We start from the raw sequence: 57671 nt of genomic DNA on the forward strand, positions 1-57671 counted from the left end.
GGTCTGGCCCGGGCCGACCGCGCGCGCCTGTTCACGGTGGCCACCGCCGCGGACGGCATCATCCTGGCGTCCGTGGGCGGCGAGGAGGCCGTGCAGGCGGCCGGGATCACCGGCATGCTGCTCGCCGCGCGCCTGGCGGTGCCGGTGATGGCGGCGGCCCTGGACCAGGAGGGCTCGATCTCCTCCGTCGCCGAGCAGCTGCGTTCCTCGGGCTCGCAGCAGCTGGCACTGGCGCCGTATCTGATCGGCCCGGAGATCGACCCGGCGCTGCTGGCGGCGGCGGCCGAGGAGGTGGGCTGCGCCACCGCCGAGGCGCTCGGCGCATACCCGGCGATCGGCAAGCTCGCCCTCGCCAAGTACACGACGGCACTGGGCATCGCCCCGCAGCAGCCGCAGGGCATGCCGGTCCGCTGACCGCACGCCGGCACACGGCACGCATACGGCGAAGGGCCCGCTCCGCACCCAGGAGCGGGCCCTTCGCCTCGTCACGGGCGGTTCGGCGAAGACGCCTCGGGCGGAGGCGGGAGTCGGGAGGGCAGGCCGCAGACGTGAAGCGGGGGCGGGGCGGGCAGGGCGGGGCCTCAGCCGAAGACGACGCAGGAGGCCGCGGGAACCGGCACCGAACCGTCGTAACAGGGCACCCCCGTCGTCTCGTCCACGGCGAACCACGTCACCTCGCCGGAGCGCTCATTGGCCGCGTACAGGAAGCCGCCGTACTCGGCGAGCGCCCGCGGCCAGTGCCCGCCACACGGCACCGTGCCGGTCAGCCGGAGTGTCCCTCCCTCGACGGCGAGGACCGACAGGACGTCCTCACCGCGGGTCGCGGTCCACACGAAGCGACCGTCGGGCGCCACCACGATGCCGGACGGATAGGCGTCCCCGGCAGGCGCACCGGGCAGCACCGGGACCTCGGTCAGCGGCTTGAGGGAGCCGGCCTCGGCGTCCCAGCGGCACACGGTCACCGTGGGGGTGAGTTCGTTGACGACGTAGGCGTGCGCGCCGTCCGGGTGGAAGGCGAGATGGCGGGGGCCTGAGCCGGGGCGCAGGGCGAACTCGCGGTGCAGGGCGGGGGCGCCGTCCGCGAGGGTGCAGACCCGTACCGAGTCGGTGCCGAGGTCGACGCTGACGGCCCACCGGCCGCTCGGGTCGGCCTGCACCTGGTGGACGTGCGGTCCGCGCTGGCGCCGGTCGTGCGGACCGGAGCCGGTGTGCTGCAGCCGCCCGGAGGGCTTGGCCGCCAGGGTGCCGTCCGGGCGCAGGGGTACGGCGGTGACGCTGCCGGAGCCGTAGTTGGCGGTCAGCACATGTCCTGCGTAGAGGCCGAGGTGGGCCGGTCCGCTGCCGTCGACCGGTACGGGCGCTCCGGCGAGCACGGGCCGGCCGCCGTTGACGCGGTAGGCGGCGACGGCGCCCTCGGCCGTCTCGCTGACCGCGTAGAGCGTCCCCCCGTCCGGCGACAGGGCCAGGTAGGACGGGTCGGGTACGTCGTTCACGGCGGGCCCCAGCGTCAGGGCGCCGCCGTCCGGCGCGACCGCGGCGGTCACGAGGCCGGGGCCGCCCGCTGCCGTGAACGAGCCGATGAACGCCCGGCGCCTGCCGGGCCTGCCGTCCTCTGCCACCGCTGTCCCCTCTCGGTCCTCGGTCGAGCCCGTCCCGGGCCGACCGTAGCAGTCGACCAGGCCGGTCTAGACCAAGAAGGCGCGCACGCGGGGCGGTTCCTCTCCGTACACACCCTTGCGCCGACTCCCCGCCCCTCCAGTGACGGGCCCGGGCCGCCGCGAGCCGCGCCCCTGCGCAACCGGCTCGCCGGCCCCCACCGGCCCCGATCCCTGTGCGACCGGCTCACGCGCAGTCCCACGCCCCCGAGCTCCCGCCTCCACCGGCCACGGCTGTCCTGACGAGCTCACGCCTGCGGTGCCGCTCACCTGGCCGGCCCGCACCCCGCCGGCCGCACCCCGGGCCGTGACCGGCTTCGTCCCCCCACGTGCCGCGCGCCCCCTGGGCACCCCGCCCGGTTCCGCGCCGGCCGCCTCCCCAAGGGGGGCCGTTCACGCCCCCGCCAACCGCGACCCCGACGGCTCGCGCAGGGGTTCGGCCAGGTCGGCAAGGGCGCGTTCCAGGCCGTGCAGGTGGGCCAGGGCCGGTTCGGAGGGCGGCTCGGCGGCATGGTGGACAGGCTCCGGACGACCCGCGGTGAGCGCCTCGACGGCGGCCTCCACCCGCCAGCAGGCCGCGGCCAGGCGTGCGTCGTGGGAGGCCTCGGGATCGGCGGCGACGGCCACCAGTCCCCGGACCTCGCGGGCACAGTCGTCGAGGAGCGCGAGGACCCTGCGGGCGCGCCGCTTGCGGGCCGGCATCGGGTTCAGCGGGTGCACCAGCGGGGCCACCGACAGCCGGACCCGGCCGAGCAACTGCTCCAGTTCGGCCACGCGAGGCGCCGGGTCCGCCGTCGGGGAGCCGGCGAGGCGGGCCGCGGCCTCGGCCGTGCAGGCGTGCACACAGCGCAGGGCACGCTGGATCCAGGCGTCCGTGACAGCGTGGGTGGTGACCGGCAGGACGAACAGCACGGCGAGCGCGGCGCCCAGCGCGCCCACGCCGGTCTCGGCCAGGCGCAGCGCGAGCAGGCCGGGATCGAGGACACCGAGGAGGCCGTAGAGCAGTTCGGCGAGCAGGGTCACCCAGAGCATCATCCAGGTGTAGGAGACGGCGGCCGTGTAGAAGATGCCGAACACGGCGACGGCGACGAGGACGGCCGTCGGTACCGGCGCGCCGTCCACGGGGACGGCGACGAGGAAGCCCAGGCAGATGCCGATGACCGTGCCGAGGACCCGGCGGAAGCCGCGTACCAGCGTCTCACCGCGCGACGCGGTGTTGACGAAGATCCACCAGGTGGCGCCGACGGCCCAGTACCAGCGCTGTCCGGACACCAGCTGGCCCACGACCAGCGCGAAGCCCGCGCCCGCGGTCGCCTGGACGGCCTGCCGCGTGGTCACCCGGGCCAGATCGCGCCAGCCGGGCGACGGGGGTCCCCCCGCTCGAGCGAAGCCGGGAGTGGGGGACGGTACGGGGGCCGGGGGCACCCGGCGCTCGTAGCACCACACCCCGAAGCGCACCACGGCCGCGCTGAGCACGGACAGCAGGACGGCGGCGTACAGCTCGGGCAGTTGCGCCGGGGTGGCGTGCAGGAACTGGGCCACGAAGAACGTCATGAAGGCGAACACGCCGAGGCTGTGCCCACGCGGTCCCCAGCGGCGCGCGTACACCCCGGCGCCGACGACACCCAGGAACGCCAGGTCGCGCGCGACGGGGACGTCGTGCAGCCCGGCCGCCACGGCGAGCACCGGCACGCCCACGACGGGCAGCAGCGCGGTGGTGACCGCCTGTCCGCGCACGGTCGGGTCGGCGACGGTGAACAGGGCCAGCAGGGCGGCGAGGCCGCCGGTGACCGCGCCCGGGAGGGAGTGCCCGGCGAGGAGGCAGACGACGACCGCGAGGCCGATGCCGAGGACGGCCCGCGCGGCGAAGCGCAACCGCGCCCGTCCCGGGTCCGGAGCCACGAACATCCTCTTCACCACTACTGCCCTCCCCAGGGAACACCGCACACAAAAGGCGCCGCGGGAATCCGCAGCGCCATCGACGGGTCCATGAGAGCATCACCGAGGTCACTGGCTCAAGTGTGGTCCGATTCACTGAGCCATTGGCACATCACCGAGCGGGCAGCCGTGCCGACCGGAATGCCAACGGACCAGGTCGGGCGGCTCACCCGGCGGTCGGCATCCTGAGCCATTGGTACAGTCGTCCATCATGGCCGTGGACGAACTCGACACCCGCATCCTGCGGCTGCTCCTGGAGCAGCCGCGCACGAGCGTGCGCGAGTACGCCCGCATCCTCGGCGTCGCCCGTGGCACGCTCCAGGCCCGGATGGACCGTATGGAGCGGGACGGCGTGATCACCGGCACCGGCCCCTCCCTCTCCCCCGCCGCCCTGGGCCATCCGGTCCTGGCGTTCGTGCACATCGAGGTCACCCAGGGCCACCTGGACGACGTGGGGGACGCGCTGGCGGCCGTGCCGGAGATCGTGGAGGCGTTCTCGATCACCGGCGGCGGGGATCTGCTCGCCCGGGTGGTGGGCCGGGACAACGCCCATCTGGAGGACGTCATCCAGAAGCTGATCAGCCTGCCGGGGGTCGTGCGCACCCGCACGGAGGTGGCGCTGCGCGAACGCGTCCCGTACCGGTTGCTGCCCCTGGTGGAGTCGGTGGGCCGGGCGGTCCGCGCCTGACCCTTGGCATGCTGGACCGCATGAGCGATCTCGGCGCCCTCTCGGTCATCTTCGATCTCGACGGAACGCTGGTGGACAGCGAGCCGAACTACTACGAGGCGAGCCGCCGGACCCTGGCCGAGCACGGCGTCCCTGACTTCACCTGGGCGGACCACGAGACCTATGTCGGCATCAGCACCCGGGAGAGCGTGGCCCTGTGGCGGGAACGCTACGGCCTGCGCGCCGGTGTCGACGATCTGCTGGACGCGACGAACCGCCGCTATCTGGAACTGGCCCGCGCCGGCACGCGCGCGTACCCGGAGATGCGCAAGTTCGTGGAGCTCCTGGCCGACGAGGGTGTTGCCATGGCGGTCGCCTCGGGATCCTCCCCCGAGGCCATGGACGCGATCCTGGCGGGCACCGGCCTCGACGCGTTCCTGCACACGGTCGTCTCGGCCGACGAGGTCCCGCGGGGCAAACCCGCCCCCGACGTCTTCCTGGAGGCGGCCCGGCGGCTCGGCGCGAACCCCGCCGACTGCGTGGTCCTGGAGGACGCGGCAGCGGGCGCGGCCGCCGCCCACGCGGCCGGTATGCGGTGCGTCGCGATCCCGTACGTGGCCGCCCAGGCCGACGCACCCGGGTTCGCCACCGCGACCCTGCTGCTGCGCGGCGGGCAGGCCGAGTTCACGGCGCAGTCGGCCTACACATGGCTCCGGGCCGCGGCCCGGGCCGGCTGATCCCGACCCGCTGGGGGCCGGGGCACCCTATTGGAGCAAGGGCGCGCTGCTCGTCCACGTCGGGGACGGCAGGGAAGGCGTCGTACGGCACCGGGGGCTGAGGACTGGGCCGGTGCGGGTCGGAACAGGCTTTCCCGCCGTGCGGGGGACGTGGTGGCTGCCTAGCGTGATCCCATGACTACAGACCAGGCCGACCCTGCCGGGGACGACCGACGGTGGAAAGCGCTCGCCGTCTGTCTGACCGCGGCCTTCATGTCCTTGCTGGACACGTCGATCGTGAACGTGGCCCTGCCCTCGGTGGAGCGCGGGCTGCACGCCAGCCCCGCCGACCTGTCCTGGGTGGTGTCCGGCTACGCGCTCACCTTCGGTCTGGTCCTGGTCCCGGCGGGGCGGCTCGGCGACATGCGCGGACAGCGCCAGACCTTCCTGACCGGGCTCGCCCTGTTCACGCTCGCCTCGGCGGCCTGCGGGCTGTCCTCCGGCCCGGGCTGGCTGGTGCTGTTCCGGCTGGTCCAGGGAGCGTCGGCCGGCATGCTCTCGCCGCAGGCCACGGCGCTGATCCAGCAGATGTTCCAGGGCGCCGAACGGGCCCGCGCGTTCGGCATGCTGGGCGCCACCATCGGCCTCTCCACGGCGGTCGGACCGCTGGTGGGCGGTCTGCTGATGCACGCGGTCGGCGGGGACGACGGCTGGCGCTCGGTGTTCTACGTCAACCTGCCCATCGGGGTGGCCGTCTTCTGCGCGGCGCTGCGGCTGCTGCCCCGCTCCCCCGGCGCACCGGGCAGGCGGGAGTGCTTCGACGTGCCGGGTGTCCTGCTGCTCGGCTCGGGTGTGCTCGCCCTGATGCTGCCCCTGGTGCAGGAGCAGCAGTGGCACGGGCGGCTGAAGTGGGCCCTGCTCCCGGCCGGCGCCGGGCTGCTGGCCGCGTTCTGGACGTGGGAGCGGCGCCAGCAGCGGCACGGCCGGGCTCCCCTGGTCGACCTGCGGCTCTTCGCACTGCGCTCCTTCTCGCTCGGCGCGCTGCTGAGCCTGGTGTACTTCGGCGGCTTCACCACGCTGTTCTTCGTCTACACGATCTTCCTGCAGAACGGGATGGGCTACAGCGCGCTGGCGGCGGCCCTGTCGTCCATGCCCTTCGCGACGGGCACGGCGGTGGGTGCCGCGGTCGGCGGCCGTCTGGTCGTGCGCTTCGGGCGCAGACTGGTCATCGCCGGGCTGTGCACGGTGACGGTGGGGATCCTCGGCGTCATCGCGGCCGTGCACTGGGTACCGGGGCGGGGCGTGGCCCTGGCGGCCGCGCTTCCCATGCTGCTCGCCGGGATCGGCTCGGGCCTGACCACCTCCCCGAACACCACGCTCACCCTGACCCTCGTGCCGGTGCGGCGGGCGGGGGCGGCGGGCGGGGTGCTGCAGACCGGGCAGCGCATCGGCTCGGCGGCCGGTGTCGCGGTGGTGGGTTCGGTGTTCTTCGCCCACCTGGCCAACCACGGCGAGCCGGCCACCGCACTGCAGTACGGCCTGTTCACCTGTGTCGGCATCATCCTGCTGGCCCTCTGCCTGGCCTTCGCCGACCTGTGGGAACGCCGGGGCCGCCCACAGACCGAGCAGACCGGACAGACGGCGCGGCAGGAGGCGTAGGGGGCTGCAGGGGCGCGGAAGGGGCAAGGGGCGGAAGGCACGGGGCGGAGGGCAGGGTGGCCAGAGCGCGAGGCGGCCCAGACGCATGACTGCGACGGGTGCCGGTGCGGGGGCGTCCGTCGCGGCGTCGGCCGGGCCGCGCCGCCCTCGTGGCTCGTCGGCCGGCCCCGTTCGCCGGTCCGCACTCCGCCGTGGGGTGCCGCTCCCGCCCTCACGACCTCCGGCGCGGCTTGCCCCGCTTGGGTGTCTGCTTGGCTCCCGCGGCACGCGCGCGTGACGTGCGCCCCGTGGACTTCGCCGCCGGCTTCTGCCGGGTGCCCCCCGGTTCGGCACGCTTGCGCTGCTGCCCGGCCGGTGCGGGGGCCTGAGGCTTCGTACGGCCCCGGGTGCTGTTGACGGTGCGACCGCGGACGATGCCGATGAAGTCCTCCACCAGGTCGGTGGTGGCCTCCTCGGGCCAGGACAGGGCGACGCTCGACTGGGGGGCGTCGGTGACCGGCCGGTAGGTGAGGTCCTTGCGGTGGTACAGGCGGGCCAGGGACTGCGGCACGACCAGGAGGCCGACGTTGGCGGCCACCAGCTCGATCGCGTCCTCCGTCGTCGCGGGACGCTCGAAGGCGGGCTCGCCGGGCGGGGCGTCCCAGTCGAAGACGTCGTCCAGGGGGTGGAAGACCACTTCCTCGGCGAGGTCGGCGAGAGTCACCTCGTCCACAGCCGTGATCAGGTGGTCCTTGGGGACGACGACCACCGTGGTCTCGGTGTAGAGGGGGATCGCGCTGAAGAACGTCCGGTCCACGGGGAGCCGTACGAGGCCCGCGTCGGCCTCGCCCGCGCGCAGCACCTCCGGCGCCTCGGCGGCCGGTACCTGGACGAGGGTGAGCGGGGTGTCCGGCAGGCGCTCGCCCCAGACCCTCGCCCATTTGGCGGGCGTCACTCCGGGAACGTACGCGAGCCGGAACGACGGTGATTCCTCCGAGCCTGTCACCAGGCCAGGTTACCGGCCGTGGCCGGCCGACCGGCACCGGCCATGGTCGGCTGTCCGTCACCGGCCATGGTCGGCTGTCCGTCACCGGTCGTGGTCGGCCCTCCGGCACGTGGCCGATACCCTTGACCCATGAGTTCGCAGCAGAGCACCCAGACGATGAAGCCCGCGACCGCGGCGAAGAAGCTGGGTGTGTACCTCCCCGCCACCCCCGCCTCGTTCCAGGAGGGCGTCATCTCGCGCGCCGAGCTGAACGAGCTGCAGGCGAACCCGCCGGAGTGGCTGAGCGAGCTGCGGCGCAACGGCCCCCACCCGCGTCCGGTGGTCGCCGCGAAGCTCGGCGTGTCCATCGCGGGCCTCGCGCGCGGCGGGGTCACCGAGCCGCTGACCACCGAGCAGATCGAGGCGCTCAAGCAGGAGCGGCCCGAGTGGCTGGAGAAGGAGCGCGCCACACAGGCCGAGGTCCGCAAGGAGGCCGCGCGGGTCAAGCAGGTGAAGAAGGAGAAGCAGGAGCGCGCCGCCGAGCGCGGCTGATCTCCCCCTTCTCCCCCACCCCCGTTTGCTCCCCCGTCGCTCCAAAACCGTTTTTCCACAACGCCCTCCGGCCTCCGGGGGGCGTTGTCAGTGGCCTGCCCTACAGTTCCCGTCACTTGATCAACGCGGGTGCGGGAGGCACGTATGGGGTGGGTGTCGGCAGGCGGCTATGAAGTCGCCCTCGACGGCGGGAAGGTGGTGTGCCGCAACGCGTCGGGGCGGCGGCTGAAGTCGGTGCCTCCGAAGATCGCCGACGATCCGGCGGTCGTGGGCCTGAGGCAGCTCGTCGAGTGGCTGGACCGGCACGAACGGCAGTGCCTGGCCGAGGCGGAGCGGTGGATGGTCCGCTCCCTGCCGGTGCCGCTCGCCGTCGTCACGCGCGTGTGGCCCGACCCGGCCTGGCAGGCCGCGCTGCGCGACCTCGTCGTCACCGGCGCCGACGGGCAGGTCGCCGGCTTCCTGCGGGACGCGGATCCCGAGCGCGGCCTGGGCCTGGTCGACCTCGACGGCGACACCGTCCGCATCGCCCCCGACCTGGTCCGCGTTCCGCACCCGGTCCTCCTCGATGACCTGGAGGAGCTGCGGGAGTTCGCCGTCGAGCTGGGCGTGGAGCAGCGCGCGCAGCAGCTCTTCCGCGAGGTCTGGCGCCGCCCTGCCGCGCTCGACGCCGAGGCCACCGAGGTGGAGGAGTACGCGGGCGGCTCGTTCAAGGAACTGCGCTTCCTGCACGGCCGGGCCACCCAGCTCGGCTACCGCGTGCGTGGCGGGTATGCCGTGTGCCCGGTCCTGGAGGACGGCCGGAGCGTCGAGGCCCGCGTATGGGTCGGTGACTACGACGGCTACATGGAGACCGAGACCGGCCCGCTGGTCTGGTCCGACCCTGCGGGGAAGGTGCTGAAACTCGGTCAGGTCGGGCCAGTGGCGTGGTCGGAGGGCATGCGCATGGCGGCGGCGCTGTACGCGGGACGGGACATCGAGGACGAGGAGCGGGCGGCATGACGTACGACGAGACGGCCGCGGCCACGCTGCTGGACGCCGGCGCCGTCCTGCCCCCGGGCAGCACCGCGCGCGAGGACGCCGACAGCCTCACCGTCCGCACCTACACGCACCCCGCCCTTGCGGACCGGCCGGTGGTCCGGCTGGTGCCGGGCACGCTGGGCGAGGCGGAGGACCTGGCGCTGGAGTTCCTGGGCCTCGCCCGCGAGCCCCAGGCGCCGGTCGTCGGGCAGGTGCGCCGGGAGACGCTGGGCTTCCCCGCCTGGGCGCTGGTCAACGACCCGGCCAACGGTCACCACGCGCTCGCCCTGGTGAAGGACGTCGAGCGGCTCGCCCGGCAGGCCAAGTCCCGCCCCGGCGCCGCCAAGGAGGGATTCGAGGAGCTCGGCGAGCGGCTGGGCCGTGCCGTGCCGCACTTCCTGCCGACGTTCTACGAACAGGCCGCGCGGGTCTTCCTGGAACACGAGAACACCACCTACGCCGCCGCGTTCTTCGGCAAGGCCCGTGAAGCCGAGCGGGTGCACGCGCTCACGGTGGACGAGGAGCGGCAGCGCGCGGTGTTCCTGGAGTTCGCCTTCGCCGGCGCGCTGACCGTGAAGGCGCTCAAGGAGCATGTGCGTGACCTCGCCGGGCGACTCGAACCGGCCACGGCCTGGGCGCAGTTCCGGCAGCTGACGGTGGAGCGCTGTGCGGCCGGGATGCCGCCGTACGCCTCGCTGCCGCAGGACGCGCGCGGGCTGATCAAGGCGGCCGGCCTGCCCCGGGTCACCGAGGAGTGCGCGCTGGTCGCCGACCTGCTCGCCTCCCCCGCCGCGGTCCGCGCGCCCCGGTCCTTCTGGACCGCCTACCGCTCCGTGCTCGTCGTCCTCGCCGAGGAGCGGCCGGAGATCCGCCTCCGGCTGCTGGAGATCATGCCCGCCGGTCTCGGCAGGGAAGCCGAGGACGAGGGGTTCTGGCTGACGCTGCTCGCCGAGACCGGGGCCGACCGGCTGCTCACGGACGAGTCGACGGCGGCCGGGCACGGCGCCGATCCGGCGGACTGGCTGACCCGCTGGGCGGCCTTCCGCAAGCACGGCGGCTCCTACTCCCGCCGCTGCCCTGCCACGCTCGCGCTGGTCGAGCGCATGGCTCCGGTGCTGCGGGCGACCGGCCGTCCGGTGGACCTGTGCACCGGACGCTGGCACGCCGGCGCGGACCTGGATCTGCTGGACCTGTGCGTGGCCGCGCGCGTCCCGCTGTCGCTGCCGGCCGCCGGCGTCCCCGTGTATCTGCCGCTGCCCGAGTGGCTGGTGGACACCCGCGCCGGCCGGCGCGACCTGGCGGCCGTGGCGGCCGACCCGCGCCTGCGGCGTCTGCTGCACCAGGCGGTGGACAGGGTCGGCGCACATCAGCGCGGCGGCGAGATGCTGACGTCGATGGCCGCGCATCCGGTCCTGTGCGGGGTGCTGCGGGAGTGGCTGGAGGAGGCCGCCGGCGACTTCACACGCGCGGCGGGGCTGCCCGGCGCCCGCGCCGCGCTCGACCGGCTGCGCCCCTTCCGGGTGATCGCCGCCGAGGTCGCCCCGGACGCGGTGGCCCGGGTCGCCGGCCGCGAGGTGGCGCCGCTGCTCGGCCGTACGGTACGGGCCGGCATCCTCGACGAGCTGGGCTGGCCGGCCCTCGACGAGGCGCTGGCGCTGCTCGACGGCCAGACCAGGAAGGACGAGGACAACGCGCTGGCCGTCCACGAGGCCTGGCCGGCGCTGATCCTCTGCCGCGGGCCGAAGGCGGTGGTCGTCGGCCCGGAGCGGATCCTGCTCGACCACGACCTGCGCCTGCCCCATGACCTGGACCGCTGGCAGCGCCCCCGCTTCCGGTACGTGGACGGGGAACTGCTCGTGATGTGGCGGCACGGCAGCAAGCAGTACGGCTACTGGTCGGCCCGGCCCGCCGAGGTGTTCGCGCTCGGTGGCGAGCAGTTGCCCTCCTGGTGGTCCGGCCAGGAGACGGTGGTCCCGTCGATCCCGCTGGCCGGCGGCGGACGAGCCACCGGTGGCCGCACCCTGCACGCCGGTGACACGGACCTGCCGCCGTGCCGCGCGATCATCGGCGACGGCACCACCCTGTGGCGCCAGGGCAGGCAGGGCCGGCGGACGGTCTGGCTGGAGTACGACCCGGTCACCGGGACGCACGGCCGCGCGTCGCTGCCCGCGCTGCTGCGCTCGGCCGTCCGTGAGGACGCCGAGCTGCTGCCCGGCGCGTGCGAGGTCCTGCCGCTGCGGCCCGGGCTGGAGCACAGCCCGTTCGGTACCGACGGCACGGTGCTGGGGCGCTGGGTGCGCACGGAGGGCGAGGGCGCGCAGGAGCGCCGTACGGCCGGGACACCGGACGGGCGGACGGTGTCGGTCGCGGTGGGCCTCGGCGACCGGGCGGTCGTTCCCCTCGGCGCGCTGCGGCTGCCCGGCGGGGCCGAACCGGTCGTCGTCCAACTGGGCGGCCACAGCGCACGGTTGGGCGGACACATCGGGCTCCACGCCGGTGACGACACCTCTCCCGCCGGTCTGCTGGGCCGGCTGACGCCGAACGACCGCGGCGGTGAGTACGCCGCCGGCACCCGGCTCGTGCCCCCGCTGTCGTTCTGGCACGCACTGCGTCCGCGCGACGCCCAGGGCTCGGCGGTGCTGCGCGCCCTGTCCGACGGGCAGGCCGCGGAGCTGCTGCGGCTCGCGGGCGAGGCACTGGCGATCCGTCAGGAAGCGCTGGCCGCAGCCGGGTCGGACGAGACGGCCAAGGCCGCCGTGCCGACCGCGGACACCGTCGCCCTGAAGGCGGTGGAACACGCCCTGCCGGAGCTGACCGACGAGCGGCTGCGCACCGGCGTCGCCGCACTGGTCAGGTCGGCGCTGCGCCTCACCGACTCGGCCACCGCCTTCGTGACTCCCCCGAAGGAGGCGCCGCGGCAGCCGCGCAACCGGACCGAGGGCATGTTCGCCGACTACAGCCCCGTGCACGGCGACGACCGCACCCTGCACGACGCGATGTCCGGTGTCGTCGCGCTGCACGGCTGGTGGTACGGCGAGCGGTGGAGCGTGCTCCGTCAGATCCGCGCGGTCAACCACGTGCTGTCCGGCAGGCCCGCCGACGGCAAGCCGCTGCCCGGCCTCGAGCGCCTCGGTGCCCTCACGGACGGCTGGACCAGCGAGGAGCACACCGTCCCGGCGATCGGCATGGTCTGGCCGCCGGTCCTGGGCGTCCTGCGGGCACTGGCGTACCGGCTCGCCTCGCCCGCCCTGACCGACACCCAGCGGGAACCACTGCTGTTGCTGGCCGACGCCCTCGCCGAGGGGCCGCTCGTCACGGCCGGCGGCACGCTGCGGGAGGCGGTGCTGAGCGAACCCCTGGAGAAGAAGCCGCACCAGCGGGACGGACAGGTGCTGCGCCGGGCCGGGCGCACGGTGGTGATCCTCGGTCAGCAGGGCGTCGACGTCCAGCGGGAGCGGGTCACGTGGCTGGCGCTGGACCACGATCCGTCCGGGGCGTTCGGTGCTGTCGCGCACTTCACGCTGGAGCAGGAGACCCGGTACACCCCGACGATCTCCGCCGAGGATCTGGCGGCCGTCACCCGTCTCGTCCGCGACAAGGGCGCCGCTCCCTGGCAGCCCTCGGCGCCCGAAGCACTGGTGGCGGCGACCGGCGGCGCGCTGGGCCCGCTGCAGTCCACCGTGCTGCTCGCCGGGCAGCCGCAGGAACCGGGGGCCGAGGCGCTGGCCGCCCTCGGACTGAAGCCGCGGCAGCGGGAGTTCGCCACCGCGCTGCTGCAGGGGCTGGGTGTGGAGCGGCGGGCGGCGGTCATGGGCGCGCTGCTGCCGGACGAGCCGGCCGCCCTGTGGACGGCGGGACCGGACACACAGGCCGCGGGACGGGTGTGGGCCGAGCGGTTCGGCCCGCTGGTCCGCCTGCCGGAGGACATCAGCGCCGAACTGGCCGGGATGCGGGCCGGAGGCGCCGAGGACGTACTCAACCCGTCCCGCACCCCATGGCTGAGCCGCACCACGGTGTTGCGCCCGGACAAGGACGGCCACCTGGTCCCGGACGACCCCCAGGCGATGCCCAGCCGCTACGCCCTCACGGGCGCCGTCGGCGCACTCTCCGCGCTGGCGTACGTCCTGCCGTACGGCCACCCGTTGCGGACCGCCCTGCCGGCGGGCCTCGCCGCGGTGCGCCGCCGGATGTCCGACCCGGAGCTGCTGCTCGACCTGGACGTCGAGTTCACGGAGAAGGGCGGCTGCACGGCGGTGGAGCTGCGGAAGGTGTACGGACTGCCCGCGACCGGCGGTGCCGACGAGCACGGCACGACGCGGGTCGGAGATGCTCTCGCGCTGCGCCCGGGCTACCGCGACACCGAGACGGTCCTGGTCCGGCCTGCCGGTCTCACCGGGCCCGACGACGCGGTGTTCGGGCTGCTGGACGGCTTGGTGGGTCCACTACGCGGCGCCGGGCTGCGCATGCTGCGCACGCTTCTCGGCGAGGAGCTGGGCCGCACGGTCGCGGCCGGTGCCGAGGGCCTTCGGGGGTACGCCCAGGACCCGACCGCCAGTGCGCCCGCGCTCGTCGCCGAGGTGGCCGCAGCGCACGGGCTGGGCGAGGACGCCGCCGCGCTCTACCTCCAGCTGCTGGCCCTGCCGGATCCGACGGACCGCAACTGTGCCCGCTGGACCGGGTGGAAGCCCGCACGCCTGAAGAAGGCCCGCGCCGAGCTGGCCGCGACCGACCTGGTGGTGGAGGCCAAGCGGGCACGCGCCGGGCGGACCCTGTTCCTGCCGTGCGGCTGGCGCGACCTGAAGTCGCCCGCGCTGCCGGTGGAGACCTGGAAGGAGGGTCTGTACCCGATCGCGGACCACCCGAGCGGGATACCGCTGATCCCGGTGCCGGAGCTGTTCACGCGCGCCTGGGACCGCGTCCGCGCGGGCGACGCCCCGGCCTACGAACAGCTGACCACCCGCACGAACCGGCGGGGGCGGAGCCGATGACACCCACCGCACCGGGCTCCATCCCGACGTCCGTCCGCCCCCTCGCCCCGATCTCCGTCCGCCCCCTGCCGAAGGAAACCCGTCGATGACCACCGCCCTCGCGCCCGACGCGACCCGTCAGATCGTCCCGCCCGAGGACCGGTACGCCATCGAGCTGGCTTTCCTCACCGCCCATGACCCCGGTCCCCGGCCGCCCGCCTGGCGGCTCACGCCCCGGGCCGTCGTGACGTTCGTCATGGGCAGCGGCGGCCGGACGCTGCGGCTGCCCGACGACGCGGAGGCGCCGCACGGCGTACCGCGGCGGATGGAGATCACCGGCAAGTTCGTCGGCGACCGCGCGCTGGTCGAGCGGTGTGTGGTCACGCTCGCCGGTGAGCGGGGCCTGCTGCTCGTCGGCGAGCCCGGCACCGCCAAGTCCATGCTGTCCGAACTGCTGGCGGCCGCCGTGTGCGGCACCAGCGGCCTGGTCGTGCAGGGCACGGCGGGTACGACCGAGGACCAGCTCAAGTACGGGTGGAACTACGCCCTGTTGCTCGCGCAGGGGCCCAGCCGACAGGCACTCGTTCCGTCGCCGGTGCTCACCGCGATGACCCGGGGCGCGATCGCCCGGGTCGAGGAGGTCACCCGCTGTCTGCCCGAGGTGCAGGACTCCCTGGTGTCGTTGCTGTCCGAACGGCGCATCGCCATACCCGAACTGGCCGGAGGCGAGGATGCCTTGGCTCACTCCGCGCCGGGTTTCAACCTCATCGCCACCGCCAACCTGCGGGACAAGGGTGTCTCCGAGATGTCGGCCGCACTCAAGCGCCGCTTCAACTTCGAGACGGTGGGCCCCATTCCGGACCTCGACGCCGAGACGGCACTGGTGCGGGGCCAGGCCCGGGCGTCGGTGGAACGGGCGGGCGCGCCCTTCCACGTGGACGACGCCGTCCTGGAAGCCCTGGTCACCGTCTTCCGCGATCTGCGCGAGGGCCGGTCGGCGGAGGGCTGGGAGGTGGAGCGCCCGTCCACGGTGATGAGCACGGCGGAGGCGGTGTCCGTGGCGGGTGCGCTGGCCCTGGCCTCGGCGTACTTCCCGGGAGACCGGGACGTCCTCGGACTGCTGCCCGGCCATGTCCTCGGTGTCGTACGCAAGGACGACCCGGCGGACGCGGCGCGGCTGCGCAGCTACTGGGACGGCCCGGTCCGGCGCCGCGCGGAACAGGGCTCGGCCACCTGGCGCACGCTGTGGGACCTGCGCACGGTCCTGGAGGGCTGACGGTCGTGTCCTCCGTCTCCGCCGTCTCCGCCGTCTCCGCCGTCTCCGCGCTCGACGCGTCGGCCACGGCCCGTCCCGGCGCGGGCTCCGCGGTTCCGGCCGACCCCGAGGCTGCCGTGGCGGCCCTGACCGATCCGGGGGCGCCCTATCTCATCGGGGTGCGGCACCACGCGCCCTCCCTCGCCGCGGCCGTGCCCCAACTGCTGGACGCCGCCCGGCCGGACGTGCTGCTGGTGGAACTCCCCGCCGACCTGCAGGACTGGCTGCCCTGGCTCGCCCACGAGGAGACCGAGGCTCCCGTCGCCCTCGCCGCCGCGCCCGTGGACGGGGCCGGGGGCCCGGCCTTCTATCCCTTCGCCGACTTCTCACCGGAACTGACAGCCGTGCGCTGGGCCGCGCGGCACGGCGTACCGGTGATCGCGTGCGACCTGCCCTTGGCGGACCGGGCGTGGGCGGGAGCGCCGGAGCCGGACGGTAAGGGGGCAGGTGCGAAGACGGCAACACCGGGCGGCGCCACCCCTCCGGCGGCCGGACCGCCCGGCGCCTCGGCACCACAAGCGGGCGAGCGGCCCGGCACGGCCGGCGCCCCGGACGTGACGGCCGGCGGACACGGCGGTGTTCCCGGTGCGGCCGGGCTCACCTCGGTGCTGCGTGACCGCCTCACCGGCCGTCCCGGGGACGATCTGTGGGACCGGCTGGTCGAGGCGGTCGCTCCCGGTTCCCCGCCGGAGGCACTGCGCCGGGCCGCGCTGCTGACGGGGTGGGCGCTGCGCGAGGAGGCCCTGGCCGCGGGCGGGGTGCCGGAGCTGGATCTGCGGCGGGAGCGGTGGATGCGGTCGTGTCTGGCCGCGGCGACGGCGAACGGCGAACGGGCCGCCGTGCTCGTCGGCGCCTTCCACACCCCGGCGCTCCTGGCACCGGCCGACGGTGACACCCTGGTGCCGGCACAGGCCCACGGTGCCGAGAAGGCCCGGGCCGCTGCTTCGACGTGGACCACCTCCCTGATCCCCTACAGCTACGCGCTGCTCGACGAACGCTCCGGCTACCCGGCCGGCATCCGGGACCCGGAGTGGCAACACCTGGTGCTGGACGCGGCCGGTGATCCCGGCGCGCTGGAGGACGCGTTGACGCGGGCCGCCGTGCGGGTGTGTGCCGCGTTGCGGGCACTGGGCCATCCGTCCGGGCCCGCCGACGCACGGGAGGTCGTACGCCTGGCCGGTGATCTCACTCGACTGCGGGGCCTGCCCGCGGCGGGCCGGGGCGAGCTGGTCGAGGCCGTGCAGACGGTGCTCGCGCAGGGGGAGCCGTACGGGCGGGGGCGGGCCGTGGCCCGGGCGATGGAGGAGGTGCTCGTCGGGACGCGCACCGGCCGCCCGGCTCCGGACGCGCCGCGCAGCGGCCTGGCCCCGGCGGTGGAGGCGGAACTCGCCGCACTGGGGCTGCCCGGGCCGGCGGATGCGGGCCGGGCAGCCGCGCGCGACCTGCGCCTTGACCCGCTCCGCTCGGAACCGGACCGGCGCCGTGAACTGCTGCTGCGGCGCCTGACCGTGTGTTCGGTGCCGTACGGCGAGCCCAGGACGGTGGCCGGCACGGGCGGCGCCGACGCGCTCACCTCGCGCTGGGAGGTGCGCTGGACACCGGCCACCGCGGCCATGCTGACCGCGGCCGGCATGCGCGGGGTCACCCCGGCACAGGCCGCCGAGGGGGTGCTGCGGGAAGCCCGGCGCAGGGAGCGCGACGCGGGCGGCCCGACGGCCGCGCACACCCTGCGGGGGCTGGAACAGGCGGCGGAGTGCGGCCTGCCCGGGCTCGCGGACGAGCGGCTGGCCGAGACCGCCGAGGTGCTGCCGGGTTGCGGCACGCTGCCCGAACTCCTCGCGGGACTCGCCCTGTTGGACCGGTTGCGGGCGGGGCACATCGCCGGGCTCGGCGGCGACGGGGGCCGTACGGAGCGGGCGGCGGCCGTCGCCGAGCTGCTGACCTCCGCCGCGGTACGCCAGGTCGACGGGCTCACCGGTTCCGAGGACCCGGCCGACGCACACGCTCTGCTGGAACTCGCCCATCGCGCCGACGCGCTGGGCGGGATGCGGCTCACCGACGCGCTCGCCCGGCTGGCCGCCGACGGTTCTCCGCTGATGCGGGGCGCCGCCGGGGCCGTACGGGTGCTCCTGGGGCAGGAGGAGCCCCGGGCGTTCGGCGACCGGGTCGCCTCCTGGGTGGACGGCGCCTGCGATGCCGGGTCCCGGTCGGCGCTCACCGCGCGGCTGACCGGTCTGCTGAGCGCGGCCGGCCCCCTGCTGGAGTCGGCGGCCCCCGCGCTGCAACCGCTGCTGAACCGGGTTGCGGACTTGTCCGACCGGGACTTCCTCGATCGGCTGCCGGCACTGCGCGGCGGCTTCGACACGCTCAGCCCGGCCGCCCGCGACCGGCTGCTGGCCGCCGTCGAACAGCGCCTGGACGGGGAGCGTCCGGACGACACCGGCGGCGTCGGCCCGGCTTCCCTCGCCCTGTGGACCCGCGCCGACCTCACGGCCCGCGAGACCCTCGCCGAACTGGGCCTCCTGCCGGCCCACCGGCCCGCCGGGGCGATCCCCGCGGTGACCGCCGGGGGTCCCGCCACCCCGGAAGTCCCCGCACCAGCCACACCCGCCGCCCCCGTCCGCGCCACCGACGACGACCGCCGGCTCGGCCCGGCCGACCGCTGGCGTCTGCTGCTGGGCCGCAGGAGTGGTCGGCTGTCGGCCGCCGCCCGGCCCTTGGCGACCGCACTGGACGAGTTGTACGGCACAGGCCGCGGTGAGGGCAGCCGTGGGGACCTCCCGGATCAGGGTGGCGGGCGTGCGGCCGCGTATCCAGGGGTGCGGGAGTGGTCCGAGGAGCTGGCGGCGCTGTTCGGGCCGGGCATCCGGGAGGAGGTGCTGGCGGCGGCTGCCGCGGCCGGCCGTCAGGATGTGTTCCCGGAACTGGATCCGGACAGCGTGCGGCCCTCCGTCGACCTGCTGCGCTCGGTGCTGCGGCATGCCGGAGGTCTGCCGGAGGCCCGGCTGGCCGCACTGCGTCCGCTGGTCCGGCACCTGGTGGACGCGCTGACCCGGCGGTTGGCGACCCGGCTGCGCCCGGCGCTGCACGGCACCGCCCTGCCCCGCCCCAGCCGGCGCCCCGGCGGTGGCCTCGACCTGCCCCGCACCCTGCGGGCGAACCTGGCCACGGCCCGCCGTATGCCGGACGGCACGGTCCGGGTCGTACCCGAGCGGCCGGTCTTCCGCAGCCGCGCGCGGCGGTCGGCCGACTGGCGGCTGATCCTGGTCACCGATGTGTCGGGATCCATGGAGGCGTCCACGATCTGGGCGGCGCTCACGGCCTCGGTGCTGGCCGGGGTCCCCACGCTGTCCACGCACTTCCTGGCCTTCTCCACCGAGGTGATCGATCTGACCGGCCACGTCGAGGACCCGCTCTCCCTCCTGCTGGAGGTCAGGGTCGGCGGCGGCACCCACATCGCCGCGGGGCTGCGGCACGCACGCGAACTGGTCACCGTGCCCTCGCGCACGCTCGTCGTGGTCGTCAGCGACTTCGAGGAGGGCTACCCGGTCGGCGGGCTGCTCGCCGAGGTCCGCGCCCTGGTGGGGGCCGGCTGCCAGGTGCTGGGCTGCGCGAGTCTCGACGACGCGGGCCGGCCCCGGTACGCGACCGGTGTGGCGGGGCAGCTGGTGTCCGCGGGCATGCCGGTGGCCGCTCTCAGTCCGCTCGAACTCGCCCGCTGGGTAGGGGAGAAGATCGTATGAGCCAGGAGACGAGCCCGGGTCTGCCTCCGGTCGCCCCGTCCGTGACCGCCGAACTCGTCGCGGCACTCTCGCCCCGGCTGCGCAAGCGCCTGGACGTGGGCATCGCCAAGCTCGCGGGCCGGCCGGCCGTCCGCGACGGCGACACCGTGCGCATCGCCGTCGACGACGACACCACCCTCGAACTCCACGCCCCGGGCTCCACGGTGACCAGCGCGGACGCCATCCGCTGCGGCTGTCTGCTGGCCCCGGACTGTCTGCACCGCGCCGCGGCGGCCTCGGCGGCCCCGATCGCCGAGGACACCCACGACGAGAAGGAGGGGGTGAGTGCTGCGGGGCGCGCGGGCGCCCGGCCGGAGGAGACCGGGCCCGGGGCGGCCGAGACGGGGACCGCCAAGACGCAGACCGCCGGGACGGAGGAGGCCGGCTCCGAGCAGCGCACCGCCGCCCTCGCGCTCCGCGCCGCCGCGGCCGCCGTACTCGAAGCCGGTGCGGACGGGGCGGGCGCGGTGCCCCAGGCGGAGCTGTTGCGGGCCGCGCACACGGCGCGGCTCGCGGGCCTGCACCGGGCGGCCGCCTCGGCCGTCTCGGTGGTCACCGCGCTGCGCGCGGCCCGTGCGGCCGACCCGGGCTACCGCCTCGCGGACCTGGTGGCCGGCCTGTGCGACGTGCTGTCCGTGGCCCACCGCGTCCCGCACGCCGCCGGCGCCGAACTGGCCGCCCTGCGCGGTACCGCGCGGCAGCCGTACCGCCCCGACGGCTCGCTGCGGTTGTACGGCCTGTTCTCCGAACCGGTGCTCACCGCGAGCGGCTACGCGGGTGCCGTCACCTGGACCGCCGACACCGGGGGCCGGCTGTACCAGGTGTCCGATGTGGCCCCGGGTGGTGCCGGGCGCGCGGTGGGCGCGGCCGACCGGGCGGTCCGGCTCGGGGACACGGCCCTGACCCACCGGGAGCTGTCCCGTGCCGGCCTCGCGGTGTCGGGGGCCACCGTCTCCCCCACCGGACGGCTCGGAGCGGGCGCCGCGGTGCGGGCGGTCGGGGCGTCCGGTGCCGGCTGGCGCGAGGAGCCGTTGGACCGGCTCTGGGCCGTCCCCGTGGCCGAGCAGCTCACCCGCGCGCTGAACGGCGGCCACGACCTGCTGTTCCTGGAGGTCACCCTGCTCGGTACGGCGACGGAGGCGGCGGGCGACTGTCTGCTCGCCGGATGCGACGGCGTCGTGCTGCGGCTGACGGCCGCCCATGACCATCCCGCGCTTCCGCACCGGGACAACCTGCGTCTGCTGGCCGCCGCCCGGGGAGCCGGGCTCCGGGTCGTCGCCCGGCTGACCCCCGCCCCGCATCCCCGCGCCCAGCTCCTCGCGACCGAGCATCCGGCGCGGTCCGGCACCCGGGTCGACGTGGGCCTGGACCGGCTTCAGCGCGCGGACCTGCCCTCGGCACCCGCGTCCCCGGTGCGGGAGGCGCCGCGTGCCGAGGAGGCCCCGGTCCATCTGCTGCGCCGCCGTGTCCAGCAGGCGGTCTCGGGGGGCCGGCGTGTGCTGTCCTTCCCCGGCGACACGGCCGCCGACGCCCGGCGGCTGAACCGGTCCGGGCTGGCGACCGCGGGCGGTCTGCTGGAGGAGCTGCACGCGGCGGCGGCGGAGCGCTCCCGGGACGTGTTCGGCCGCCTGCTGCCCGCGGACCCGGACCTCTTCGCCCACGCGTGGCTGGCGGCGGCCCGTTACACGGAGGAGGTGGACCGCGCCCTGTGCCTCGCGGCCTGGTCGGGATGACAGGGCCGACAGGGACACCGTGCCGCGGGGCCGGTGCCTCGGTCCGGTGCAGGTGGTCGTGGGCGAGGCCGGTGGCGAGGAGGGCGCGTGCCGCCATGCGTACATCGGGCTCGGGCAGGTTCAGCAGGCCCTCCCGCGCCTGCCGGAGCACGGCGAGCGCCTCCGCGTGCTCCCCTCGCGCGTCCATGGCCGAGCCGAGGAAGAGCAGGGCCAGGGCCTGGCCGCGCCGGTCCCCGGCACGCCGGTTGAGTTCGAGGCAGTACCGGTAGGTGTCCACCGCGCGGGGCGGGTCGCAGCGGTCGAGGTAGCGGCCGTGGAACTCCTGGACGGACGCGCGCAGCAGCAGGCGGTCGGTGGACTCGGCGAGGGCCACGGCGCGCTCGAGTTCGGCGCGGGCGCGGTCGTTCTCGCAGCTTCTCCTGGTTGGGCGTGGGCTGGGTGCGGTGCGGGTGGGCGCGGTGCGGGGGGGCGCGGTGCGAGGGGGCGCGCACGCGCATGCCGCCCAGCCCGCGGGGTTCACCGGCCGGCATCCGGCCGGTGTGGACGTTCTCCAGCCCGGCGGGTCGGTCGACGTGCCCACGCCCAGGCACAGCCCGAGCGGGATGCTGCGGATCTGGTACTGCTCGTTGCCGAACGGGAGAAGCCGCCGGCGTTCGAGGCCGGTCCATCCGCAGTCGAACACGACGGCCTCGCCATGGTCCCTGCGGTCCAACAGGCCGCCGAGGCACCTCGCCTCGGGCGGTCGGACGCGGACGGTGTCGGTCCCGTTGGCTTCGATGTCCCAGCGCTGGCCGAACAGCGGCTTGCCGTCCCGGACCACGGCTGGCGGTGCTGGACGGCCCGGTCGCCGCCACCCTGCTCACGAAGGGCCGGCTGCTGTCGGCCGGCGCCTGACCGCCCCGCGTCCCCCACCCCTTAGCGCTCGTCGAGCTCCCTCACCCCCGGGACGCGCATCATCAAAGGAGGGGAGACCACCGACGAGGAGTGGCGATGAGGCTGTCGTTCCTTGAACCCCTCTACACGGAGCCCGGCCCGTTCGCCTCCGTATACCTGGACACCTCCCGGGACGTCGAGCATCCCGATCGGGCGATCGCGCTGCGCTGGCAGCGGCTGCGCGAGAGTCTGTCCCGTCAGGGCTCGGACCGGGCACTTCTGAACGTACTGGAGGAGGTGGTCGGCGCCGACACAGACGTGCCGGGGGCGCACGGTCAGGCCATCTTCGCCGCCCACGGCACGCTCGTCATGGACGGGGAGCTGCCCAGGCCGCCCAAGCACGACTCCGCGCGCTACAGCACCCTGCCGGACGCGATGCCCCTGGTCACCCAGCACCTTCCGGAGATCCCCTACATGGCGGTGGTCGTCCACTACGGCGGCCTTCCGACCGCCGAGACCCACGGCTGGGTAACCCTGGAGGCGGAGACCGGCACCTGGCCCGCGTCCACCGTCACCCCGGGTGAGCGGCTGCACCGCAGGGTCGCGGTGGGGACCTGGCACCGCACCTGCCTCCGGCTCGGTCACCAGCTGGACGAACGGGCGCGACGCGCCCATGCCGACGCCGTCGTCGTGGGCGGGGACGAGTGGGCGTGCAACGTACTGATCCGCCGCCTGCCGCACGCCCTGCGGGACAAGGTCGTACGCGTGGGCGGCCGGACCCCCACCGACACCGGACGCGCCCTGTTGGAGCCGCAGCTCGACGGCGTCTTCCGTGGCCGCATGGCCGCGCACGACCGGGAACTCGTGGACGTCTTCATCGGCCGGCGTGCCCTGGACGGCCCCATGACGGACGGGCTGGCCGCCACCGTCGCAGCCCTCCAGCGCGGCCAGGTCGCGGCACTGCTGCTGAACCGACCGCCAGGGTCTTCGCTGCGGCTCTGGACGGGCTCCCAGCCCACTCAGCTCGCCCTGACCGAGGCGGAGCTGGTGTCCTTCGGTGTGCGGGCCCCGCGCGAGGAACGCGGCGACGAGGCCCTCGTCCGGGCCCTCGTCGGCACCGGTGCCGAGCTGGTCGTCGTACCGGAGAGCGAGCTGAGGCTGTACGAGGGCGTGGGCGCCCTGCTGAGGTACACCGACCCGGGGACCCCGTCCTGACGCCGGCGGGCTGTGCCTCCCGGAGCACGCGTCGCCCCTTGCGTCCGAGCACCCCCGGATCGCACCGCGCGCGGAACATGCCGACACTGGGTTGGAGGGGCGGCGCGGCGGATGGGGCACATGGACAGGAGCAGGAGCGGCGCGAAGGAGCCGGATGTTTCGCTCGCTGCGCCCAAGGACTGGGCGGGAGGAGTGCCGGCGGTGGCCAACCCGCTGCGGTGCTCCCGGCAGCGGACGACGGTCCGCCGTACGGCACTGACGCTGCTCGATCTCCACCAGACCAAGGGCTTCGTCTGGCCGGGCGGCGCCTGGCCGGAACCGGACCCCGCTCACCGGCACCGCAACCAGTGCTGCGAGAGCGGCGCCCAGCACATGAGCGACGAGGCGGCGTCGGGCGGCGAGCACCGTCACGCTGCGCGCCTTCCGGAACGCACCACGCCCGGGGCCGCCTGCGCCACCGCCGCGGCCCCGCAGTCCGATGGCCGATGAAGGAGCCCCCGAGGACCTGGTCCGCGCGGCCCGCGCCGTGGGCGTGACCGACGCCCGTCTCCTGGAGGCCCTACGGAGCGTCCCCCGGGCGGAATTCGTCCCCGCGGACGAGGTGGCATCCGCGTACCGGGACACGCCCGTTCCGCTCCCCCACGGACAGGTGACCACCCAGCCCTCGCTGATCGCCATGATGGTCGCCGCTCTCGGCCTCACCGGAGACGAACAGGTCCTGGAGGTCGGGACCGGATACGGCTGGCAGACCGCGCTGCTGGCCCGCCTGGCCGCGCACGTCGTCAGCGTCGAGCGCTGGCCCGACCTGGTCGACGAGGCCCGCCTGCGGCTGGCCGGGCAGGGCGTCGGCAATGCCGAGGTCGTGCTCGGCGACGGGACCCTGGGGATGCCGACCCGTGCCCCGTACGACGCCGTCATCGTCTGCGCGGCCTTCCCGCGAGTGCCTGAGCCGCTCGTGGATCAGCTCCGCGCCGGTGGCCGGCTCGTCCAGCCGATCGGGCTGGGCGGGCAGGAGCGCGTGGAGCTGTACGAGCGGCGGGCCCGCGGCCTGGTGCACCGCAGGACGGTGACCGCGGCCCGGTTCGTCCGGCTGTACGGCGCCCATGGCTACGACCAGCGGTGACGCGCTCAGCGCTGATAGGTCCCGACCAGGGTGCCGGAGGCCAGCTCCCTGCCCTTCAGGGCACGGTGCACGTCCTCGGCGCCCGGGTGGTCGTGCAGCGGCAGCGGCTCGGACAGGGCGTACAGGCGGAAGAAGTAGCGGTGCGGCCCGTGCCCCGGTGGAGGCATCGGCCCTCCCCAGCCCACGCGGCCGAAGCCGTTCGGCCATGGCAGGCCCCCCTGGGGCTTCTGGCCCTCCGCCGCCCCGGTGGTCCCCGGATCGATGCCGGTCACCAGCCAGTGCAGGAAGGTCGTCCCCGGCGCGTCCGGGTCCTCGCACAGGAGCACCAGCTCCGTGGCCTCGTCGGGAACCCCCGACCAGGTCAAGGGCGGTGAGATGTTCTCACCCTCCCCGCTGTACCGACGGGGGATCACCGTGTTGTCGTCGAACGCGGTGCTGCTGAGTTCAATTCCGCTCATGCGCGCCGCCATACCCGCAACGGCGGCACCGGCACCGGTCGGCGCCCCAAAACCCCCGCTCGGCCGAGCCCACCCGGGCCGCTTCCGGAAGCGGGGGTGACGATGGCAGTGTGCCGACAAGGATCCTGCTCGAGGGCCGCCCTGGCGCAGGCAAGACGACCGCCGTGCGCCGGCTCGCCGCGCTGCTGCCCACCCGCGCGGCCAGCGGCTTCACCACGGAGGAGATCCGGCAATCCGGCGCCCGCGTCGGATTCGCCCTGGAGACCCTGGAAGGCCGACGGGAAGTGCTCGCCCATGTCGACCTGCCCGGTCCGCCACGGGTAGGGAAGTACGGTGTCGACCTGGGCGTCATGGAACGACTGGCGCTGCCGTCGCTTCGGCCGGCGGCAATCGAGGAGGCGGCAGGGCGGCTGGTGCTCATCGACGAGCTCGGGCGGATGGAACTGGCGTGCCCGGCGTTCCGGCACGCGGTCGACGCGCTGTTCGTCGCAGATGTCGACGTCGTCGCCACGGTCCACACGCACCGCGATCCGTTCACCGACGCCCTCAAGCGGCGCACCGACATCGAGGTCGTCCAGCTCACTGCGGCAAACCGGGACGTCCTGCCGGGCGAGCTCGCGGCCCGGCTGCAGCAGCCCCGGACGGCCGGAAGGCCCCCTCTCACGGATGAGACCCGGCCTCCGACCCGCTGAAGGCAGGAGTCGGCGACATCGGCATGGGGTTCGCGGTCAGGCCCTGACCACGCGCCTCACCACCAACGGCTGCCGCTTCGTGTGTCACGGCGGCTTCGACTGGCCGGGGATCGCCTGGCCAACCGCGTCATCCGCCGCTACGAAGCCTTGCCGTGACGCATGGGTGCTGCCGGATGACGACAGACGCAGGAACGTCGGCGCCATGCCGGGCTCTGGGAGCATCCAGGAGCCAACCGCTCTCCGACACGGTCGTTCGGCGGGGCCGTCCCCCTAACCCAGGAAGCTCAGCCGCACCTGGCGGTCGGGGTTGTCCCTGTTCGTATCCACCAGGCACACCGACTGCCAGGTGCCCAGTTCCAGGCGGCCGGCGAGGACCGGGAGGGTCGCGTGGGGCGGGACGACGGCCGGGAGGACGTGGTCGCGGCCGTGGCCGGGGCTGCCGTGACGGTGCTGCCAGCGGTCGTCGGCGGGGAGCAGGGTGTGCAGGGCGGCGAGGAGGTCGTCGTCGCTCCCGGCGCCGGTCTCGATGAGGGCGATGCCGGCGGTCGCGTGCGGGACGAAGATGTTGAGCAGGCCGTCGCGGCCGGCCGCCGCCTCCCCCAGGAAGTTCTCACAGTCGGCGGTGAGGTCGACGACGCGTTCCCGGGAGCCGGTGGAGACGTTCAGCATTCGGGTGGTGAAGGCATCTGACATGCCCCCATCCTGGCCCATACGCCGGGTTCCACACTCCGCGGCGCGGTCGTTCGGCGAGACGAGCGGTTCATGTGTCGGGACACCGTTGATCACGGCAGTGGCCGCCGCCGTCGGCCATGGGGACCTCGCTGCGGCGCGTCGCGTTCGGGGGTCTGATCCGGCACGTCGTGCGCGGCGAACTTCCGGATGGCCTCTCAGGTTGTGTCCTGTCTGGTGGTGTGGTCCCTCATGGGCCAAGGGCAGCGGAGTGAAAAATCCGGGCTCCGTGAATGAGGCGGGGTCGCGCGCGGCTAGAGCTCTGGACAACGGTTGTTGCGTGTGTCGACGCGACAGCCCGATCGGGTGGGACCAGCCGTGCGGCTGTCGGTGGCCCCCACGCCGTGCCGGTGCCGCCATGCCATGATCTTGGAGGTCTCCTTGTCGCCAGCCGATCCTGCCGTCGACCGACTGGTGGAGGCCGCGCGCCATGCGCCTGCCGGCCTGATCGCTCGGCTCGTGCAAAGCGGCGACTTTCGCGAGACACGGCTTGGAGAGGCCATCCGGGACGTGCAGAGGGCCCACTCGCACCCGGACACGGCTGATGCGGGGACTGTCATCGACCCGGTGACCCACGACCCCGGTTGGTGAAGCGCCCACGCGCTCCGGCACAAGGCGGATTCCACGCTGCTGGAGTTGGCCGGGACCTGAAGGGAGCCCCTGTGGGCAGGAAGACCGGCTTGGCCAAGGTGCTGGTGACCGATCTGGACGGCACGCTGCTGGGAGGCGACGAGCGCGTTCGGGGGCGTCTGTACGACGCTCTGGAACGGCACCCGGACATCACTGTGGTCTTCGCGACCGGGCGCGGTCTTGCTTCCGTACAGGCGCTCCTGCGAGACGATCCCCTGGTGCCGTCCCCGCGCTGGATCATCGCCGACGTCGGGGCCAGCGTCATCGACGCCGTCGGGATGGTCCGCCTCGACGACATGCAGGGGCAGCTGCGCACCGGATGGCCGGGCGCCGACCGGGTTCGAGCGGCGCTGCGGCACTTTCCGCAGCTCGTGTACCAGGAAGGCGTGCCCCAGGAGGGCCGCTGCTCCTTCTATCTGAGCCCCGAAGGTCTCTCGGACGGCCTCAAGGCCGCGGTGAGAGCGCTGGGATGCACCTGGTCGTACGCCTCGGGCCGGTACTTCGACGTCCTGCCGGCCGGGGCGAACAAGGGACGTGCGCTGCGGCTGCTCGGCCGCAGGCTGGGGTGGTCCCGGCAGACGATGCTCGTGGCCGGGGACTCCCTCAACGACCTTTCGCTGTTCTCCCAGGGCACGCGCGCGGTCGTCGTCGCCAATGCGGAGCCCGCTCTGGCTGCCGGCGTCCCGGCGAGCGAGCAGGTCCACCACTCCGCCCTGAACGGAGCTGCCGCCGTCCTGGAGGGGATGGAGCGCCTCGGCTGGCTGGTCCGCCGATCGGTGGTCGTCGGCTATCACCGCCCGCCCGTGCGCTGGCTCGACGGCGGCTGGCGGCCGCCGTCCAGTCCCAACGGCATCCTGCCGACTTTGCAGGCCGCGCTCGCCGACGAGCGCATGGACGCCGTGTGGGCAGCCGCCCACATCGGCGAGGCACCACCGCCCGGCGCGTCTGTGACGATCGTCGACGGCTTGCCGCTGTCCCTGCTGCCGCTGCGAGCCGAACGGTGGGCGGGTTACTTCCACCGCGTCTGCAAGGAGACGCTCTGGCCGGCCCTGATGTCCCAGCCCGGCCTCATCCGGGACCGGCCGGCCCACTGGGCCGACTATGAGGAGGTCAACGCCGCGTTCGCCCGGCATGTCGGCTCTCTCGCCGCGCCGGGAGGCACGGTCTGGTTGCACGACTACAACCTGTGGCTCGTGCCGGCCGTCCTCCGGGCCCAGCGCCCCGACCTGGCCATCGGGCTGTTCCACCACACGCCGTTCCCCCAGCCGGACGTCTTCCGCCGTATTCCCGCGGCCGGGCAGCTGCTCGACTCGCTCGCATGCCTGGACTGGGCCGGCTTCCACACCGCCGACTGCGCCGACCACTTCCGTCGGCTCCTGGCCGGCAGCGCAGGCCCCACGCCGCGCGTCGGCGTGCACCCCCTCGGCATCGACCGCCGTGCCGTCGCAGACCTCGCCAGGACGCGCCCCCAGTCGCAGCACCGGGAAGACGACAGCCAGCTGGTGCTGTCGGTGGAACGACTCGACTACGCCAAGGCGCCCGTCCACAAGGTCCGCGCACTGGACGCCCTCCTGGCCCAGACGCCACACCTGCGGGGACAGGTGCGCTACCGTCTGGTCTGCCCGCCACCGGAGACCGGCATCCGCGCCTACGACTCCACCCGCTCGGAACTCGAGAACGCGATCAGCCGCATCAACCGCCGCTGGGGCACGCCCGGGTGGGAGCCCGTCGACTACATCCCCCGCAATCTGGACTTCCCCCAGGTCGTCGACCACTACCTGGCGGCCGACGTGTTCTGGGTGACCTCACTCGCCGACGGGATGAACCTCACAGCCCAGGAATACATCACCGCGTGCCACGCCACCAACCGTCCTGGTGTTCTGATCCTCTCCCGTCACGCGGGAGTCGCGCGGCACCTGGGGACCGCGGCCCTGCTCACCGATCCACTGCGGCCACAGGACCTGGTCGACACCCTGCACGCCGCACTGGCCATGACGGTTCAGGAACGCTCCGCGCACATCACACGCCTGGAGGGCCTGCTCGACACCCCGCCCCCGGCCGAGTGGGCCCGCACCGTCATCGCCGCCATCCGTGACGCCGGGGCATCGCCGGACCAGGGCCACCGCCGATGAGGAAGGGGCAGACGTACGGGGGACCCGCACCCGGTGTAGGCCCGCATTGGGAACGTCCCGTTCCGTCGCGGCGGCCTGGGCCTCGCCTTGTGTCTCACCCGAGGGACACGGCACATCTGTCTAAGGATCTTGTCCTCTGGGGTCTGCCACGGTGTCGCCGTCGGTGGCCACGCCGTCGACAACAGTGCCCGGAGGTGAACCGAACCGTCGCCGACAGTGCCACGCCTCAGAGGAAGTTCAGAGATTCCGAGCGCTGGCGCATACCCGCTTCCCGAGGTTCGAAGTGTCATGGCCATGACTTGAAGCCAGCCGCCATGCTTTCCCGACCTGAGGAGTAACCCCCAGGAACTTCTCGTCGACGCCCACGTTAAGCACCGTGCGCCCGCTCGTGCAGGCGGTGTTCCGCCTGGTGACCGGCTTCCTGTTCGCCTGCCACGGCGCGGCGTCCCTGTTCGGTGTCCTGGGCGGAGCCCACGGCGGCGGTACGGTACCCACCCTGCAGTGGCCCGGATGGTGGGCCGCGGTCATCGAACTGGTCGGCGGGACCCCGGTGGCCCTCGGCCTGTTCACACGGACCCCGGCCGTCGTCTGCTCCCGGGTCCATGGCCTACGCCTACTTCAGAGTTCACCAGTCCAACGCGCTGTTCCCGATCGACAACGGGGGTGAGCCGGCCGTCATGTTCTGCTGGACGTTCCTGCTCATCGCCGGCCTGGGCCCCGGCGCGTACGCGGCCGAGACTCTGCTGAAGAGAGATGCGACCGTCGAGGCGGACGACGGGGTGGCACCAGTGCCTACTCCGTAGGCCTCGCGTCTGGCCGGAGGGCGGACGCGAGACAAGCGCAGTGAAGCCCCTCGGCGTCACTGAGGGGCTTTCGTCAGGAAGCCGTAGGAGGCCGGGTGCTGGGAGATCTTCTCCAGCCGCAGCGGCTCCGGGTTCCTGATCACCTCACCGAGGATGCCATGGCCCTCGGGGAAGTGGTCGATCCCGGCGATCTGTTCCTCGGTCACGCCCACGGTATGGAAGGCTGAGAGTGCTCTGCCGTGGATGCCGATCACGCCCAGGGCGCCGTATTCGGCGTCGACCAGCGTCGCAGCCGACTTCACGACGGAGTGCAGTACCTGTTCGAGGTGCAGGTCGCGACCGACGGAGAGGACAGCCTCCAACAGGCTGCGCACTCGTTCCTGTGTACCGCGGGCCGCGTCGATTCTGGCCTGCAGCTCTCCCAGCTCGTCGAGCTTGAGCTGCAGCATCCGTACGCGTAGACCTTCGGGGTTTCGTCGCTCCACTCCCCTCCAGCACAGTTCCTGACTTTCGGGGTCTGCTCTCACGGTATCCGTCCTCAACCCGAAACGGCACCACAGCCTTTGTCAGGACCTCCGTCGGCTTGGGCCACCTTCCCAGGTAAAGGGCCGGTGGGCCCATCGCCTGATCCGGACCGCTCGAGCCGGAGGTGCTGACGCGGGTACCACGCGCCGCCCGACACGGCTTCGGTCCTGGTGCGGCGGTGCTGCACCTGAGCGCGGCCCGGATACCCTTTGCTCCATGTCTGCGCGACCCAGCTCCGGGGCTTCCCCGTCCTGTCCCGCCGGGCAGGAGCCGGACGCCCGGCTGCTCACCGAAGCCATCACCCGGCTGCATCGCGCGCTGCACTCCTCCATGGTCCGCACCGACTACCCACGCAAGACTCTCCCCTTGGCCCAGGTCGAGCTGCTCCAGGTACTACGGGAACGCTCGCCCGCGCACATCAGTGACCTGACCGCCCGCCGCCACCTGGCGCCCAGCACGGTCAGTGGACTCATCAGCCGGATAATCGGCGCCGGGCTGGTCGCGCGTGATGTGGATCCGGTCAACCATCGGTCCTCCGTCGTCACCCTCACCGATGCAGGCCGTGAGGAGCTCGCCGCCTGGACCAGGACCCACAAAGATCCCATGGATGCCGCCTACGCCGCCCTCGGCGACAGCGAGCGCGCGGTCATCGCGGAGGCGCTACCCGTGCTCTTCCGGCTCGCGGAGCACATCTACGAGCAAGCACACGGCCCTGAACTGGGCTGAAAGCCGTGCCCCGAGCACGGCGCGGGCTCACTCTTGACTCGCCGGCGAGACGTGCCGCCCATGGATCCCCTCGAACGGCGCCAGCCGGACGGCCGGCGTGCCGCAGGCTGTGGCTCAGTCGTCAGTGTGTGCCTGGAGCGGTGTCTCCTCGGTCGGGCCGTATCCGCCTCCGCCGGGGGTGCGGATGACGAGCGTGTCCCCGGCGCTGACGTCTGCCGTGTCGCAGCCGCGCAGAGGCGTGGTCGTGCCGTCCACGCGTGCGATGAGGTTCTCGCCCAGAGCGCCGGGGCGGCCGCCGTCCATGCCGTAGGGCGGGATGCGGCGATGGCTGGAGACGACTGCGACGGTCATCGGTTCCAGGAAGCGGATCCGGCGTTCCACGCCGCACCCGCCGTGCCAGCGGCCCGCGCCCCCACTGCCCTCGCGGATGCGGAAGTCCTCCACCCGTACCGGGTAGCGCCATTCCAGGATCTCGGGGTCGGTGAGGCGGGAGTTGGTCATGTGCGTCTGTACGGCGTCAGCGCCGTCGAAGCCTTCGCCCGCGCCGGCGCCGGATGCGACGGTCTCGTAGTACTGCACATGATCGTTGCCGAAGGACAGGTTGTTCATGGTGCCGGAGCCCTCCGCCTGGGCGCCCAGCACGGCGTACAGGGCACCGGTGACGGCCTGGGACGTCTCGACGTTGCCGGCGACGGTGGCGGCCGGGTGGACCGGGGCGAGCATGCAGCCGTCGGGAATACGGACGTCGAGTGGCTTCAGGCAGCCGCTGTTGAGGGGGATGTCGTCGGCGACCAGGGTGCGGAAGACGTACAGCACGGCCGCCATGACGACGGATGTGGGGGCGTTGAGGTTGCCGGGCTGCTGGGGTGATGTTCCGGTGAAGTCCAGTACGGCGCTGCGGGTTTCGTGGTCGACGCGCAGCGCGACCTGGATGATGGCCCCGTTGTCGGTCTCATAGCGGTGTTCGCCGTCGTGGAGGGTGGCGATGATACGGCGGACGGATTCCTCGGCGTTGTCCTGGACGTGCCACATGTAGGCGTGGACGACGTCGAGCCCGAACTCGTCGATCACCGCTCGTAGTTCGCGGATGCCCTTGTTGTTGGCGGCGATCTGGGCACGCAGGTCTGTGAGGTTGGTCTCCGGGTCGCGCGACGGGTAGCGGGCGGTCAGCAGCAGGTCGCGGGTTTCGGTCTCGCGGAAGTGTCCGTCCCGCACGAGCAGCCAGTTGTCGAACAGGACGCCCTCCTCGTCGATCGTGGTGCTGAAGGCGGGCATCGACCCCGGGCTGATACCGCCGATCTCGGCGTGGTGGCCGCGCGAGGCGACCAGGAAGAGCAGCCGCTCGCCCGTCTCGTCGAAGACCGGGGTGACGACGGTGATGTCGGGCAGGTGAGTGCCGCCGTGGTAGGGGTCGTTGATGGCATAGACGTCGCCGGGCCTCAGTGAGCCGGAGTTGCGGCGCAGCACCTCCTTGATGGACTCGCCCATCGACCCGAGGTGGACAGGGATGTGTGGCGCATTGGCGATGAGATTGCCGTCCGGGTCGAACAGGGCGCAGGAGAAGTCGAGGCGCTCCTTGATGTTGACCGAGTGCGCCGTGCTCCCGAGGCGTACGCCCATCTGTTCGGCGACGGACATGAACAGGTTGTTGAAGACTTCCAACATCACCGGGTCGACGGTGGTGCCGACCGCCGTACGGGACGGGCGGGGCCGGGAGCGGGTGAGGACGAGGTCGCCGTGCTCGTCGGCCGCGGCGCGCCATCCTGGGTCGACAACCGTGGTCTCGTCCGCCTCGGCGATGATCGCCGGACCCTCGACCGCGTCCTGCGGACGGATGTCCTCGCGTCGGTACAGCCGCGTGGGCTGCCAACGGCCATCGATGAACATCCGGACGACAGCGACGGGGTGAAGTGCGCCGGTCCGCGGCGGCAGCGCGGACGTGGTGGTGGTACGCGGGCCGGAGGAACCGGTGGCCTCGACCGCGATGGCCTCGACCACCAGTGGCTTGCTCATGGTGAAGCCGTAGCGTTCCCGGTGATCGCGTTCGAAGGCGGCCTGCATCTCCTGGGCAGGCCCCAACGGCACCGGCAGCGAGAAGTCCGTGCCCTGGTAGCGCAGCAGTGCGCGGGCGGTCGTACGGACGGTGGCGTCCGGCACGCCGTCCTCGCGCAACTGGACGCGTGCCCGCTCCTCCAGTTCGGCGCGGACGGCTTCGACACGGGCCGCTGCCTCCGGCCGGTCGAGGGGGATCTCGATGGAGCGTTCGCGCAGCGCCAGCGCGTCCGCCATCCCGATTCCGTAGGCGGACAGCACCCCGGCGAGCGGCGGGATCAGCACGGTGTCGATGCCGAGCCGATCGGCGACCGCACAGGCGTGCTGGCCGCCCGCCCCACCGAAGGCGACCAGCGCGTAGCGGGTGATGTCACGGCCACGCTGGACGGAGATCTTCTTCACCGCGTTCGCGATGTTGAGCACGGCGATGTCGAGGAAGCCCGCCGCGACCTCCTCCGGGCCAAGACGCCTTCCGGTCGAGGCGGCAGTCTGCTCGGCAAGCTCCGTGAAACGGGCACGGACCGCGGCCTCGTCCAACGGCTGATCGCCGTCCTTGCCGAACACCGCCGGGAAATAGGCGGCTTGGACACGGCCCAGCATGACATTGGCGTCGGTGACGGTCAGCGGCCCGCCGCGGCGGTAGCAGACCGGGCCGGGATCGGCACCGGCCGAGTCCGGCCCCACGCGGTAGCGCATCCCGTCGAAGTGCAGGACGGAGCCCCCGCCCGCGGCGACGGTGTGGATGTCGGTCATCGGCGCCCGCATCCGCACGCCCGCCACCTGGGTGCCCAGAACCCGTTCGATCTCGCCCGCGTAGTGGGACACGTCGGTCGAGGTGCCACCCATGTCGAAGCCGATCGCCCTGGTGCGGCCGGCGCGCCTCGCGGCGCGGGCCATGCCCACGACGCCGCCCGCCGGGCCGGAGAGCACGGCGTCCTTGCCCCTGAAGCGGCCCGCCTCCCGCAGACCTCCGCCGGACTGCATGAACATCAACCGCACACCGCTCAGTTCCGAAGCCACCCGGTCCACGTAGCGCCGCAGGATGGGTGACAGGTAGGCGTCGACCACCGTCGTGTCGCCCCGCGGCACCAGCTTGATCAGCGGGCTCACCTCGTGCGAACAGCTCACCTGTTGATAGCCGATCGAAAGGGCCGCCTCGGCCACGGCACACTCGTGATCCGGGTAGCGGTAGCCGTGCAGGAAGACGACCGCGGCACTGCGGAACCCGGCCGCGTACGCCGACGCGAGCGCCTCGCGCACGCCACCGAGGTCGAGCGGGCGGACGAGCTCACCGCGCGCGCTCACCCGCTCCTCCACCTCGATCACCCGGTCGTAGAGGACCTCCGGAAGCAGGATGCGGCGGTCGAAGATGTGCGGACGGTTCTGGTAGGCGATCCGCAGGGCATCCCGGAAACCCCGAGTGATCACGAGAACAGTGGGCTCGCCGGTGTGGGTCAGCAATGCGTTGGTGGCGACGGTGGTGCCCATCTTCACCACCTCGATCCGGTCGGCCGGAATCGGCTCGTCCGCCTCCAGGCCCAGCCCCAGACGGATCCCGGCGACCGCCGCGTCCCGGTACGCCTCCGGCCGGTCCGACAGCAGTTTGCGGCTGGCCACCTCGGAGTCCGGCGTCACCGCCACGACATCGGTGAAAGTGCCACCACGGTCGATCCAGAACTGCCAGCGACCAGCCATGGGCCCATTGTGCGCTTCCCGTGTGCGGTGCGGTGATCGGCTGGCATGATGTCCCCCCGGTCGCAGCTCGACCACCTCTGGCGGACCGGTCACGGCCTGCACCCACCTGCGCGGCCCACACCGTGCCGGCACCTCTGGGCCTGCGGACGAGTTCGGTTGCCGGGCTCTGGGTGCGGTGATCTACTCGACATGGTGGGGTCCGGCCGTATGGAGCAGCCCGTGCCACGGCCGACGAGGCGCGGCGAACGGTGCAGCCCGCCGCCCCGGCAGGAGGAGCCGGGACGGCTTGCCGACGGTGGTCTGCCATGCGCGGCCGGGGATGTGGGGTTCCGTGCTGGAAAGGAACGCGGTAATGACCTATGCAGCCACGAACAGCCGTCCCGGGCAGCGCCTGCGCCACCAAGTCACGGGTGTCGCGTCGACGATCGGCAAAGCGGTGGTGGCGACAGGCAAAGCCACCGCTGGCGCCGTGCGCCATCCGGGTGCCACGGCCGGACGTGCCCGTAAGACATCGCAGGCGTTGCCCTTGCTATGGGAGTCGGTCAAGCCGGTGCTGACCGGGCACGTGACCGACTGGCGCCGGGAATACGCGTACACGCTCGGGGAGCAGGCCTTCGTCTACGGGTTCCCGTACATCTACAACGCCGGTCTCCGCCACCGGTGGGTGACCCAGGTGCCCGACACCGACGCGACGCCGTACGCGCCCGTCAACCACTTCTGGCACGCCCGGAAGCTCTTCGACGCCTCCGACCGGCAGGGCCTGTGCCCCAACAACGACACGCTCTACTCGTTCGCCTGGGTGGATCTGAGCGAGGAACCCGTCATCCTCTCACACCCGGACATGGGGAATCGGTACTTCACCTTCGAACTGGTCGGCGTCACCTCCGACAACTACGACTACGTGGGCGGGCGCGCCACCGGCTCGAACGCCGGTGACTTTGCCCTCGTCGGGCCGGGATGGAGCGGAGACGTCCCCGAGGGGGTGCGTCGTACGGCGACCGCACCCAGCCCCTGGATCCTCATCGTCGGCCGCACGCTCGTAGAAGGCGAACAGGACCTCGCCGGCGTCCATGCGCTTCAGGATCAGTACCGGTTGGTCCCGCTCCGCCTGTTCGGCACCAAGGGAGCGCAGGTACCCGCCCGGCACGACGTGCTGGAACCGATCGACGCGGCACAGGACCCTCTTGGGCCGTGGAAGACCCTGAACGCGATGCTGGCCGAGAATCCGCCGCCGGGGCACCACGAGATCCTGCTCAAGCAGTTCGCGGAGATCGGAATCGGACCCGGGATGGACGTCGAAGCCCAGCCCGAATCCGTCAAGCGGAGTCTGATGCGGGCCGCGGCCACCGGTACAGCCATGCTCGAACAGCAACTGCTCAGTGGCGAATGGGCCCGTGTCGTCAACGGCTGGCGCTATCCGCCACCGCAGATGGGACGGTTCGGAGACGATTTCCTGCGGCGTGCCGCGGAGCAGTCCCTGGTCGGTGTCGCCGCCAACGACCCTGAGGAAGCGGTCTACCTGGCCGCCTTCCACGACGCTGACGGCGCCAAGTTATCCACGGGTCGCTACGAACTGCGCTTCGGGCCGGGAAGCCTCCCTCCCGTCGACGCGTTCTGGTCCCTCACCGTCTACGGCGAGGACAGGAATCTGGTAGCCAACCCGATCGACCGATACTCCATCGGTGACCGCACCCCCGGACTGGTCACCGACGCGGACGGAGGCCTGACCATCCGCCTGCAGCCCGGTTCCCCGGGATCTGCCGAGGAGGCCAACTGGCTGCCCACACCGGCACAGGGCACCTGGTTCATGGCCATGCGCATGTACCTGCCACGACATGAGGTCATCGACGCGCGCTGGGAATGCCCGCCGATCAACCGCGTCGCCTGACGGGGCTTCGGAGCGACCACGGCGCCGTCGGGACACCAACTTCCCTCCCGAAGACGAATCGCCGGAGGTGCTGCTGGGCTGGTGCCTGGTGGCCAACGCTGCGCGAGAAACCGCGCGCGGGAGAGCGGCCTCGATATCCAGCGCGGGACAAAGCGCTTTTCCGCAGGCGCCCCGCTGTGGATCCGGCCCATGGTGGGGAGGTGAGCCTCGACCAGGCCTGTCGTTGCGGCCAGAGCGGCGGCATGCTGTGACCCCAGCAGAATCGTCCAGTCCGGAGGGATGCGATCTAGCCTCGATCCTTCGTGATTGGCCGTCAGCTCTTGCTGGCGGCCGGTTTGCGTTCGGCGGTGTTTGTCGGGTGTGACGGCGGCCCGACTATCGCATCGGGTGGGCGCCGGGTTCCACAGTTCCGGTGGGGCTCGTAGGGACGGGAACGTGCTGCTCAGCCGGGGTTCGGAAGGGCTGCGAGTCGCTGGATTGCCTCTGTGATCACATCGGTCCAGGGCCAGTGGCGGGCGAACCTGATGTGGTCGGCGGCGGTGTTGCTGCCCGGGTTGCCCGGCCGCAGCAGAGTGGCGACCGGCTCTCCGCTGCCGCCCGCTCCGTGGTCGACGAAGCCCATCAGCGGGTGGTGCCCGAACGTCTTCTTCCAGGTCGCGGCGGCGTCCTGCTCCTCGGAGTGTGCGAGGACGAGCACCCCGTCCAGGTCGAGGATCACCTGTTGGCCGACATCTGGAGCCGAGGCTCCGGCCAGCTTCCATACGTATTCACGGATGTCGGCGCGTGCCGAACGGAGCGCCGCCAGGGCCTTGTCTCCCGCCGTGGCGAGGGTGTCTATGAGACGGGAGACCGTCGGGTCGGAGGCCACCGGCCCGAACACGCCCGGTTCGACCCGCAGCATTCCTACGTCCGCGAGGCAGTCCCCGCCGAGAGCGGACCGCGAGCGCCACATCCAGCAGGACCTTGCCCGGGTCGTGCACCGCACGGGACTTGCGCCAGGGCGACAGCGCCGCCGATATCGCCTGACCCAGCCCGGTCTTGCGGACGGTGTCGAGCAGGAGCACGGCCCCGGCCTGCGAGACCACCGCCCGGCCGCCGCCCTCGACGCGGACACGCGGGTAGGACCCGATGCGCTTCTTCGCCTGGAAAGTGCCTCCGACGGCTGCTGGAACAAGGACCTCAGTAATCCGCATTCTCGCTGGTCAGAGGAACTTTCCGCTGTCTTGTTCACCGGCCGGACAGCCCGCCTCGTGAAAGCGCGAGGCTAGAAGCAGTCGGCCCGGGTGGCCCTCCTCGAACCCACGGGTGCCGGCGCGATGAGCCCTGCACCGGCATGGGAGTTTGACGCCGAGACGGTACGCGCGACCTGCGCGCCGGGGTGGTCTCCGAGGTCGATCTTCCATCCAAGAGAGGGTTTCGGGACAGTGCCTCGGACCGGTTCAATCACGGCACGACCCGTTCGACCTCGCCAAGGCCGCGGCAGCCTGCGGCGAGGAACTGCTCACTACGCCGGCCGTCACCGACTACGCGGACACCACGCTCGCTAAGGCGGCACCATCATGGCATTGCGGCACGTCAATCGGCTGACATTGGTGAGCTCCGAGAGCGTAGTCAAACCTGGTGATCTGCTGAAGGTGTTCCTGCGCACGAACAACGAATGCACCGTGCGCCAGGCCCGCCGCCTGGTCGAGATGGAAGTCGTGCACCCACCGCTTGATGGTCCGCACGCTCACGCCCAGTTCGTCGGCCTTGGTCTTGTACCGCTGCATTTTGGGGACGGTGGCCGCATACTCCAGCCGCGGCTCGCCAGGAGCCGGCAGCTCAGGACTCCCCGACCGGTAGCCATAGACGACTTCGTTCATATGAGCTGTGCGCTCGCGCACCTCGTCAAGCTGTGCGTCGGTGAGCTGGGCCAGAACGACCGATGCCGTTTCACGGTCATCGTCGGAATGCGGGCCGAACCGCTCCGGGATGGCGGCGGCCCGGCCGGAGGCGAGGACCTCTCTTGGGGACAGACGGAACCGACGACCGTGACCGTCTCGGACCAGGACCTCGTTGCCCGCTGCGGCACCGAACATCTCATCCACGAGGACGACCTCACCGTCGTACCTCAGCTTCGTGCCGACACCCATCCGTACTGCGGCTCCGGCCATAATCGGTCCCCTTCGTGTACTTGGCACACACCGGGCAGACTCGTCCCCGGCAGCCATGTCGCCTTGACCGTCTTCATCAATCGGGGGCGGTAGCTCACACCTTCCTGCGCCGACGATCGAGGCATTCCCCTTGCATATTCGTGACGTTCGGATAGTGGCACGGTCAAATCGGTCACGAAGTGCTGGCACCACAACAGCCGTAGCACGACGGCCCGCGGAGGTTCGCCAACTCGGACCCTGGTGGCTCACTCCACACCTCGAAATCCCAACCGCGAGACAGGACAACCTCACGCGCCCAGTCGAGTACATGGTTCGTCCTCGGGCGGCTCAGCAGATGGCGTGGTTTGACATCAACGACCAGCGGCACATCCCCGTCGCGTCGAATAAGAAAGTCAGGAACGTGACGTCTCCGTTGTCCAGCCACTCTGGCAGTGAGCAGGAAGGGCTGAGCCCAGACGCCGGTCACGTTCTGGTCGAAGTCAGCGTAGAGCAGGCGCGTCAACTCAAGCCGCGACTCATAAACCACATGATCCCGCATCGTGGAGGACCAGTACGTGCCCGAGTAGTGCTTTTGCCCGTGCCACCAGCGAAACGTCCGCCATGGCCTCGACGGGCCAAAATCATCGACACCCGTCGGAGTCCAAGACCGACCCTGCTCCACCGTCCCGTCTGTATGACACAGACTTACGGAAACTTCACCAACGACGTCCTGCATGCTCCACCCCCGAGCAGCAGAGGCCCTACATGGCGTCGGCCTCGATCAGCTGATATGCACCAGGGTCACGCCAGAGAGCACCTCTGTGAGGGGCGAAAGCACGAGCCACATCGCTACGAGCGAACGATCGGACACTCGTCCGTCTCACGATGTTGTCCTTTGGGCCAGTGGGAGGCCACGCGCTGTGAGAAAAGGACATCTGAAATGGGAACCTACACCCGGCACCCGGGAAGATCCGCACCGGCACCCCTGTTAGTAGAAGCGTGAACGAATCGCGTGAGGTCGAGGTCGTCGTCATCGGCGCTGGTCAGGCCGGGCTGTCCAGCGCCTATCACCTGCGGCGCACCGGCTACGAGCCGGACCGCGACTTCGTGGTCCTCGACCACTCCCCCGCGCCGGGCGGCGCCTGGCAGTTCCGGTGGCCCTCGCTGACCTACGGCAAGGTGCACGGGATGCACGCCCTGCCCGGCATGGAACTGACGGACGCCGACCCCGCGCGGCCCTCGGCGGAGGTGATCGGTGCGTACTTCGACCGGTACGAGCGCACCTTCGGCCTGCGTGTGCGACGGCCCGTCGACGTACGGGCCGTCCGGGAGGGAGACGGCGGGCGGCTGCTCGTGGAGACCTCGGACGGCACCTGGCCGACACGCGCCCTGATCAACGCGACCGGCACCTGGGACCGTCCGTTCTGGCCGCGCTATCCCGGTCAGGAGACCTTCCGCGGGCGGCAGTTGCACACCGCGCAGTACGCCGGACCCGGGGAGTTCGCCGGACAGCGGGTCGTGGTCGTCGGCGGTGGCGCCTCGGGCACCCAGCACCTGCTGGAGCTGGCCCCGTACGCGGCCGCGACCACCTGGGTCACCCGGCGGCCACCGGTGTTCCGCGAGGGACCCTTCGACCAGGAGGCGGGACGGGCGGCCGTCGCGCTGGTGGAGGAACGGGTGCGCCGGGGCCTGCCGCCGCGCAGTGTGGTCTCGGTCACCGGACTGCCCCTCAACGACGCCGTTCGGCAGGGGCTCACGGACGGGGTTCTGGACCGGCAGCCGATGTTCGACCGGATCACCCCGGACGGTGTGGCGTGGAACGACGGACGGCACGTCGATGCCGATGTGATCCTCTGGGCGACCGGGTTCCGGGCCGCGCTGGACCATCTCCGTCCGCTGCGGCTGCGCGAGCCGGGCGGCGGGATCCGGGTCGTGGACACCCGGGCGGTGGCCGATCCACGCGTGCACCTCGTGGGCTACGGCCCCTCGGCCAGCACCATCGGTGCCAACCGGGCGGGCCGCGCGGCCGTCCGGGACATCAGCCGGCTGCTGGCCGGGGAACAGCCGGTCGCCGCGTGACCTCCCGCCGGCTCAGCCGACCGAAGGCTGCGCGGAGGCCCCGGATCCGCCCGGAATCTGACCCGGGCTCTGCCCCTGTCCCTGTCCCTGTCCCTGTCCCAGGGTCTGGTGAACGGCGTTGAATTCCGCCACGTTGCGCACGTGCGTCTGGTAGTCGGAGGTGAAGCGGGTGTCCCCCGGTCTGACCGTGACGAAGTACAGCCAGTCGCCCGGTGTCGGGTTGAGCGCGGCGCGCATCGCCTCCTCACCGGGGTTGTCGATCGGCGTGGGCGGCAGCCCCATGCGCTGGTAGGAGTTGTACGGGCTGTCGATGCGGGTGTCGTCCTGGCTGGTGTGGACGGTGCTGCGGTTCATGGCGTAGTTGATCGTCGAGTCCATCTGCAGCGGCATCCCACGCTCCAGCCGGTTCAGGATGACCCGGGCGACCTTCCCCATGTCCGCCTGCGTCGCGGCCTCCGCCTGGACGATGCTGGCGATGGTGACCGCCTGGTAGACGTTCATCGCGTTGCGCTGCGCCCCGGCCGCGACCGGCGCCGCGTTGAACTCGCTGTCGGCGGTGGCGACCATGGAGCGCAGCAGCGACTCGGGGGTCGTTCCCTTCTCGATGCGATACGTCGCCGGAAAGAGGTAGCCCTCCGGGTTGCCCTGGGCTTCGCCGGGCAGTTGGAGGCCGGCCTTCCCCAGGGACTTGCGCGTGCTGCCCGCAGGCAGCCTGAGGGCCCTGTCGATCGCGTCGTACACCTGGCTCGCGCGCCAGCCCTCCGGGACGACCAGCGCGGCGGGCGGTGGCGGCTCCCCCGGGTCGCTGTCCAGCGTCAGCAGCGGCACCGCCACGGCGGTGCCGACCACGACGGCGCCGGCCGCGAAGAGGACGAGCCTGCCCCGGCGTGTCAGTCGCATCGTGCCCCGTGGCGGAATCTTCGTCTGCATGCGGGCACGGTAATACGCATATCGCCCTAAACCCGGCACATACTCAGTTGTCGGTCACAGCGTCAGCTTGTCGGTTCCGGCCGCGCTCAGCCCACGGGTTGCGGCCGCACTCAACTCACGGGTCCAGCCGCGCTCAGCGCGTGGGTTCGAGTTGGGCGTCCCGGCGCACCAGGGCGGCGTACCTCCCGTCCCGTTCCAGCAGTTCCTCGTGACTGCCGCGTTCGGCGACCCGACCGGAGTCGAGGACCACGATCTGGTCGGCGCCACGGACCGTGGACAGGCGGTGGGCGATGGTGATCGTCGTCCGGTCGGCCGACAGGGCGTCGATCGCCTCCTGAACGGCAGCCTCCGTACGGGTGTCGAGCGCGCTGGTCGCCTCGTCGAGGATGAGGACCGGCGGATCGCGCAGGATGGTGCGGGCTATCGCGAGGCGCTGCTTCTCACCGCCCGAGAAGCGGTGGCCGCGTTCGCCGACGACCGTGTCGTAGCCGTCGGGCAGCGCGGCTATGTGGTCGTGGATCTGCGCCGCCCTGGCCGCCGCGCGCAGTTCCTCGTCGGTGGCGTCCGGCTTGGCGAAGCGGAGGTTGTCGGCCACCGAGGCGTGGAAGAGGTAGGTCTCCTGCGAGACGACGCCGACCGCGCGGGCGAGGGTGTCGAAGTCGAGGTCCCGGACGTCGACGCCGTCCAGGGTGACGCGGCCGCCGGTGACGTCGTAGAGGCGGGGCACCAGATAGCCGAGCGTGGACTTGCCGGCCCCGGTCGGGCCGACGACGGCGAGGCTGCCGCCCGCGGGCACCGTGACGTCGATGCCGTCGAGGACGGGGCGGGTCCTGTCGTCGTGGTCGTAGCGGAACTCGACGCGCTCGAAGCGGACTTCGCCCTTGACCTGGTCGAGGCGGACGGGCCGCTCGCGCTCGGTGATGTCGACGGGCAGGTCCAGGTACTCGAAGATGCGCTGGAAGAGGGCGAGGGAGGTCTGGATCTGCACGCCGGTCGCGAGCAGGCTCACGGCCGGGCGGAACAGCCCCTGCTGGAGGGAGACGAAGGCGACGATGGTGCCGAGCGAGACCTTCGGGCCGCCGAGTTGCAGGGCGAGACCCGCGGTCCAGTAGATGACGGCGGGCATCGCGGCCATGACGATCGCGATCACGGCCATGCGCCAGCGGCCGGCCATGTTCGACCGCACCTCCAGGTCGACCAGGCGCTCGGACTCCTCCGCGAAGGAGGCGGTCAGCGAGTCGGAGCGGCCCATGGTGCGGCCGAGGAGGATGCCGCTGACCGAGAGCGACTCGGTGACGGTGGCCGCCATCGCGGCCATCTGCTTCTGCCGCTGCGTGGTGATCTTCTTGCGTTCGTTGCCGACGCGGCGGCTGATCCACACGAACACCGGCAGCAGGAGCAGCGAGACGATCGTGAGCCGCCAGTCGAGGGCGACCATGGCGACGATCGTGGCGACCACACTGGTGGCGTTGGAGACCAGCGAGGTGGCGGTGGAGGTGACGGTGGCCTGCATGCCGCCGATGTCGTTGGCGATCCGGGACTGCACCTCGCCGGTGCGCGTGCGGGTGAAGAAGGCGAGCGACATCCGCTGCAGGCGGCCGTAGACGGCGGTGCGCAGGTCGTGCATGACGCGCTGGCCGACGGTGGTCGAGATCAGCGTCTGCAGCACGCCGAAGACGCCGGAGAGGACCGCGCTGAGGATCATGCCGAGCGCGAGCAGGCTGAGGAGACCGGTGCGGCCCTGGGGGATCGCGACGTCCAGGGTCTCCTTGAGCAGGAACGGTGTGGCCACCGAGACCAGGGAGGAGGCGCCGACCAGCAGACCGACGACCGCCAGACGGCCGCGGTAGGGACGGAAGAGCTTCAGGATGCGGCGCACCTGCCGGGGCTGTTCCTTGGCGTCGGCAGGCGGGGTCCAGGACGTTTCACGGTCGGGATGCATGGGCTCCTACGGAGGTGAGCGGGCGCCGGCCAGGGGTCGGCCGACGATGACTGACGGATCGTAGCTCATTGTTACCTATACTCACAATGAACGGCATCCTGATATTGTTCCCGCATGACCACCCCCGACCCCGACGGCCTGCTCGCCGAGCAGTTGCTGCGGCTGACCCGCCGGGTGCACCGCATCCAGAAACGCCATCTGGAACGGCACGACCTGGGCATCACCCCGGCCCAGTCCCGGCTGCTGCGCACCCTCGCGCACTACGCGTCCCCTCCGCGCATGACCGACCTGGCCGAGCGCCTGGAGGTGGTGCCGCGTGCGGTGACGACGCTGGTCGACGGGCTGGAGGCGAGCGGGAAGGTACGGCGGGCGCCGGATCCGGCGAACCGGCGGGTGACGCGGATCGAGCTGACGGACGAGGGGCGCACGACCCTGCGCGAGCTGCGCGGCGCGCGCCGCTCGGCGGCCGAGGAGATCCTCGCTCCGCTGACGGAGAAGGAACGCCAGGTGCTCGGTGTCCTGCTGGACACACTGGTCGAGGGGGACGGCGGCACACGCTGCTGAGTCCGCGGGGCGACTCGGGGAGCCGTGGCCGGATTCGGCCACGGCTCCCCAGCCGCGCGGTGACGGTTGCACGCGCCTGATCCAGGCGGCGGCCGTCCCTCGTCGGTGTTCCCTCAACGGCCTTCCCACCGGCCTCCCTCACCGGCGGTTCCTGCTCAACAGCGGTCGCGGTCCTCCGTCAGCACCCCTTGCGCCGTGGCCAGCGCACGGTCGTAGCAGCCGTCGGAGCCGTACAGGCGATAGCGCTCGCCCGACGTGCCGACCGCGTGCCGCTGGTCGCGCGGGACGTTCATGGTGTACGCCGCGTCGCCGCTGTAGGTGTCGTCGAGCCGCGACCACGCGGTGCGCCGGCCGTCCCGCAGTTCCACGACCGACGCACGGTCGCCGAGCGTCAGCACGGTGCGCAGCCGGCTGTCCGTGCCGATGGTCGTCGCGCCGTTCATGGTGTACGTCCGGTGCGTGTGCGTCGCCCGCACGGGCCCGTGTCCGCCGACGGTGACCGCCTGGTCGTCGGACCAGACCGCGTCCAGTCCGTCCGTGTTCTCGCCGTCGGTCCAGCGGTGGACGGAGGTGTTGGCGAGCGTCCGGGTGACGGTGGTGGTCACACGGCCGTGCGAGGTGTCGAGGTATCCCGAGACGGTGAGCCGGTGCCCGGCGTCGGTGATCACACGGTTCTCCGAACCGGGCGTGTACACGGAGGAGTCGGCGATGTCCGTCGCCCGGTCCGTGGTCAGCGCGCCGGTGACGCGGTCGCGGTGCGCGTCCTGCCAGACCAGGACGTTCACCGGCGCGCTCCAGCCCGGCTGACCCGCGGGCACGCCGGCCACCGAGACCTCGACGCGGTGCGGACGGCCGTCGTCGAGCAGTCCCGCGAAGGGCGTGAGGTCGTAGGTGATCGGCCGGACGTCGAAGGCTCCCGGCGCCGGGAGGACGTACCAGAGGAAGGGGTTGGACCAGCCGCCGGTCCAGACGTTCGGGAACGGCGCGGCGATTCCGGCGAGCCGGCCGTCGACCTTGATCTGCACCTCGCGGTAGGGGCCGTGATCGGCCTTGCAGGAGTACGACGCCGGGTCGGCCACCGTCAGGTACCAGAACTCCTCGCAGCCGCCTCCCGAACCGGTCGCGTAGACCTCGGCGACGATCCGTTCGCTGTTGCGCGGCGTGGTGAGGGTCGTGCCGTCGGGCGTGTCGGCGAGGGTGAGCACGCGGTCGGGTGTCCGCTCCGCGGGACGGCCCGCGTAGAAGGTCAGGGTGACGTGCACGTCGATGACACCGGTGTAGGTGTCGTCCACGACGTTGCCGATCAGCATCTCGACGTCCTGCGCGCTGCGGAAGGTGCCGCTGTAGCGGGTGACGTCCTTCTCGACGTGCCATGCGATGCCGTCGGGCGAGGGCTCCGGTGTGGAGGTGCGCAGGATCTCGACCCCGCCGACGTGCAGATAGCCGAGGCGGTCGTACTGACGGCCCTTCACCTTGCCGTCGAGTCGCAGGACGACCTTGCTCCAGCTGTCGCCGCAGCCCCCGGGCGGGGTGTACGCGCCCCGGTAGGGCGTGAAGTCGCGGAACCGGGCGTCGGCGAGCGTGACCTGACAGGACGGGGCGTGCGGCCGGTCGACGGGCGGTGCCGCGGTGACCGGGTCGTGCCAGTCGGTGCCGAACTCGGCCGGAACGTCAGCCGCGTGCGCGGCAGCGGCTCCGGTGCCGAAGAGCGCGCTCGCCAGGAGGGTCACTCCGGCGAGCATGGACATGACTATCCGTCTTCTCATGGCCGGTGTTCTACGGGGAGTTGACCACCGACCGCAATGAGCAGATCGGACGACAGTCACCGCGCGGGCCGGTCCAATGGGGGCGCGTACCGGCCGACCACACAGCGGAACATTTAGTGCTATAAGCACACCTCACTGACATAGTGCGCTCATGGAGATCATGCCCGCCGGCCGCCCAGCAGGCTCCCCGCAGCACGAGTCCCGGCACCGGCGCCCCCGCCCTGTCCTCCACTCCTCCAGGGTGGCCCTGTCCCTGGCCCTCGCCGGTGCCCTCACCGGTGCCGCCGCGTTCGCCGCCCTGTTCTCGCACGGCGCCCACGGCTCGCCCGCCCCCGGCCCGACCGCCTCCTCGGGCCCGGCGCCCTCCCCCGGTGCGCCGGGCATCGGCGACCCGCTCATGCCGCTCGCCGGCAACGGCGGCTACACGGTCCGCCACTACACGCTCGACTTCGACTGGCGGGCGCCCCGGACGCCGTTCGCCGCCGGGGCCACCCTCACCGCCACCGCCACGCAGTCCCTGTCCCGCTTCGACCTCGACTTCGCGGGCAACACGCTGCACCGGGTCACGGTCAACGGCGCACCGGCCGGCGCCGTACGCGACGGCGACGAACTCGTCGTCACCCCCGCACGCCCCATCCCCCTGGGCGGGACGTTCACCGTCCGCGTCACCTACACCGCCGACCCGACGCGGAGCCGGCACCGCGACGACGCGATCCAGGACTACGGCTGGGTGCCCACCGCCGACGGCACCTTGGTCTGCGCTCAGCCCGACGGCGCGAAACTGATCTTCCCGGCGAACGACCACCCGAGCGTGCGGGCGCCCGTCACCTTCCACATCACCACCCCGCCCGGCATCAGCGCGGCGGCCAACGGCCGCCTGGTCGGCACCGCCCGGCGGCCCGACGGACGCGTCAGGTGGACCTACGACTCCGAGCAGCCGATCGCGGCACAACTGATCCAGATGGCGATCGGGAGGTTCACCTTCGCCGACAGCACCGGCCCGCGCGGACTGCCCGTCCGGGACGTGGTCCCGGACGACCTGGTCGGCGACACGGAGGACTTCCGCTCGCTCACCCCGGAGCATCTCGCGTGGCTGGAACAGCGGCTCGGCCCGTACCCGTTCCGCCGCTACGGCGTGCTGGTCGGCGACACCGACCTGCCGGTGGCCCTGGAGACGCAGTCGCTTTCCGTCGTACCGAAGGACGACCTGCTGGGCGACAGGGTCGACGCCGAACGCAACCTCGTACACGAGCTGACCCACCACTGGACGGGTGACAGCGTCGCCGTCCGGCGCTGGTCCGACCTGTGGCTGAGCGAGGGTCACGCGCGCTTCTACGAACGTCTGTACTCCGACGAGCACGGCGGCGTCAGCCTGGAATCCGCGATGCGTGCGGCCTACGAACAGCACGACCAGTGGCGGCACGACGAGGGGGCACCCGCCGAGCCCACGGAACCGACACTGTTCAAGGTGATGCGCTACGACGGCTCCGCGCTGGTGCTGTACGCCCTGCGGGAGAAGGTCGGCGCAGAGACCTTCGGCCGGATCGAGCGCTCCTGGGTGATGGCGTATCAGGGCCGCGCGGCCGGCACCCGGGACTTCGTCGCACTGGCGTCGCGGGTCGCGGGCGAGGACCTCAGCCCGTTCCTGACCCCGTGGCTGTACGGGCCGCACACCCCGCCCATGCCGGGCCATCCCGACTGGCACGTGGACCCGGTCGAGGACTGAGCCGGAACGCCGCCGACCGAGTGGCCCCTGCCCGGCCGCTCGGCCACCCCGGTGACGCTTGGCGCGACACGGCGCGGAATGCACGGAAACGTACCAGGGGTGGCGTCCAGGACATCTCCCTGTGTTCTGGTGGTGACGACATGTCTGGAGAACCGTGCAATGAGAAGACCGGCCGCCCCACGTGTTCCCAACTCCCTTCGCGAGTGCCGCCGGACGGCCTGCGTGATCGCGTCGGCGGCGGTGCTGGTGCCGCTGCTACTCATCCCACTGGCCGACGACGAGGCACCGGACCAGAAACTGCAGAACACCTTCGCGGAGGCCGCCCGCGAGTTCCACGTGCCGCGCAGTGTGCTCATGAGCGTGTCCTACATGCAGACGCGCTGGGAGGCCCATCCGGGCGCTCCCAGCGTCGCGGGCGGCTACGGGCCGATGCACCTGGTGGACCCCGGCCGGACCGAGGCTCCCGCAGTGGCGGCAGGCCCTTCGGCAGAGCACGGCGCCGGCATCCGGCCGCACGCGGGGGCGGCCGGAACCACCGCCGCACCCGAGGCCACCCCTTCGCCCGGCCGCACCGTGCAGCCCGCGGACCTGGACCGCGCCGCACGCCTGATCGAGCTCCCGGCCGAACGCCTGCGGACGGATCCGGCCGCCAACATCCGCGGTGGCGCGGCGATCCTGGCGGCCACGCAACGCCAGCTCGGCAAGCCCCTCAGCGCGAACCCCGCGGACTGGTGGGAGGCGGTACAGCACTACCCGGGCACCCGTGACGTCACGGCGGCGACCACGTACGCGAACGACGTCTTCGACGTGATCCGCAAGGGGGCGCACCGCACCACCGCCGAGGGACAGGACGTCACCCTCGCCGCCAGCCCCGGCGTACGCCCCCACGTCACACGGGTGCAGACCCCGCCGCGACCCAAGGAGGTCGAGTGCCCCGCGGAGCTGGCCTGCGACTGGCTCAGCGCACCGTACGAGGAGATCGACGAGGACGGCGACTACGGCAACCACGACCTCGGCAACCGGCCCGTCGACCAGAAGATCAACTACATCGTCATCCACGACACCGAGGCGTACCTGCCGAACATGTTCAAGACGGTGCAGGATCCCACTGAGGCATCGTGGCACTACTCGATCCGCTCCAGCGACGGCCACATCACCCAGCACGTGAGGACGAAGGACGAGGCCTGGCACTCCGGCAGCCAGTTCGTGAACGCCCGCTCGATCGGCGTCGAGCACGAGGGCTTCCTCACCCAGCCCGGCAAGTGGTACACGGAACCGATGTACCGGGCCTCGGCGCGCCTGGTGCGCTACCTGGCGAAGAAGTACCAGGTGCCGCTGGACCGGCAGCACATCATCGGCCACGACAACGTGCCGGCGCCGACCGCCGAGTCCATCCCCGACATGCACGACGACCCCGGTCCCTTCTGGGACTGGCGGCACTACTTCGACCTGCTCGGCGCGCCGCTGCGGGCCTCGGCCGGACCCGACAGCGACATGGTGATGATCCTGCCGGACTACGCCACGCACAGGCCCCGGTTCACCGGGTGCAAGGGCGACGGTCAGCCCTGTGCGCCGCACGGCTCCAGCGCCGTACGCCTGCACACGCGACCGGACGACAACGCCCCGCTGATCCAGGACCCCGGCCGCAAGCCGGACGGGGACCCGTCCACGGAGGACGTCAACGACCTGGGCTCACGCGTCTCCGCCGGCCAGACCTTCGCCGTCGCGGACCGCAGCGGCGACTGGACGGCGATCTGGTTCCAGGGCCACAGGGCATGGTTCAGGAACCCGACGCAACACCCGACGGCCGTCGGCGCCAGCGGCCGGATGGTGACGCCGAAGGAAGGCCTGGACGAGATCCCGGTGTACGGGCGTGCCCTCCCGGAGGAGGACGCCTACCCCGAGGGCGTGGAGGAGGAGCCCGAATCGCCGCTGCCCTACCGGTTCCGGGCGGGCCAGCGGTATGTGACACAGGCCCGCGTCCGCAGTTCGTACGTCCCCCGGTCGTCCATCGTCGACACACCCGACCCGGTGGTGAAGGGTCATGAGGGGTACTACGAGATCCAGTTCGGCCACCGGCTCGGCTACGTCCGGGCGAGCGACGTGGACGTCGTCGAGAGCACTCCGGCCGCGGCAGGACCGCCGACGGCGCAGGACGACCGCCCGGCCGGGCGCTAGGCGGCCAGTTCCGCCCGGTCCCCCATCACCACGACCGGATCGCGGGCCGGATCGAGCGTGCGCAGCAGGACCTCCATGGCCTGCCGGGAGACGCTGACGCAGGCCGAGGTGCCGCTCCCGTGGTCCATGTGCAACCAGATTCCGCCGCCCTTGTCCGCACCCCAGGGGCGGCCGGCGTCGCGCGGCGGGGTGCCCGGGCGGCGGTTGTAGTCGACGGCGATGACGTAGTCGAAGTCGTGCTGGTGCGCCTCGTCCCACTCGGCCGGGGGCGTATAGGCGCTCACGTCGTGGTCGTACGGCAGGCGGGCGCCCGGGTCGGGGAGCACACCGCCCGCGTCGGAGAGGGTGAAGACACCGACCGGGCTGCGCTGGTCCCCCTCGTGGTGGTCGGCGGTCCAGCCGTGCCGCCCGTTGTGGGCGGGCCAACTGCCCCTCGGGTGCCACTGGGCACCCTGCCGGGTGTACAGCACCAGCCTGGACTCGGCGGAGTTCGCGCCCTCACCGTAGACGGCCACGATCTGACGGGAGTCGGCGGGGATCCGACGGTGGAGGCGGGCGCCTACGCCGGGAATACGGGTCGGGTCGGTCGTGGGGGCCGAGGAGACGGTCGGGCTCTGTGCTGCCCGGCCGACGGGCGCCGGCGCGCCGCCGGGGCGGGCGGGGCCGGACGCCGGGCCGCCGCACGCGGTGAGGGTCGCGAAGAGCGTTCCCAGGGCCGCCACGGCAACCGTCCCCCGGCGCCGCACGCTGTCGATCTCGATGTGCACCGGGCCATGGTGGCAGCACGCACCGGCTGATCGTGCGATCTTCCGGGCATTCACGGAGCCGGGCGACCGCCCCTAACGCGCCGGGTTCGAGGTCCCTTGGCCTGAAGTCGGTGGATTCGGGTGGCAGTGCAGGAAAACCGTTTGAAATTCACCACTCTGCGACGCCAACCTGTCACGGCTTGTCAGCGCTCATCGCCGTTTCCCTTCTCCCCTGACACGAGCCCCTGGGACGTCATGCAGATTCGAGACCTTCCGTATTCCGATCCGGGCGTCCCCGACGCGCGGTCGGGCCCCCGATTCCTGTGGTGGCTCTGGCGGAACCAGCTGGGCGGACAGCTGAAGTCACTCACCTGGGGCCTTTTGCACTTCGTCTCCGTCTCGGCCCTCCCCTTCTGCGTCGGCCTCGCCGTCCAGGCGGTCGTCGACCGCTCCGGCACCCGGCTCGCCCTGACGGGTGGTCTGCTGCTGCTGTGCGGCGCGGGCATCGCCCTCGGCGACACCTTCCTGCACCGGGCCGCCGTCACCAACTGGATCACGGCTGCCGCACGCGTCCAGCAACTGCTGGCACGCAAGGCCGCCCAGCTGGGCTCCGCCCTGACCCGGCGGGTGGCCGCCGGCGAGGTGGTGGCCGTCTCCACCGGTGACGTCGAGAAGATCGGCTGGTTCGTCGAGGCCGTCTCCCGGTTCAGCGCGGCCGCGCTGACGGTCGTCGTGGTCTGTGTCGGCCTCCTCGCCTACCAGCCCGCCCTGGGCGTGGTCGTCGCCGTCGGACTGCCCGTGGTGGCGCTCGCGGTGCTGCCGCTGCTGCCCCGTGCGACGCGCCGCGCCGACGTGCAGCGCGAAAAGGCCGGCCGGGCCACCGAGCTGGCCTCGGACACGGTCGCCGGACTGCGTGTGCTGCGCGGCATCGGCGGCGAGGAACTGTTCCTCGACCGCTACCGCCGGGCCTCGCAGGAGGTACGGCACGCCGCAGTGCGCAGCGCCCGGATGTGGTCGCTGATCTCCGCCATCCAGGTGCTGCTGCCCGGGCTGCTGCTCATCGCCGTGGTCTGGCACGGCATCCACCTGGCCCGCCAGGGCCGCATCACCGTCGGCGAACTCGTCACCGTCTACAGCGCGGTCATGATCCTCAACTACCCGCTGCGGCATTTCGAGGAGATCGCCATGGCGTACTCCTTCTCGCGCCCGTCGGCCAAACGGGCGGCCCGCGTGCTGTCGCTGGAGCGGTCCACGGCCACCGAGGGCACCCGCGGGGCGGAGGTGCCGGGCGGCGACCTGCACGACCCCGGCACCGGTCTGCTCGTTCCCGCCGGCCGTCTCACCGCCGTGGTCTGCGGCGACCCGGACGCGGCGGGCCGGCTCGCGGAGCGGCTGGGCGGCCACCCCACCGAGCCGGGCCGCTCGGCGCTGCTCGGCGGGGTGCCCCTGGACGAACTCCCCCTGGACAGCGCCCGGACCGCCGTCCTCGTCCAGGACAAGGAACCGGTGCTGCTGTCCGGCACCCTGCGCGAACTGCTCGACGTCCCCGCATCCGGGACCGTGAGGGCCACGGACGCGCTGGAGGCGGCGCAGTGCGGCGACGTCCTGGACTCGCTGGTCCAGGGATCACTGGACTCCGCGGACCCGATGGACGCCCGCATCACCGAGCGCGGGCGCTCCCTGTCCGGTGGCCAGCGCCAGCGGCTCGCGCTGGCCCGGTCGCTATTCACCGACCCGGAGGTGCTGGTGCTGGACGAGCCGACCTCCGCGGTCGACTCGCACACCGAGGCACGGATCGCGGACGGGCTGCGCCGGCTGCGCTCGGGGCGCACGACGGTGGTGTTCACCTCCTCACCGCTGCTGCTCGACCGCGCGGACCAGGTCGCCCTGGTCGACAAGGGCGAGGTGGTGGCGGTCGGCGTGCACCGCGAACTGATCGACAGCGAGCCGCGATACCGCGCCGTGGTCACGCGGGAGACGGACGACGAACTGGCCGCGGCCGACGAGGCTGCCCTGGTGGGCGCGCGGCAGGAGCGGGAAGAGATCGAGGAGAGCGCATGATCGGCGTTGCGCCACCGGCGTACGACCCGGCGGCCCCGACAACCGCCACCACCCTGCCCGTCGGCGCGGCGGCGACCGTACGGGCCTACGTCACCGAGCTGTTCCGCCGGCACCGCAGCGCCTTCCTGCTGCTCATCTCGGTCAACACGGTGGCCGTGATCGCGTCCATGGTGGGGCCGTACCTGCTCGGCGGCCTGATCGAGCGGGTGTCGGACGAGGGGCGGGAGCTTCATCTCGGCCTGACCACCGGGCTGTTCGTGCTCGCGCTCGCCGTGCAGACCGTGTTCGTACGGCAGGTGCGGCTGCGGGGCGCGATGCTCGGCGAGCGGATGCTGGCCGACCTGCGCGAGGACTTCCTCGTCCGGTCGGTCGGGCTGCCGCCGGGCGTGCTGGAACGGGCGGGCACCGGCGACCTGCTCTCCCGCATCACCACCGACATCGACCGCCTGGCCAACGCGATGCGCGAGGCCGTGCCCCAGCTGGCCATCGGTGTCGTGTGGGCCCTGCTGCTGCTCGGCGGGCTCGTGGTGACGGCGCCGCCGCTGGCGGCCGCCGTGCTGCTCGCCGTGCCGGTGCTGGTGGCCGGGTGCCGCTGGTACTTCAAGCGGGCACCCTCGAGCTACCGCTCCGAGGCCGCCGGATACGCGGCGGTCGCCGCCGCGCTCGCCGAGACGGTGGACGCGGGCCACACCATCGAGGCGCACCGGCTCGGCGACCGCCGTGTCGCCCTGTCGGAGCAACGGATCAAGGAGTGGACGGCCTGGGAGCGGTACACGCTGTGGCTGCGGTCCGTGCTCTTCCCGGTCATCAACGCCGTGCACGTCATCGTGCTGGGCTCGGTCCTCGTGGTCGGCGGGGTGTTCGCCCTGCACGGCTGGATCGGGGTGGGCCGGCTGACCACGGGCGCCCTGATCGCGCAGATGCTCGTCGACCCGGTGAACCTGATCCTGCGCTGGTACGACGAGGTGCAGGTCGCCCAGGTGTCGCTGGCCCGCCTGGTCGGTGTGCGGGACATCGAGCCGGATGCCGGGGACACCTCGGTGGCACCGGACGGGCGGGACGTGCACGCCGACCGGGTGCACTTCGGCTACCGCGAGGGCGTCGACGTGCTGCGCAAGGTGTCCCTGGAGGTCGCCCCGGGCACCCGGCTGGCCCTGGTCGGCCCGTCGGGCGCGGGCAAGTCCACCCTCGGCAGGCTGCTCGCCGGGATCTACGCGCCGCGGGACGGCCGGATCACCCTGGGCGGCGCTGAGCTGTCCCGGATGCCGGCGGAACGGATCCGCTCCCATGTCGCCCTGGTCAACCAGGAACACCACGTCTTCGTCGGCTCCCTGCGCGACAACCTCCTGCTGGCCCGCACCGGCGCCACGGACGCCGAGCTGTGGGCCGCCCTGGGCGCGGTCGACGCGGACGTCTGGGCGCGGGCGCTGGCCGACGGTCTGGACACCGAGGTCGGCTCCGGCGGTCTCACCCTGACCCCGGCCCAGGCGCAGCAGATCGCGCTGGCCCGGCTGGTGCTCGCCGATCCGCACACCCTGGTCCTGGACGAGGCGACCTCGCTGCTCGACCCGCGCGCGGCCCGGCACCTGGAACGCTCCCTGGCCCGCGTGCTGGACGGCCGCACGGTGGTCGCCATCGCCCACCGCCTCCACACCGCCCATGACGCCGACGTGATCGCCGTCGTGGAGAACGGCCGCGTCAGCGAGCTGGGCAGCCATGCCGAGCTGGTCGCCGCGGGCGGCCCGTACTCGGCGCTGTGGCAGTCCTGGCACGGGTGAGAATCCGCCGGCCACGCGGACGACCGGCACGGCGACGAGGCGCCCATCCCCTGCGCCGCTCACGGCGAGGCCGCCGACCGTACCCGGAACATGCGGGCCGCGGCGGGACGCGTGATCCGTTCGCACCCGGCGTTCGGTGGAATCATCCGCTGGCGGTCGGCACGCCCGAGCCGCAGCGGGTCGGTGGGCGGCGGGGCGCCGGCGCTTGGGGCAGTCGATCGAGGCGGGGCGGCGGGTGGCGGGCTCCGCCGGCGTCTGGGGTGCGCGGGCCGCGGTGGGCGGCGGGGGGGTCCGTCGGCCGTCGGGGCGGCCAGGGAGGGGGTGCCGGGTGCACGGTCGGGTCTGCCGGGTACCGGTGCGCGAGCGGTGGCCCTGAGCGGCGTGCGTGGCGTTGCGCGGTCCCGAGCCGGAGTGGAAGGCTGGAGAACGGCACGGGCTCGGGGAACGCTCCGGAACCACCCGGTCCGCGGCGTGTGACATCCGTGCCGCGCGTGCCGACGGCCCGCCGCCCCTCACGGTGGCACCCGGCCGTCCTCACCACCTGGAGGTACTCGTGGACAGCGCCGACGGCTGGGGGGACGACGTCTACCAGCCCGATCCCTCGGAGATCCGGGAGGACTCGGGGGTGCTCGACGTCGAGGACACACTGGACTTCGACGGCGTCAATGATCCGCTGGACCGCGGCTGGTCCCCTCCCGAGCGCCCCTGGGCCGTGGAGCACCGCGGGGTGACGGCGGCCGAACGCCAGGCGGGCGAGACCCTCGACCAGCGGCTCGCCGAGGAGCTGCCCGAGCTCGCCGCACCCGAGGACGACGGCCTCGGTGACTGCACCGGAACCGACGGGGAACTCCTGGACAACGAGGTCGGCCACCTCCGCTCCGGCCGGCTGGTGGCCCCGGACGAGGGAGCGCACGAGGACGAAGAGGCCGCCCTCGTCGCCACCGACGTCGGCATCGACGGTGCCGCCGCCTCCGCCGAGGAGGCCGCGATGCACATCGTCGACGAGGACTCCCTGTCCGGCTGACCCGCACGAGGAGCCGCCATGCGGCAGGACGAGCACCCCGCCTGCGACCCCGTCGTCTTTCGTGACCGCGCCGCCGGCCACGCGTGTGTGACCCGCTCGACCGCGCGGAGCGAGCAGACCATCGAGGGGGACGACGGCCGGACCCACCCGGTGATCGACGTGGAGATCGCCTCGGAGAGCCACCCCTTCCGCACGGGCAGGGCCCGCACCGTCGACACCGAGGGCCGTATCGCCCGCTTCGAGAGCTTGCACGGCGAGGCCGACGCAGGTGACGCGCCCTGATCCGGCGAGGTGTCCCGGGTCGGGTGCCGGATGCCTCAGATCACGTTGAGGGCCGCGGCGCAGCCCACTCCGCCGAGCAGCATGAACACGGGCATCAGCACCTTCAGCTCCACCCAGCTTCCGGCGCGGAACCGCATCGCCTTCGGCGGCCCCACGGGATACCAGCGCTTGCGGCCCAGGGGAATCGGCCACAGAATCGGACAGCCCGACACCGTCAGCGCGTCCCCGATGTCGTGCACCAGGGCGCCGAGCACGATCGGCAGGCCCAGCCACAGGTACTCCTGCCCCGGCGCGGTGAACAGCCAGTCGGAGCCGTTGCCCGGCTTGTCCAGGATTCCCGCGAGAATCCACGCGCTGGTCGCCGCCAGCAGCCAGACCAGGACATCGCTGCTGGAGCCACGCGCCGCCCGCCACAGCAGGCCCTCGATCGCCAGCACCATGTGCACGAACAGAATCGCCAGCACCGCCCAGCGGCCCCCGGTGATCGCCGCCGCCGAGCAGCCGGCGCCGATCAGGACCGCCCACACCCAGGTGTGCGTCAGCGTGCGGTGGCCGCCCGAGCGGCGCGGATCGCCCTGCTTCCTGGTCGCCTTGTAGACGGCGTACGACAGCTTGTCCACGATCTCGCAGATCCAGCGCGAGAGCGGCCCGAAGGCGCGCGAGATGGTGGCCGCCTTGTGGTCGAGGTCCGGGGCGAGCGCGGCGCCGGCGCAGATCAGAGCGCCGACGAGCAGCACCGGCCAGGGCATCGGGTGTCCGGCCGCGGCGGCGGCCGCTCCGACGCCGAGCCAGGCCGCGGCCCCCGACAGTGAGTGTGCTGGTCCCATCATGGCCGCTTCCCGCCCCGTTCCTCGTGTGCCGCTGTCCAGTTGACCTGGTGCGCCGACCCTGCGTCGGCGTCACAGCGTAGCGGTCATGATCTTCGCGCCCGCAGCCGATTCCCTTCTCGGGGACGAGGCCAGGCAAGATGGGGGCGTGACCCTCATCGATCAGCTGCCGCCGACCGCCGACCCCGACGCCCTGTACGAAGCCTTCGAGTCGTGGGCGCAGGAGCGCGGCCTCACCCTCTACCCGCATCAGGAGGAGGCACTGATCGAGGCGGTCTCCGGGGCGAACGTGATCGTCTCGACGCCCACCGGCTCCGGCAAGAGCATGATCGCCGCCGGCGCCCACTTCGCCGCCCTGGCCCGGGACGAGGTCACCTTCTACACGGCCCCGATCAAGGCGCTGGTGTCGGAGAAGTTCTTCGAACTGTGCAAGCTCTTCGGCACCGAGAACGTCGGCATGCTCACCGGCGACGCCTCCGTGAACGCCGACGCTCCCGTGATCTGCTGCACCGCCGAGGTGCTGGCCTCGATCGCACTGCGCGACGGCAAGAACGCGGACGTCGGTCAGGTCGTCATGGACGAGTTCCACTTCTACGCCGAGGGCGACCGCGGCTGGGCCTGGCAGATCCCGCTGCTGGAGCTGCCCCAGGCGCAGTTCATCCTGATGTCGGCCACTTTGGGCGATGTCTCCTTCTTCGAGAAGGACCTCACCCGCCGCACCGGCCGCCCCACCGCGGTGGTCCGCTCGGCGACCCGACCGGTTCCCCTCTCCTACGAGTACGAGCTCACGCCGCTCACCGAGACGCTCACCGACCTGCTGGGGAGCAAGCAGGCTCCGGTGTACATCGTGCACTTCACGCAGGCCCAGGCCGTGGAGCGGGCGCAGGCCCTGATGAGCATCAACATGTGCTCGCGGGAGGAGAAGGACCAGATCGCGGAGTTGATCGGCAACTTCCGCTTCACCACCAAGTTCGGGCGCAACCTCTCCCGTTACGTCCGGCACGGCATCGGTGTGCACCACGCCGGCATGCTGCCCAAGTACCGGCGTCTGGTGGAGAAGCTGGCCCAGGCCGGTCTGCTGAAAGTCATCTGCGGCACGGACACGCTCGGCGTGGGCGTCAACGTACCCA

At 72.6% G+C, this 57671-nt stretch carries 39 protein-coding genes and 3 pseudogenes (2 of these 42 only partly in view); 27 read left to right on the top strand and 15 right to left on the bottom strand.

From position 1 onward, the window contains the following. Positions 1-414: the 3' end of a sirohydrochlorin chelatase gene (locus tag ACWC94_RS11485; RefSeq protein WP_450796302.1), read on the top strand. Its footprint begins 513 nt before the window's first position; the window shows 414 of its 927 coding nt (coding positions 514-927); its start codon lies off the left edge, out of view; the stop codon is at positions 412-414. Positions 415-581: 167 nt separating this feature from the next. Here ACWC94_RS11485 and ACWC94_RS11490 read toward each other — a convergent pair whose 3' ends face one another. Beyond that, positions 582-1619 carry a lactonase family protein gene (locus tag ACWC94_RS11490; RefSeq protein WP_450796303.1) on the bottom strand — a complete coding sequence of 346 codons (1038 nt, stop codon included), beginning with the start codon at positions 1617-1619 and terminating at the stop codon, positions 582-584. A 429-nt stretch (positions 1620-2048) separates the two neighbouring features. After that, positions 2049-3575, bottom strand: a complete 1527-nt coding sequence (locus ACWC94_RS11495; protein WP_450796304.1) for an FUSC family protein — start codon at positions 3573-3575, stop codon at positions 2049-2051. A gap of 229 nt (positions 3576-3804) precedes the next feature. On the opposite strand from ACWC94_RS11495, the gene ACWC94_RS11500 reads away from it, so the two are divergent. The 3 genes from ACWC94_RS11500 to ACWC94_RS11510 all read left to right on the top strand — a co-directional run bounded on the left by ACWC94_RS11500 (position 3805) and on the right by ACWC94_RS11510 (position 6635). Next, positions 3805-4281 (top strand): Lrp/AsnC family transcriptional regulator, encoded by a 477-nt coding sequence (locus ACWC94_RS11500; protein ID WP_450796305.1) that lies wholly within the window; start codon positions 3805-3807, stop codon positions 4279-4281. A 20-nt stretch (positions 4282-4301) separates the two neighbouring features. Next, positions 4302-4997 (top strand): HAD family hydrolase, encoded by a 696-nt coding sequence (locus ACWC94_RS11505; protein WP_450796306.1) that lies wholly within the window; start codon positions 4302-4304, stop codon positions 4995-4997. A 174-nt stretch (positions 4998-5171) separates the two neighbouring features. Next, positions 5172-6635, top strand: coding sequence for an MFS transporter (locus tag ACWC94_RS11510; RefSeq protein WP_450796307.1), 1464 nt, complete (start codon positions 5172-5174; stop codon positions 6633-6635). A gap of 211 nt (positions 6636-6846) precedes the next feature. Here the strand turns inward: ACWC94_RS11510 and ACWC94_RS11515 are convergent, their stop codons facing one another. Continuing rightward, a complete protein-coding gene (locus ACWC94_RS11515) occupies positions 6847-7620 on the bottom strand; it encodes a LysR family substrate-binding domain-containing protein (RefSeq protein ID WP_450796308.1) in 774 nt (257 codons plus the stop codon). A 129-nt stretch (positions 7621-7749) separates the two neighbouring features. On the opposite strand from ACWC94_RS11515, the gene ACWC94_RS11520 reads away from it, so the two are divergent. From ACWC94_RS11520 to ACWC94_RS11560, 9 genes are all read left to right on the top strand, one after another. Then, complete coding sequence (locus tag ACWC94_RS11520) at positions 7750-8151, top strand: DUF5997 family protein (protein ID WP_450796309.1); 402 nt, start codon at positions 7750-7752, stop codon at positions 8149-8151. A gap of 144 nt (positions 8152-8295) precedes the next feature. Next, on the top strand, positions 8296-9150 hold the full coding sequence (locus ACWC94_RS11525; protein ID WP_450796310.1) for a DUF4132 domain-containing protein: 855 nt from the start codon (positions 8296-8298) through the stop codon (positions 9148-9150). Next, entirely contained in the window at positions 9147-14156 is a 5010-nt protein-coding gene (locus ACWC94_RS11530) for a hypothetical protein (RefSeq protein WP_450796311.1), read from the top strand. Before ACWC94_RS11525 ends, ACWC94_RS11530 begins: the two co-directional genes overlap by 4 nt. Before the next feature lie 85 nt (positions 14157-14241). Next, entirely contained in the window at positions 14242-15411 is a 1170-nt protein-coding gene (locus ACWC94_RS11535; RefSeq protein WP_450796312.1) for an AAA family ATPase, read from the top strand. A gap of 116 nt (positions 15412-15527) precedes the next feature. Next, positions 15528-19193 carry a vWA domain-containing protein gene (locus ACWC94_RS11540; RefSeq protein WP_450796465.1) on the top strand — a complete coding sequence of 1222 codons (3666 nt, stop codon included), beginning with the start codon at positions 15528-15530 and terminating at the stop codon, positions 19191-19193. Further along, positions 19190-20965, top strand: coding sequence for a hypothetical protein (locus tag ACWC94_RS11545; protein WP_450796313.1), 1776 nt, complete (start codon positions 19190-19192; stop codon positions 20963-20965). The genes ACWC94_RS11540 and ACWC94_RS11545 overlap by 4 nt, the downstream gene beginning before the upstream one ends. Before the next feature lie 990 nt (positions 20966-21955). After that, the gene (locus tag ACWC94_RS11550; protein ID WP_450796314.1) at positions 21956-23053 is read left to right on the top strand and encodes a baeRF2 domain-containing protein; all 1098 of its coding nucleotides are present in this window, start codon (positions 21956-21958) and stop codon (positions 23051-23053) included. Between the two features lie 120 nt (positions 23054-23173). Continuing rightward, positions 23174-23542, top strand: a complete 369-nt coding sequence (locus ACWC94_RS11555; RefSeq protein WP_450796315.1) for a hypothetical protein — start codon at positions 23174-23176, stop codon at positions 23540-23542. Further along, positions 23532-24176 carry a protein-L-isoaspartate(D-aspartate) O-methyltransferase gene (locus tag ACWC94_RS11560; RefSeq protein ID WP_450796316.1) on the top strand — a complete coding sequence of 215 codons (645 nt, stop codon included), beginning with the start codon at positions 23532-23534 and terminating at the stop codon, positions 24174-24176. Before ACWC94_RS11555 ends, ACWC94_RS11560 begins: the two co-directional genes overlap by 11 nt. Before the next feature lie 5 nt (positions 24177-24181). Here the strand turns inward: ACWC94_RS11560 and ACWC94_RS11565 are convergent, their stop codons facing one another. Beyond that, positions 24182-24634, bottom strand: coding sequence for a YbhB/YbcL family Raf kinase inhibitor-like protein (locus tag ACWC94_RS11565; RefSeq protein ID WP_450796317.1), 453 nt, complete (start codon positions 24632-24634; stop codon positions 24182-24184). 110 nt (positions 24635-24744) lie between these two features. Here ACWC94_RS11565 and ACWC94_RS11570 point away from each other — a divergent pair, with 110 nt between their 5' ends. After that, the gene (locus ACWC94_RS11570) at positions 24745-25326 is read left to right on the top strand and encodes a nucleoside-triphosphatase (RefSeq protein ID WP_450796318.1); all 582 of its coding nucleotides are present in this window, start codon (positions 24745-24747) and stop codon (positions 25324-25326) included. 270 nt (positions 25327-25596) lie between these two features. On the opposite strand, the gene ACWC94_RS11575 is transcribed toward ACWC94_RS11570, so the two are convergent. Further along, on the bottom strand, positions 25597-26019 hold the full coding sequence (locus ACWC94_RS11575; RefSeq protein WP_450796319.1) for a YjbQ family protein: 423 nt from the start codon (positions 26017-26019) through the stop codon (positions 25597-25599). Positions 26020-26717: 698 nt separating this feature from the next. On the opposite strand from ACWC94_RS11575, the gene ACWC94_RS11580 reads away from it, so the two are divergent. Together ACWC94_RS11580 and ACWC94_RS11585 are read left to right on the top strand one after the other, a co-directional pair. Beyond that, positions 26718-28817 carry a trehalose-6-phosphate synthase gene (locus ACWC94_RS11580; RefSeq protein WP_450796320.1) on the top strand — a complete coding sequence of 700 codons (2100 nt, stop codon included), beginning with the start codon at positions 26718-26720 and terminating at the stop codon, positions 28815-28817. 376 nt (positions 28818-29193) lie between these two features. Then, positions 29194-29620: pseudogene (locus tag ACWC94_RS11585) on the top strand (DoxX family protein). 62 nt (positions 29621-29682) lie between these two features. Here ACWC94_RS11585 and ACWC94_RS11590 read toward each other — a convergent pair. Continuing rightward, positions 29683-30069, bottom strand: a pseudogene (locus ACWC94_RS11590) (histidine kinase); the annotation flags it as partial. Positions 30070-30361: 292 nt separating this feature from the next. Between ACWC94_RS11590 and ACWC94_RS11595 the strand changes: the two are divergent. Beyond that, positions 30362-30871, top strand: a complete 510-nt coding sequence (locus ACWC94_RS11595) for a MarR family winged helix-turn-helix transcriptional regulator (RefSeq protein ID WP_450796321.1) — start codon at positions 30362-30364, stop codon at positions 30869-30871. A 114-nt stretch (positions 30872-30985) separates the two neighbouring features. On the opposite strand, the gene ACWC94_RS11600 is transcribed toward ACWC94_RS11595, so the two are convergent. Then, positions 30986-34618, bottom strand: a complete 3633-nt coding sequence (locus ACWC94_RS11600) for a hydantoinase B/oxoprolinase family protein (protein WP_450796322.1) — start codon at positions 34616-34618, stop codon at positions 30986-30988. A gap of 352 nt (positions 34619-34970) precedes the next feature. On the opposite strand from ACWC94_RS11600, the gene ACWC94_RS11605 reads away from it, so the two are divergent. Continuing rightward, on the top strand, positions 34971-36506 hold the full coding sequence (locus ACWC94_RS11605; protein ID WP_450796323.1) for a DUF1254 domain-containing protein: 1536 nt from the start codon (positions 34971-34973) through the stop codon (positions 36504-36506). Positions 36507-37020: 514 nt separating this feature from the next. On the opposite strand, the pseudogene ACWC94_RS11610 reads toward ACWC94_RS11605, so the two are convergent. The 3 genes and pseudogenes from ACWC94_RS11610 to ACWC94_RS11620 form a co-directional block, all read right to left on the bottom strand. Further along, positions 37021-37699 (bottom strand): annotated as a pseudogene (locus tag ACWC94_RS11610) (transposase); the annotation flags it as partial. Positions 37700-38029: 330 nt separating this feature from the next. Further along, the gene (locus tag ACWC94_RS11615; RefSeq protein WP_450796324.1) at positions 38030-38593 is read right to left on the bottom strand and encodes a hypothetical protein; all 564 of its coding nucleotides are present in this window, start codon (positions 38591-38593) and stop codon (positions 38030-38032) included. Between the two features lie 238 nt (positions 38594-38831). Beyond that, the gene (locus tag ACWC94_RS11620) at positions 38832-39374 is read right to left on the bottom strand and encodes a TnsA-like heteromeric transposase endonuclease subunit (protein WP_450796325.1); all 543 of its coding nucleotides are present in this window, start codon (positions 39372-39374) and stop codon (positions 38832-38834) included. Between the two features lie 263 nt (positions 39375-39637). Here ACWC94_RS11620 and ACWC94_RS11625 point away from each other — a divergent pair, with 263 nt between their 5' ends. Next, the gene (locus ACWC94_RS11625; RefSeq protein ID WP_450796326.1) at positions 39638-40717 is read left to right on the top strand and encodes an NAD(P)-binding domain-containing protein; all 1080 of its coding nucleotides are present in this window, start codon (positions 39638-39640) and stop codon (positions 40715-40717) included. 12 nt (positions 40718-40729) lie between these two features. Here the strand turns inward: ACWC94_RS11625 and mltG are convergent, their stop codons facing one another. Together mltG and ACWC94_RS11635 are read right to left on the bottom strand one after the other, a co-directional pair. Next, complete coding sequence (gene mltG / locus ACWC94_RS11630; protein ID WP_450796327.1) at positions 40730-41647, bottom strand: endolytic transglycosylase MltG; 918 nt, start codon at positions 41645-41647, stop codon at positions 40730-40732. A gap of 133 nt (positions 41648-41780) precedes the next feature. Further along, positions 41781-43589: an ABC transporter ATP-binding protein gene (locus tag ACWC94_RS11635; RefSeq protein ID WP_450796328.1), complete on the bottom strand. Its 1809-nt coding sequence runs from the start codon at positions 43587-43589 to the stop codon at positions 41781-41783. Positions 43590-43703: 114 nt separating this feature from the next. On the opposite strand from ACWC94_RS11635, the gene ACWC94_RS11640 reads away from it, so the two are divergent. After that, the gene (locus tag ACWC94_RS11640; RefSeq protein WP_450796329.1) at positions 43704-44153 is read left to right on the top strand and encodes a MarR family winged helix-turn-helix transcriptional regulator; all 450 of its coding nucleotides are present in this window, start codon (positions 43704-43706) and stop codon (positions 44151-44153) included. 155 nt (positions 44154-44308) lie between these two features. On the opposite strand, the gene ACWC94_RS11645 is transcribed toward ACWC94_RS11640, so the two are convergent. Beyond that, entirely contained in the window at positions 44309-45919 is a 1611-nt protein-coding gene (locus ACWC94_RS11645; protein ID WP_450796330.1) for a peptide-N4-asparagine amidase, read from the bottom strand. A gap of 151 nt (positions 45920-46070) precedes the next feature. Between ACWC94_RS11645 and ACWC94_RS11650 the strand changes: the two genes are divergently transcribed. Continuing rightward, positions 46071-47645 (top strand): M1 family metallopeptidase, encoded by a 1575-nt coding sequence (locus ACWC94_RS11650; RefSeq protein WP_450796331.1) that lies wholly within the window; start codon positions 46071-46073, stop codon positions 47643-47645. A 159-nt stretch (positions 47646-47804) separates the two neighbouring features. Next, the gene (locus ACWC94_RS11655; RefSeq protein WP_450796332.1) at positions 47805-49823 is read left to right on the top strand and encodes an N-acetylmuramoyl-L-alanine amidase; all 2019 of its coding nucleotides are present in this window, start codon (positions 47805-47807) and stop codon (positions 49821-49823) included. Here the strand turns inward: ACWC94_RS11655 and ACWC94_RS11660 are convergent. Beyond that, a complete protein-coding gene (locus tag ACWC94_RS11660; RefSeq protein WP_450796333.1) occupies positions 49820-50590 on the bottom strand; it encodes a L,D-transpeptidase family protein in 771 nt (256 codons plus the stop codon). The genes ACWC94_RS11655 and ACWC94_RS11660 overlap by 4 nt on opposite strands. Before the next feature lie 234 nt (positions 50591-50824). On the opposite strand from ACWC94_RS11660, the gene ACWC94_RS11665 reads away from it, so the two are divergent. The 4 genes from ACWC94_RS11665 to ACWC94_RS11680 all read left to right on the top strand — a co-directional run bounded on the left by ACWC94_RS11665 (position 50825) and on the right by ACWC94_RS11680 (position 55714). Then, a complete protein-coding gene (locus ACWC94_RS11665; protein ID WP_450796334.1) occupies positions 50825-52630 on the top strand; it encodes an ABC transporter transmembrane domain-containing protein in 1806 nt (601 codons plus the stop codon). Continuing rightward, positions 52627-54408: an ABC transporter ATP-binding protein gene (locus ACWC94_RS11670; protein WP_450796335.1), complete on the top strand. Its 1782-nt coding sequence runs from the start codon at positions 52627-52629 to the stop codon at positions 54406-54408. The genes ACWC94_RS11665 and ACWC94_RS11670 overlap by 4 nt, the downstream gene beginning before the upstream one ends. A 553-nt stretch (positions 54409-54961) precedes the next feature. Further along, positions 54962-55432, top strand: coding sequence for a DUF5709 domain-containing protein (locus ACWC94_RS11675; RefSeq protein WP_450796336.1), 471 nt, complete (start codon positions 54962-54964; stop codon positions 55430-55432). A gap of 18 nt (positions 55433-55450) precedes the next feature. After that, positions 55451-55714: a type B 50S ribosomal protein L31 gene (locus ACWC94_RS11680; RefSeq protein ID WP_450796337.1), complete on the top strand. Its 264-nt coding sequence runs from the start codon at positions 55451-55453 to the stop codon at positions 55712-55714. Between the two features lie 35 nt (positions 55715-55749). On the opposite strand, the gene ACWC94_RS11685 is transcribed toward ACWC94_RS11680, so the two are convergent. Continuing rightward, on the bottom strand, positions 55750-56544 hold the full coding sequence (locus ACWC94_RS11685; protein ID WP_450796338.1) for a metal-dependent hydrolase: 795 nt from the start codon (positions 56542-56544) through the stop codon (positions 55750-55752). A gap of 145 nt (positions 56545-56689) precedes the next feature. Between ACWC94_RS11685 and ACWC94_RS11690 the strand changes: the two genes are divergently transcribed. After that, on the top strand, positions 56690-57671 hold the beginning of the coding sequence (locus ACWC94_RS11690) for a DEAD/DEAH box helicase (RefSeq protein WP_450796339.1). It continues 1532 nt past the right edge of the window; only the first 982 of its 2514 coding nucleotides appear in the window; the start codon lies at positions 56690-56692; its stop codon lies beyond the right edge, outside the window.

The sequence above is a fragment of the Streptomyces sp. NPDC001135 genome (genome assembly GCF_053598395.1).

Excerpts from the sequence above, each read along its gene's own strand:
- ACWC94_RS11500 (WP_450796305.1), top strand. The coding sequence starts at position 3,805 with ATGGCCGTGGACGAACTCGACACCCGCATCCTGCGGCTGCTCCTGGAG.
- ACWC94_RS11505 (WP_450796306.1), top strand. The coding sequence starts at position 4,302 with ATGAGCGATCTCGGCGCCCTCTCGGTCATCTTCGATCTCGACGGAACG.
- ACWC94_RS11510 (WP_450796307.1), top strand. The coding sequence starts at position 5,172 with ATGACTACAGACCAGGCCGACCCTGCCGGGGACGACCGACGGTGGAAA.
- ACWC94_RS11520 (WP_450796309.1), top strand. The coding sequence starts at position 7,750 with ATGAGTTCGCAGCAGAGCACCCAGACGATGAAGCCCGCGACCGCGGCG.
- ACWC94_RS11525 (WP_450796310.1), top strand. The coding sequence starts at position 8,296 with ATGGGGTGGGTGTCGGCAGGCGGCTATGAAGTCGCCCTCGACGGCGGG.
- ACWC94_RS11530 (WP_450796311.1), top strand. The coding sequence starts at position 9,147 with ATGACGTACGACGAGACGGCCGCGGCCACGCTGCTGGACGCCGGCGCC.
- ACWC94_RS11535 (WP_450796312.1), top strand. The coding sequence starts at position 14,242 with ATGACCACCGCCCTCGCGCCCGACGCGACCCGTCAGATCGTCCCGCCC.
- ACWC94_RS11545 (WP_450796313.1), top strand. The coding sequence starts at position 19,190 with ATGAGCCAGGAGACGAGCCCGGGTCTGCCTCCGGTCGCCCCGTCCGTG.
- ACWC94_RS11550 (WP_450796314.1), top strand. The coding sequence starts at position 21,956 with ATGAGGCTGTCGTTCCTTGAACCCCTCTACACGGAGCCCGGCCCGTTC.
- ACWC94_RS11555 (WP_450796315.1), top strand. The coding sequence starts at position 23,174 with ATGGACAGGAGCAGGAGCGGCGCGAAGGAGCCGGATGTTTCGCTCGCT.
- ACWC94_RS11560 (WP_450796316.1), top strand. The coding sequence starts at position 23,532 with ATGGCCGATGAAGGAGCCCCCGAGGACCTGGTCCGCGCGGCCCGCGCC.
- ACWC94_RS11565 (WP_450796317.1), bottom strand. The coding sequence starts at position 24,634 with ATGAGCGGAATTGAACTCAGCAGCACCGCGTTCGACGACAACACGGTG.
- ACWC94_RS11575 (WP_450796319.1), bottom strand. The coding sequence starts at position 26,019 with ATGTCAGATGCCTTCACCACCCGAATGCTGAACGTCTCCACCGGCTCC.
- ACWC94_RS11595 (WP_450796321.1), top strand. The coding sequence starts at position 30,362 with ATGTCTGCGCGACCCAGCTCCGGGGCTTCCCCGTCCTGTCCCGCCGGG.
- ACWC94_RS11600 (WP_450796322.1), bottom strand. The coding sequence starts at position 34,618 with ATGGCTGGTCGCTGGCAGTTCTGGATCGACCGTGGTGGCACTTTCACC.
- ACWC94_RS11605 (WP_450796323.1), top strand. The coding sequence starts at position 34,971 with ATGACCTATGCAGCCACGAACAGCCGTCCCGGGCAGCGCCTGCGCCAC.
- ACWC94_RS11620 (WP_450796325.1), bottom strand. The coding sequence starts at position 39,374 with ATGCAGGACGTCGTTGGTGAAGTTTCCGTAAGTCTGTGTCATACAGAC.
- mltG (WP_450796327.1), bottom strand. The coding sequence starts at position 41,647 with ATGCAGACGAAGATTCCGCCACGGGGCACGATGCGACTGACACGCCGG.
- ACWC94_RS11635 (WP_450796328.1), bottom strand. The coding sequence starts at position 43,589 with ATGCATCCCGACCGTGAAACGTCCTGGACCCCGCCTGCCGACGCCAAG.
- ACWC94_RS11640 (WP_450796329.1), top strand. The coding sequence starts at position 43,704 with ATGACCACCCCCGACCCCGACGGCCTGCTCGCCGAGCAGTTGCTGCGG.
- ACWC94_RS11645 (WP_450796330.1), bottom strand. The coding sequence starts at position 45,919 with ATGAGAAGACGGATAGTCATGTCCATGCTCGCCGGAGTGACCCTCCTG.
- ACWC94_RS11650 (WP_450796331.1), top strand. The coding sequence starts at position 46,071 with ATGGAGATCATGCCCGCCGGCCGCCCAGCAGGCTCCCCGCAGCACGAG.
- ACWC94_RS11655 (WP_450796332.1), top strand. The coding sequence starts at position 47,805 with ATGAGAAGACCGGCCGCCCCACGTGTTCCCAACTCCCTTCGCGAGTGC.
- ACWC94_RS11665 (WP_450796334.1), top strand. The coding sequence starts at position 50,825 with ATGCAGATTCGAGACCTTCCGTATTCCGATCCGGGCGTCCCCGACGCG.
- ACWC94_RS11670 (WP_450796335.1), top strand. The coding sequence starts at position 52,627 with ATGATCGGCGTTGCGCCACCGGCGTACGACCCGGCGGCCCCGACAACC.
- ACWC94_RS11680 (WP_450796337.1), top strand. The coding sequence starts at position 55,451 with ATGCGGCAGGACGAGCACCCCGCCTGCGACCCCGTCGTCTTTCGTGAC.
- ACWC94_RS11685 (WP_450796338.1), bottom strand. The coding sequence starts at position 56,544 with ATGATGGGACCAGCACACTCACTGTCGGGGGCCGCGGCCTGGCTCGGC.